At 60.6% G+C, this 57,671-nt stretch carries 56 protein-coding genes and 1 tRNA gene (1 of these 57 running past the window's edge); 6 read left to right on the forward strand and 51 right to left on the reverse strand.

Annotated elements, in window-relative coordinates; all coding sequences use genetic code 11:
• Positions 1–187 (forward strand): hypothetical protein (locus tag QQL64_RS12995; RefSeq protein ID WP_284400344.1); only part of this gene is annotated, 187 nt, incomplete at its 5' end.
• A gap of 394 nt (positions 188–581) precedes the next feature.
• Here QQL64_RS12995 and QQL64_RS13000 read toward each other — a convergent pair.
• The 4 genes from QQL64_RS13000 to tldD form a co-directional block, all read right to left on the reverse strand.
• Entirely contained in the window at positions 582–935 is a 354-nt protein-coding gene (locus QQL64_RS13000; protein WP_284400346.1) for a hypothetical protein, read from the reverse strand.
• 3 nt (positions 936–938) lie between these two features.
• Complete coding sequence (locus QQL64_RS13005) at positions 939–5,219, reverse strand: RHS repeat-associated core domain-containing protein (RefSeq protein ID WP_284402181.1); 4,281 nt, start codon at positions 5,217–5,219, stop codon at positions 939–941.
• Between the two features lie 672 nt (positions 5,220–5,891).
• Positions 5,892–6,224, reverse strand: coding sequence for a hypothetical protein (locus QQL64_RS13010; RefSeq protein ID WP_284400348.1), 333 nt, complete (start codon positions 6,222–6,224; stop codon positions 5,892–5,894).
• Positions 6,225–6,514: 290 nt separating this feature from the next.
• The gene (gene tldD, locus QQL64_RS13015) at positions 6,515–7,954 is read right to left on the reverse strand and encodes a metalloprotease TldD (protein WP_284400352.1); all 1,440 of its coding nucleotides are present in this window, start codon (positions 7,952–7,954) and stop codon (positions 6,515–6,517) included.
• Positions 7,955–8,099: 145 nt separating this feature from the next.
• Between tldD and QQL64_RS13020 the strand changes: the two genes are divergently transcribed.
• Complete coding sequence (locus QQL64_RS13020; RefSeq protein WP_284400353.1) at positions 8,100–9,305, forward strand: sterol desaturase family protein; 1,206 nt, start codon at positions 8,100–8,102, stop codon at positions 9,303–9,305.
• A gap of 6 nt (positions 9,306–9,311) precedes the next feature.
• Here the strand turns inward: QQL64_RS13020 and QQL64_RS13025 are convergent, their stop codons facing one another.
• Entirely contained in the window at positions 9,312–13,190 is a 3,879-nt protein-coding gene (locus QQL64_RS13025; RefSeq protein WP_284400355.1) for a YhdP family protein, read from the reverse strand.
• 12 nt (positions 13,191–13,202) lie between these two features.
• The gene (gene rng / locus QQL64_RS13030; protein ID WP_284400357.1) at positions 13,203–14,693 is read right to left on the reverse strand and encodes a ribonuclease G; all 1,491 of its coding nucleotides are present in this window, start codon (positions 14,691–14,693) and stop codon (positions 13,203–13,205) included.
• A gap of 125 nt (positions 14,694–14,818) precedes the next feature.
• Between rng and QQL64_RS13035 the strand changes: the two genes are divergently transcribed.
• From QQL64_RS13035 to QQL64_RS13045, 3 genes are all read left to right on the forward strand, one after another.
• Positions 14,819–15,355, forward strand: coding sequence for a mismatch-specific DNA-glycosylase (locus QQL64_RS13035; RefSeq protein WP_284400360.1), 537 nt, complete (start codon positions 14,819–14,821; stop codon positions 15,353–15,355).
• Positions 15,356–15,493: 138 nt separating this feature from the next.
• A complete protein-coding gene (locus QQL64_RS13040; RefSeq protein WP_284400363.1) occupies positions 15,494–18,679 on the forward strand; it encodes an efflux RND transporter permease subunit in 3,186 nt (1,061 codons plus the stop codon).
• Between the two features lie 10 nt (positions 18,680–18,689).
• Entirely contained in the window at positions 18,690–19,874 is a 1,185-nt protein-coding gene (locus QQL64_RS13045; protein ID WP_284400365.1) for an efflux RND transporter periplasmic adaptor subunit, read from the forward strand.
• A 3-nt stretch (positions 19,875–19,877) separates the two neighbouring features.
• On the opposite strand, the gene QQL64_RS13050 is transcribed toward QQL64_RS13045, so the two are convergent.
• Positions 19,878–21,170, reverse strand: a complete 1,293-nt coding sequence (locus QQL64_RS13050) for a c-type cytochrome (protein ID WP_284400367.1) — start codon at positions 21,168–21,170, stop codon at positions 19,878–19,880.
• Positions 21,167–21,865 carry a c-type cytochrome gene (locus QQL64_RS13055; RefSeq protein ID WP_284400368.1) on the reverse strand — a complete coding sequence of 233 codons (699 nt, stop codon included), beginning with the start codon at positions 21,863–21,865 and terminating at the stop codon, positions 21,167–21,169. Before QQL64_RS13055 ends, QQL64_RS13050 begins: the two co-directional genes overlap by 4 nt.
• Before the next feature lie 149 nt (positions 21,866–22,014).
• Between QQL64_RS13055 and QQL64_RS13060 the strand changes: the two genes are divergently transcribed.
• Positions 22,015–23,619, forward strand: coding sequence for an amidase (locus QQL64_RS13060; protein WP_284400369.1), 1,605 nt, complete (start codon positions 22,015–22,017; stop codon positions 23,617–23,619).
• A gap of 68 nt (positions 23,620–23,687) precedes the next feature.
• On the opposite strand, the gene QQL64_RS13065 is transcribed toward QQL64_RS13060, so the two are convergent.
• From QQL64_RS13065 to tuf (QQL64_RS13275), 43 genes are all read right to left on the reverse strand, one after another.
• Positions 23,688–25,055, reverse strand: a complete 1,368-nt coding sequence (locus QQL64_RS13065; protein WP_284400370.1) for a class II 3-deoxy-7-phosphoheptulonate synthase — start codon at positions 25,053–25,055, stop codon at positions 23,688–23,690.
• Positions 25,052–25,564, reverse strand: coding sequence for a disulfide bond formation protein B (locus QQL64_RS13070; RefSeq protein WP_284400374.1), 513 nt, complete (start codon positions 25,562–25,564; stop codon positions 25,052–25,054). The genes QQL64_RS13065 and QQL64_RS13070 overlap by 4 nt, the downstream gene beginning before the upstream one ends.
• 170 nt (positions 25,565–25,734) lie before the next feature.
• Positions 25,735–26,118, reverse strand: coding sequence for a 50S ribosomal protein L17 (rplQ, locus tag QQL64_RS13075; RefSeq protein ID WP_284400377.1), 384 nt, complete (start codon positions 26,116–26,118; stop codon positions 25,735–25,737).
• A gap of 346 nt (positions 26,119–26,464) precedes the next feature.
• A complete protein-coding gene (locus tag QQL64_RS13080; protein WP_188799877.1) occupies positions 26,465–27,463 on the reverse strand; it encodes a DNA-directed RNA polymerase subunit alpha in 999 nt (332 codons plus the stop codon).
• A gap of 16 nt (positions 27,464–27,479) precedes the next feature.
• Positions 27,480–28,106, reverse strand: coding sequence for a 30S ribosomal protein S4 (gene rpsD, locus QQL64_RS13085; protein ID WP_284400387.1), 627 nt, complete (start codon positions 28,104–28,106; stop codon positions 27,480–27,482).
• Positions 28,107–28,117: 11 nt separating this feature from the next.
• Positions 28,118–28,504 (reverse strand): 30S ribosomal protein S11, encoded by a 387-nt coding sequence (rpsK, locus tag QQL64_RS13090; RefSeq protein WP_007513384.1) that lies wholly within the window; start codon positions 28,502–28,504, stop codon positions 28,118–28,120.
• A gap of 12 nt (positions 28,505–28,516) precedes the next feature.
• Positions 28,517–28,873, reverse strand: a complete 357-nt coding sequence (gene rpsM, locus QQL64_RS13095) for a 30S ribosomal protein S13 (RefSeq protein ID WP_204632059.1) — start codon at positions 28,871–28,873, stop codon at positions 28,517–28,519.
• 121 nt (positions 28,874–28,994) lie between these two features.
• Entirely contained in the window at positions 28,995–30,317 is a 1,323-nt protein-coding gene (gene secY, locus QQL64_RS13100) for a preprotein translocase subunit SecY (protein ID WP_284400458.1), read from the reverse strand.
• A 6-nt stretch (positions 30,318–30,323) separates the two neighbouring features.
• Positions 30,324–30,755 carry a 50S ribosomal protein L15 gene (gene rplO / locus QQL64_RS13105; protein WP_284400460.1) on the reverse strand — a complete coding sequence of 144 codons (432 nt, stop codon included), beginning with the start codon at positions 30,753–30,755 and terminating at the stop codon, positions 30,324–30,326.
• A 5-nt stretch (positions 30,756–30,760) separates the two neighbouring features.
• On the reverse strand, positions 30,761–30,952 hold the full coding sequence (gene rpmD, locus QQL64_RS13110) for a 50S ribosomal protein L30 (protein ID WP_284400461.1): 192 nt from the start codon (positions 30,950–30,952) through the stop codon (positions 30,761–30,763).
• Positions 30,945–31,454, reverse strand: a complete 510-nt coding sequence (gene rpsE / locus QQL64_RS13115) for a 30S ribosomal protein S5 (protein ID WP_284400462.1) — start codon at positions 31,452–31,454, stop codon at positions 30,945–30,947. Before rpsE ends, rpmD begins: the two co-directional genes overlap by 8 nt.
• A gap of 75 nt (positions 31,455–31,529) precedes the next feature.
• A complete protein-coding gene (gene rplR, locus QQL64_RS13120) occupies positions 31,530–31,883 on the reverse strand; it encodes a 50S ribosomal protein L18 (protein WP_284400464.1) in 354 nt (117 codons plus the stop codon).
• A gap of 48 nt (positions 31,884–31,931) precedes the next feature.
• On the reverse strand, positions 31,932–32,459 hold the full coding sequence (gene rplF, locus QQL64_RS13125) for a 50S ribosomal protein L6 (RefSeq protein ID WP_284400466.1): 528 nt from the start codon (positions 32,457–32,459) through the stop codon (positions 31,932–31,934).
• Between the two features lie 11 nt (positions 32,460–32,470).
• A complete protein-coding gene (rpsH, locus tag QQL64_RS13130) occupies positions 32,471–32,866 on the reverse strand; it encodes a 30S ribosomal protein S8 (RefSeq protein WP_284400471.1) in 396 nt (131 codons plus the stop codon).
• A 224-nt stretch (positions 32,867–33,090) separates the two neighbouring features.
• Entirely contained in the window at positions 33,091–33,396 is a 306-nt protein-coding gene (gene rpsN, locus QQL64_RS13135) for a 30S ribosomal protein S14 (protein WP_284400473.1), read from the reverse strand.
• A 15-nt stretch (positions 33,397–33,411) separates the two neighbouring features.
• On the reverse strand, positions 33,412–33,951 hold the full coding sequence (gene rplE, locus QQL64_RS13140) for a 50S ribosomal protein L5 (protein ID WP_126673165.1): 540 nt from the start codon (positions 33,949–33,951) through the stop codon (positions 33,412–33,414).
• 12 nt (positions 33,952–33,963) lie between these two features.
• Positions 33,964–34,278 (reverse strand): 50S ribosomal protein L24, encoded by a 315-nt coding sequence (gene rplX, locus QQL64_RS13145; RefSeq protein ID WP_284319937.1) that lies wholly within the window; start codon positions 34,276–34,278, stop codon positions 33,964–33,966.
• A 14-nt stretch (positions 34,279–34,292) separates the two neighbouring features.
• Complete coding sequence (gene rplN / locus QQL64_RS13150; protein WP_115477106.1) at positions 34,293–34,661, reverse strand: 50S ribosomal protein L14; 369 nt, start codon at positions 34,659–34,661, stop codon at positions 34,293–34,295.
• 15 nt (positions 34,662–34,676) lie between these two features.
• Complete coding sequence (gene rpsQ, locus QQL64_RS13155) at positions 34,677–34,937, reverse strand: 30S ribosomal protein S17 (RefSeq protein WP_284400476.1); 261 nt, start codon at positions 34,935–34,937, stop codon at positions 34,677–34,679.
• Between the two features lie 12 nt (positions 34,938–34,949).
• Positions 34,950–35,135: a 50S ribosomal protein L29 gene (gene rpmC, locus QQL64_RS13160; RefSeq protein ID WP_126673169.1), complete on the reverse strand. Its 186-nt coding sequence runs from the start codon at positions 35,133–35,135 to the stop codon at positions 34,950–34,952.
• Positions 35,135–35,548 (reverse strand): 50S ribosomal protein L16, encoded by a 414-nt coding sequence (rplP, locus tag QQL64_RS13165; RefSeq protein WP_284400477.1) that lies wholly within the window; start codon positions 35,546–35,548, stop codon positions 35,135–35,137. The genes rpmC and rplP overlap by 1 nt, the downstream gene beginning before the upstream one ends.
• Positions 35,549–35,559: 11 nt before the next feature.
• On the reverse strand, positions 35,560–36,318 hold the full coding sequence (gene rpsC / locus QQL64_RS13170; protein ID WP_284400478.1) for a 30S ribosomal protein S3: 759 nt from the start codon (positions 36,316–36,318) through the stop codon (positions 35,560–35,562).
• A gap of 13 nt (positions 36,319–36,331) precedes the next feature.
• Positions 36,332–36,667 (reverse strand): 50S ribosomal protein L22, encoded by a 336-nt coding sequence (gene rplV, locus QQL64_RS13175; protein ID WP_284400479.1) that lies wholly within the window; start codon positions 36,665–36,667, stop codon positions 36,332–36,334.
• Entirely contained in the window at positions 36,667–36,939 is a 273-nt protein-coding gene (gene rpsS, locus QQL64_RS13180) for a 30S ribosomal protein S19 (RefSeq protein WP_115477112.1), read from the reverse strand. Before rpsS ends, rplV begins: the two co-directional genes overlap by 1 nt.
• A gap of 13 nt (positions 36,940–36,952) precedes the next feature.
• Positions 36,953–37,774, reverse strand: coding sequence for a 50S ribosomal protein L2 (rplB, locus tag QQL64_RS13185; RefSeq protein WP_284400481.1), 822 nt, complete (start codon positions 37,772–37,774; stop codon positions 36,953–36,955).
• Between the two features lie 17 nt (positions 37,775–37,791).
• Positions 37,792–38,085: a 50S ribosomal protein L23 gene (rplW, locus tag QQL64_RS13190; RefSeq protein WP_284400483.1), complete on the reverse strand. Its 294-nt coding sequence runs from the start codon at positions 38,083–38,085 to the stop codon at positions 37,792–37,794.
• The gene (rplD, locus tag QQL64_RS13195) at positions 38,082–38,684 is read right to left on the reverse strand and encodes a 50S ribosomal protein L4 (protein ID WP_284400484.1); all 603 of its coding nucleotides are present in this window, start codon (positions 38,682–38,684) and stop codon (positions 38,082–38,084) included. The genes rplW and rplD overlap by 4 nt, the downstream gene beginning before the upstream one ends.
• Positions 38,685–38,695: 11 nt before the next feature.
• Positions 38,696–39,337, reverse strand: coding sequence for a 50S ribosomal protein L3 (gene rplC / locus QQL64_RS13200; RefSeq protein WP_284400486.1), 642 nt, complete (start codon positions 39,335–39,337; stop codon positions 38,696–38,698).
• A 20-nt stretch (positions 39,338–39,357) separates the two neighbouring features.
• Complete coding sequence (gene rpsJ / locus QQL64_RS13205) at positions 39,358–39,669, reverse strand: 30S ribosomal protein S10 (RefSeq protein WP_014402136.1); 312 nt, start codon at positions 39,667–39,669, stop codon at positions 39,358–39,360.
• 396 nt (positions 39,670–40,065) lie between these two features.
• Positions 40,066–41,256: an elongation factor Tu gene (tuf, locus tag QQL64_RS13210; protein WP_284400489.1), complete on the reverse strand. Its 1,191-nt coding sequence runs from the start codon at positions 41,254–41,256 to the stop codon at positions 40,066–40,068.
• Between the two features lie 47 nt (positions 41,257–41,303).
• Complete coding sequence (gene fusA / locus QQL64_RS13215) at positions 41,304–43,430, reverse strand: elongation factor G (protein WP_284400492.1); 2,127 nt, start codon at positions 43,428–43,430, stop codon at positions 41,304–41,306.
• A gap of 30 nt (positions 43,431–43,460) precedes the next feature.
• On the reverse strand, positions 43,461–43,928 hold the full coding sequence (rpsG, locus tag QQL64_RS13220; RefSeq protein ID WP_115479996.1) for a 30S ribosomal protein S7: 468 nt from the start codon (positions 43,926–43,928) through the stop codon (positions 43,461–43,463).
• 18 nt (positions 43,929–43,946) lie between these two features.
• Entirely contained in the window at positions 43,947–44,321 is a 375-nt protein-coding gene (rpsL, locus tag QQL64_RS13225; protein WP_284400497.1) for a 30S ribosomal protein S12, read from the reverse strand.
• 176 nt (positions 44,322–44,497) lie between these two features.
• Positions 44,498–48,712, reverse strand: coding sequence for a DNA-directed RNA polymerase subunit beta' (gene rpoC, locus QQL64_RS13230; protein ID WP_284400499.1), 4,215 nt, complete (start codon positions 48,710–48,712; stop codon positions 44,498–44,500).
• A 25-nt stretch (positions 48,713–48,737) separates the two neighbouring features.
• Entirely contained in the window at positions 48,738–52,898 is a 4,161-nt protein-coding gene (rpoB, locus tag QQL64_RS13235) for a DNA-directed RNA polymerase subunit beta (RefSeq protein ID WP_284400501.1), read from the reverse strand.
• A gap of 369 nt (positions 52,899–53,267) precedes the next feature.
• Positions 53,268–53,639: a 50S ribosomal protein L7/L12 gene (gene rplL / locus QQL64_RS13240; protein WP_284400503.1), complete on the reverse strand. Its 372-nt coding sequence runs from the start codon at positions 53,637–53,639 to the stop codon at positions 53,268–53,270.
• Positions 53,640–53,685: 46 nt separating this feature from the next.
• Complete coding sequence (rplJ, locus tag QQL64_RS13245; protein ID WP_284400504.1) at positions 53,686–54,210, reverse strand: 50S ribosomal protein L10; 525 nt, start codon at positions 54,208–54,210, stop codon at positions 53,686–53,688.
• 340 nt (positions 54,211–54,550) lie between these two features.
• On the reverse strand, positions 54,551–55,261 hold the full coding sequence (gene rplA / locus QQL64_RS13250) for a 50S ribosomal protein L1 (protein WP_284400506.1): 711 nt from the start codon (positions 55,259–55,261) through the stop codon (positions 54,551–54,553).
• Positions 55,262–55,264: 3 nt separating this feature from the next.
• Positions 55,265–55,693, reverse strand: coding sequence for a 50S ribosomal protein L11 (rplK, locus tag QQL64_RS13255; protein WP_128899612.1), 429 nt, complete (start codon positions 55,691–55,693; stop codon positions 55,265–55,267).
• A 185-nt stretch (positions 55,694–55,878) separates the two neighbouring features.
• The gene (gene nusG / locus QQL64_RS13260; protein WP_284400509.1) at positions 55,879–56,439 is read right to left on the reverse strand and encodes a transcription termination/antitermination protein NusG; all 561 of its coding nucleotides are present in this window, start codon (positions 56,437–56,439) and stop codon (positions 55,879–55,881) included.
• A 10-nt stretch (positions 56,440–56,449) separates the two neighbouring features.
• Positions 56,450–56,842, reverse strand: a complete 393-nt coding sequence (gene secE / locus QQL64_RS13265; RefSeq protein WP_284402182.1) for a preprotein translocase subunit SecE — start codon at positions 56,840–56,842, stop codon at positions 56,450–56,452.
• Between the two features lie 76 nt (positions 56,843–56,918).
• Positions 56,919–56,994, reverse strand: a tRNA-Trp gene (locus tag QQL64_RS13270).
• 135 nt (positions 56,995–57,129) lie between these two features.
• Positions 57,130–57,671, reverse strand: part of the annotated coding region (gene tuf, locus QQL64_RS13275; protein WP_284400510.1) for an elongation factor Tu (this coding region is incomplete at its 5' end). Its footprint extends 613 nt past the window's final position; 542 of its 1,155 annotated nt are in view.

Raw genomic sequence — 57,671 nt, forward strand, 5'->3', positions numbered from 1 at the left:
CAACGATGCTCCATCGAAAGCAAAACTGCGTCGTGTAATTTATCGAATTCGCTCATATCTATTTGACGATAGGCAGGTGGGCTTCTGGCGATTCATTCGGCACCCGATTGCCATTGATATCGAGACGTTGATCGCTCGGATCATTGACATGCGCGTGAGGTGGCTCAGCGCCTGGGTGAGAAAGTAGAGGAAAAAAGGGGTCAGAGCCTTTTTCCGAAGATTCGACCGCATAGGTGACCTAGAAAGTGTTCTGACCCCTTTTCGCCTATAGCCCTGGGTACAACACCCGATGCCAGACAGGCTGTTTATAGAGATTTGTTCAAGCACGCCATTGGCGACGACATGCTTGATGAGATTCGCGCGCACGTGCAACAACAGCGCGCACTATGCTCTCATCGATTTCAGGCCGCTATCGAGACGGAACTCGGACGTGTCGCTCGGGTTCGTCCTCACGGCCGGCCGAAAAAGTAGTCTGACCCCTTTTTCTCCTCCTCACGGCCGGCCGAAAAAGTAGTCTGACCCCTTTTTCTCCTTTTTCTAGACCCCTTTTTTTTACTTTTTCATATACGGAATCCCGTTATTTATTCAACATTCTTGAACACCACCATGTCTACCAAAATCTTGGCCCCCAAGGTGTTCTTAATCGCAAGTAGGAGTGTTTCATATTTTTTTGCGTAGGCGTCAGAAGCAGCACCAAGCTTTGGCGTTGAATGCACACATATTTGATGAATATCTTCATACTCAACTGGGCCCGAGCCAAACCCGGGGTCCTTTAGTCCCTTATCGGTGATCCGATCGGTACTTGTGGGAACCCATTCCTGATATTCCGTCTGGTCGCCAACGTATTTAACCGATACCCATAAGGGTGGTCCCTCGCCAGATTGCTCAGCATTGCACATTGCTTCAATGAAGCTTTTGATCGCACTTTTAGACACGGATCATGTTCCTCTTTTGTAAGGAAAAATCATCTCTTTTCCTTGCGCATTGACCGAATGGAAATGTGGGCAATGGTGATGGCTTGGATAGTCATCACCTACCTGGTCCGGATGTCCATCAGGGTGATTCATTACTCGCGCAGGTGAGTTGGGACTTTCGTACCCGTAATTGTTGCCACCATTTTGCCTAACGTATGTGTAATTCGGTCCACCTCGACCACGATATTGACTCCACGGAATTGGATTTCCTTCATCACCGATGCCCATACCAGCCCAAGCGAGGGCTTTGAGATAGGCTTCAAACCGCGTGTCTGGACCGCAGCCACAGTCCCCATTTTGGTTCTCATCTCCCGTCAGTGCAGTAGCTGCTATTCCGATCGCAACGCCACCTACTGCTGCTGCGACCTTGGCCCCACCGGCACTTGCACCTTCTGCTCCCGCTCCTGTCCCTGCCGCCGCGCTTTCTGGAAGCATGCCTGCCGCGGCGCAAGTCGCAGCAGCGGCTGAGTTTAAGCAGGATTCTTGAAGACCAAGCGGATCGCTGTAGCTCAGAGGATTGCCACCGACGTAGTCATAGGTATTTGGTCCGCCACTTAGGCCAATTGGATCACTCTCAATATATCTGCCCGTGGTTGAATCAAAGTCTCGATTCACGTTGCTATTAAGCCCCGTCTCGGCATCTGCGTACTGCCCCGGAAACCGTAGGTTGTATGTATAGCCGCTTGAAGCTGGAGCTAATTCGCCCCACGGATTGCCCTGATAGGTAAGCTGCCACTCGGTGATACCGCTGCTGTTGGCGATAACTCTGGGCGTGCCGAGCTCATCGGCCGTCACATAAGCCAGTGTGCTGGTCGTGCCTGACGTATCCACATTGGCGACGGGGATGCCATCCATCCAAATGTAGTCGCGGTTGGTCGCGCCGTACTCACCTAGTATCTGGCTGGCTTCGTTGTAATCGTAGCGTTCCGCGTTGGAGCTAGTGATCTTCTGAATACGCTGGTCAAAAGCGTTGTACGTGTAGTTCGCAATAGTGTTGCCACCGAGCTGTGCCAGCGTCATTCGATTGCGGTTGCTGTACCCGAAACCGTACGTGCTACCTGTTTCGGTGATGGCGGTCGTGTTGCCATCCGCATCCACGCTGCGTACCGCGTTGCCCGTAGCATTGAGCTGATGCGTTCCTGTGTTGTAGGTGTATGTGCCCGTCGCGATGCCACTACCGGTTTTGCTAAGACGGTCACCCGTTGGGTTGTACGTGACGCTTTCGAGGATGCTACCGCCCGCCTCGGTCACGCTGAGCAACCGATACAGTGGATCGTACGCATAGGTCTCGGTGGCTGGATTCGCACCCGGCGCATTGCCGATGGCCGTGATGTCGCCCATCGCATCTCTGGCGACATGCAGATTGAACGCCGGACTGGTCAGATCGGTGAGCCGGTAGTTCGCATCGTAGATGCGCGTGACTTGCTGCCCATTACCCAGTGTGTAACCACTCACAGGTCCGAACGGCTGATAGGTGACACCGCTCACCGCCGTGCTGGCCGTGCCGTTAACTGGCGTGAGGCTGATGCTCTGGATGCGCCCGTCGCCATCACGCGTGTAGCTGACCAAGGTTCCGCTCGGATACACGATGCCGCTCAGTCGTCCCGCTTGAGTAATGGAGTAACCGGTGGTGTCGGTGTTTGTTGCCGTGATCTGCTGCTTCTGGATCACGTTGCCGCGTGCGTCATAGCAGTACACAGTGGTGACCGTGGCTTCGATGATGCGGGTCAGTCGTCCGACCGGATAGCTGGTGCTGCAGTTGGTGGTGCTGTTTTGATCGTCGTAGCTGTATGTGACGTTCTGCGTGCTATCCGGATAGCTGGTAGTGCTCAGCCGATCCAGCGCATCGTAGGTGTTGGTGGCGACGATGCCCTTGGCGTCGGTCTTGGTCAGCACGTTACCGGCCGCATCGAACGTGCGGTTCGTGGTGCCGGTGTCGGGGCTGACTTGGCCGGTCGCGTCGCTGAGGCCGTCGTAGCTATAGGTCGTGTTGAGGTTGCTGGGATCGGTGACCTGGGTCAGGCGGTCCAGGCTGTCGTAGCCGTATGCCGTGGTGGTGTTCTTGGTGTTGGGATCGGTGCCGTTGTAGTTGTCCAGGGTTTGCACCAGGCGGTTCAAGGCGTCGTAACCCAGCTGGCGCTGGATGCCTAAGGCATCGCTGCTTTGGATCAGGTTGCCGTTGGCGTCGTAGCTGCTGCTGGCGGTGGCGTTGAAGACGGTGTGGCTGAGGCCGTCGACCACGCTGGTGAGTTGGCCCAGGGGGTTGAAGGTGCGGGTGAGGCTTTTATGGACGGTGCCGCTGGCGTCATAGACCTGTTCGCCGGTTTTGTCGCCGGCGGCATCGAGGGTGTATTGCACGTAGTTGCCCAGCGCATCGGTGATCTTGGTGAGGCGATGGGCGGTGTCGTAGCCGTAGGTGGTGGTGACGCCGTCGGGATCGGTGACGGTTTGTACGGCGCCGTAGGGGGTGTAGGTGAAACGGGTGATCGCGCCGCCGACGGTGCGCGAGACGAGCCAGCCGCGCGGGGTGTAGGTCATGTCGGTGTTGATGCCGTTCGCGTCGGTGATACGCGTGATGCGGCCGTTGCCATCGTAGGAGGCGATGGTGGTGACGTGGCCTAAGGCATCGGTGACTTGATACAGATCGCCGGGCTGATAGCAGGCGGCGCCGGGGGTGCCGCAGTTCACGGCACTGCTACTGGTGTAGTAGGTGTAGGTGGTGGTTTGCGTCAGATCGGTGCGAGAGCCCGTCGCAGACAGCATCAAGCCAACCAGCGGGCAACCGGTGCCGACGGTGGTGCAATAGGTGTAGGTGTTGCGGCGGACGCCGGCGGGAACGGTGCCGGTGTTGCTGCATGCATAGCCTGATGCAGCACTGTTGGTCGGATCGATGTCGCAGCGAGCGAGCGTTTGTCCGGTGGTGCTGTAAACCCATTGTGTGTTGCTGACGACGGTACTGCTGGCGTTGCTGACGGTGCGTGTCAGCGGCACGCGTAATGTGGTGTTCCAAGTGAGCACTGTCGTGCGCTGATTGGACGTACCAGAAGCATCGATCTGCTGATCCAACAGGCCGTTCGCGTCGTACGTGGTGGCCGTAACGTTGCCGTTGAAGTCGGTGGTCGACGCGGGATAACCATTGGCATCATACGTACGCGTTTGCCAGTCCTGCCCACACTGGGTGCCGCACGGCTGGTTGACGCTGGCGATGGCGGACATGCCTGTCGTGTAACTGAATTGCAGGGTCACGCTGCTGCCTAGCGGGTACGCCACGGCGGCAGAGCCGTCGCTGTTATACGTCACGCTGGTGGTGCCGACGTTGCCCGCAAAGCCGCTGGACGTACTCTGTCCGCTGCTGTTGTAACTGGTGTTGGCGTAGCGAACGCCGGCTTCATCCACGATGCCCGTCATGCTATTGGGCAGACTTGTGTTTCCGGTGAGCGAGGGTTCGTTGTAGACATACTGGCGCGTCTTGCCATCCGGATACTGCACCGTGGAAAGATTGCCGCTGGTGTCGTAGGTATAGGTCAGCGTGCCACCATCCGGCAGGGTGATCTGGCTGACCTGGCTGCTGCTGTTGTAGGTGAATTGCAGCGCACGCCCCTGAGGATCGGTCGCGGTGAGCAGCAAACCGGCCGCAGGCGCGACGGTGGCGGGTGTCGAGGCCGTGCTGTAGGTGAATATCTCACTTTGACCGGCTTGGTTGGTGACCCCTTGCAGCACGCCATTCGCATCGTAGTTTTCGTAGTGGCGTGACGCGGCAACAAACAGCGTATAGCCCGTGGCTACGCCATTGCTGTTGTCGGTTTCCGTCAAGAGATCCGGAGAACCCAGCGTGGTCGACCACGTTCCGTTGCTTTTGGTGTACTTCACCTGCTTGCCATCCGGGCGAATGACATACACGGTAGGTGTGGGGTTGTTGGCGATCGCGATTTGTAAAAAGCGGTCAAAGCTGTGGCGCCACTGCAGCCCGATATGCGCGGGGTACGTCCCGCTGCTGTTGTAGAAGCGACGTAACGTCAACCAAGGCGAATCGGCATAATCCTCATCTTCGAGATATTTATTGCCGGTCGCGGCGTTAATGGGATCGCCTACGTTCGGGCTACCACCAGAGCTTCCCTGGCTACCAAGGCCAGCGTCATGGAGCGTGCCAGTGCCAGCATTGGCAGGCGCGTCATAGGAGCAGGTGTATTCGGCTAGGTTGAAATACGCGTACGAAGAGCCGTTAAAATAAAAATCCCGGATCATTACAGTCACTGGGGGACCCGACCAAGGAAGGGTGGTGCAATAGCTTGGACGACCGTAGTCATATGCCAGGCAGTCCGAATCGGGGTTGGTTAAATTCCATTGGATGGCGGCGCAGCCCGCCGCATTGGCGTGAACCAGCCCGGGAAAGGTCAAGACGCCCAGCAACATCATCACGCCGGAGTAGCGCTGCTTTCTGGAAAGCACAGAAGAGGATGGGGAGACGCGGCGAGGGCCACTGCGGGCAGATCGCGTCGACAGGCGATGCGACGTGAGCCATGCCCACACGTTCAGCGACATGACCCGCAAGCCCAAGACCCTATCTAACACGCGATGAGCGCGATCGGCGACATCCATTTATTTTCCCCCGTGACATACGACAAACCGGTGCAAGATGCGGACCGGTCGATGAGCGATCTGTGATGCCTGTTATAGCAAGCGGCGTCGCGCTTTTCTGTGCATTAATCTGTAAGGATTTTCCTACACGGTCGGCCGCGTGAACGATTCAGGGCCAGGGACAACCCACAGCGCGCTGCAACGAAACGCTTGAACACAAGCACTGCGCATCCGATTGTAAGTACTCAACCACGGCACGCAACGCCTTCTAGTCCCCAAGTGCGGCACAACCGTCCTCAGTGGGTGTGCCGCGATAGGGATCATACGAGTACGAACGCGCTACCCCGCCGGCTCTTGCCGAAGCGTATCGACGTATTGGCGAAGGAAGTGAATCGCGGCATGCAGGCCGTTGGTTTGCGAGGGGGTGAGTGGCCAATGGCCAGTCTCGATTCGCTTGCCGTTGGCTTTGGCACGGTGGAAGGCTTCGCTGTTGCTTAGCAGTTCGCGTATGACGTGGGCTGCTAACGCGGTGCCAGCGAGCTTCGTGATGTACGTTTGCCGTGACGCCTTCACCGGGTCCAGAGGAAAGAGTGGACCGTCGAAAGGTGAAGTGGATTTGCGATCGGTGGGAACCGATGGGCGTGCGTGTGCCGTATGATCTGGCTTAGCCATATCAACTGTCTCTCAGTTGGTTGTGGTTAGCAGGTCGTGGGAGTTGGCGCTCTCACGATCTGCGCTCTCACTGCATTGCTGCAATGGTCACCGACGTAGCCCTTTGCGAGATGGCGTCGGTGACGGACCGAACGTAGCAAATACGTTGGCGGTTGTACGTAGGTGTTTCACTAGTCGCTGCGTGCGATTGAGCTAGCGTTTTTCACGCACTTGCATCGCGCGAGGGTGGGTAACCCCTCCCCAACCCTCCCCTACTTCGCAGGGGAGGGGGCTGGTTCCGGCGAGCTTGATTAAGACGCGGTGCCGCCTACCGTCATGCTGTCTACGCGCAAGGTTGGCTGACCCACACCTACCGGCACGCTCTGACCTTCTTTGCCGCACACGCCGATGCCTTCATCGAGTGCGAGATCGTTGCCGATCATCGACACGCGCGTCAGCACGTCGGGACCGCTGCCGATCAATGTGGCGCCTTTCACCGGCGTGGTGACTTTGCCGTCTTCGATGAGGTAGGCCTCGCTGGCGGAGAACACGAACTTGCCGTTGGTGATATCGACCTGACCGCCAGCGAAGTTCACCGCGTACAAACCGCGCTTCACGGAGCGGATGATTTCCTGCGGATCGTGCTGACCGGCGAGCATGTAGGTGTTGGTCATGCGCGGCATCGGCAATTGCGCGAAGGATTCGCGGCGACCGTTGCCGGTGGGTGCCATGCCCATCAGGTGCGCGTTGAGTTTGTCTTGCATGTAGCCCTTGAGGATGCCGTCCTCGATGAGCGTGGTGCATTCGGTGAGCGTGCCTTCGTCGTCGACGCTGAGCGAACCGCGGCGACCGGGCAAGGTGCCGTCGTCCACGATGGTGACGCCCGGTGCAGCGACGCGCTGACCGATGCGGCCGGCGAATGCGGAGCTGCCTTTGCGATTGAAGTCACCTTCCAAACCGTGGCCGATGGCTTCGTGCAGCAGCACGCCCGGCCAGCCCGGACCGAGCACGACGGGCATGGTTCCCGCAGGCGCATCGATAGCGTCGAGGTTGACTAGCGCCTGGCGCACAGCTTCGCTAGCGAAGGCCATCGCGCGACCGTTTTCCAGCAGCTCGCGGTAACCGTAGCGACCGCCACCGCCCGCGTAGCCTTGCTCGCGGCGACCGTTCTGTTCGGCGATGACTTGTACGCTCAAGCGCACTAGCGGGCGCACATCGGCGGCGAGCGTGCCGTCCGAACCGGCAACGAGCACGGTGTCGAGTGTCGCGCTCAGGCTGACGATGACCTGCTTCACGCGCGGATCGCGGGAGCGTGCATACGCATCCACTTCGCGCAACACGGCGATCTTGTCGGGATTGGGCAAGCTGTCCACCGGATCGATGGCCGGATACAGTGCTTTCGCGCCATGCAGCGCCAGCGGTTTGCCCGCACCGTTGCCGCCTTGGGCAATCGCACGCGCTGCTTTGGATGCATCGAGCAGTTGCGGCAGTACGATCTCGTCGGAATAGGCGAAACCGGTTTTCTCTCCGCTGATCGCACGCACACCCACGCCTTGCTCGATGGAATGGCTGCCATCTTTAACGATGCCCTCTTCCAACACCCAGGACTCGCTGCGCGAATGCTGGAAGTAGAGATCGGCGGCGTCGATGGAGGGGCCCATCAGCTGGGTGAACACGCGGTCGAGGTCGCCGGTGGCCAGGCCGCCGGGGGTAAGCAGGCGACTCTCGGCCTGTGCGATCAAGGAATTCATGGAGGGTGGCCAGTCAGTGGGATCGTTAAAGGCAATTTGGGGTCGAATGGGACAGTTTAAAACCCGCTCGGGCAAGAGGTCGACGATACCGCTAGGATGGCTTGCCAACGGGTTTCCAGCCCGCCGAATCATGTGAAGGGGCACCATGAGTGACGCGCCAAAACCCGATTTGTTCGAAAAGATCATCGATCGCACGATTAAAAGCCCCGTCGAGGAAACCCGCGACCTTTTGCATCGCGACGGCGAACTGAAACCCGGGCAAGGCGCGGTCAGCAGCGTTATCTCGCTCGCACTGGGCTTTCTCTGCCTGCTCGCTGTGCTGGCCTTTCATTTTCCGCAATACCTCACCACGCCGGACCTGCGACACAAGTACTCGGTGGATGTATTGCGCCAGTTGCTGCTAGTCGGCCTGCTCGTCGCCGGCGGCATGTCTCTCGGCAATATCATTCTTGGACGCCGGCGCCAGATCAGCATTGTTGCGTTTGCGTTCGTCCTGCTCGCCACTGCGCTAGGCGGTTCGCGGGTACCGGTTGGCAACTTTCCCGATCACACCCCTTATATCGGGCTGGACTGGTTCATCCTGGATCTACTGAGTTCGACGTTGATCTTCGTGGTCATCGAGAAGCTGTTTCCGCTGTACCGGGGACAGGCCATTTTCCGTAAGGAATGGCAGACCGATCTCAAGCATTTTGCGGTCAATCATTTCATCGTCGGGCTGGCATTGCTGACGGTGAACTTTCTGCTGCATCACCTGTTCGGCCGGTTTCTCAGCAGTACGTTTCAACAGTACGTGCAGCACATACCTTTCCTGCTGCAGTTGCCGCTGTGCATTCTTGTCGCCGATCTCGCGCAATACTGGACGCACCGTGCCTATCACGAGGTGCCATTCCTGTGGCGATTCCACTCGGTCCATCACAGCGTGAAAACCATGGATTGGCTGGCCGGCTCACGCCAACACATGCTGGAGCTGATCGCCACGCGCGTCTGTGTGCTGGCACCACTCTACGTGCTTGGATTCAGCGAAGGGGTGATGAATGCGTACATCATCGTCGTGGGCTTCCAGGCGGTATTCAATCACGCCAACGTGCATCTGCCGTGGGGACCTCTGAAATACCTTGTGGTCACGCCGAACTTTCACCATTGGCATCACGCATCCGATGACGAGGCCATCGACCGCAATTACGCGGCGCACTACGCCTTCCTCGACTATCTGTTCGGCACGGCGGTGACGTCGAAGAACAAATTTCCCGAAAGGTACGGCGTGGTCGGTGACTACATGCCGGACGGATTTGTCCGGCAGCAGTTGTTTCCATTTCGTGGCGCTACCAAGCCCATACCGGCCGATGAATAGACGGCCCTAACGCTGCGTGCTTGACGCCGGGGCCGGCACAGAAGAAGCACCTGCCGGCTGCGCTGCGGACGAGGCGCCCGCAGGCAATGCCTGTGCCGGCGCAGTACCCGAGGCGATGACAGGCTTATCCCAGCTGCCGCCGATGTGATAACGCTGCACGGCCATGTGGCTGAGACCTTTGCCCAGCACGCCCTGCACCGCAAAGCCGGCTGCCGCACCGATCGGACCGCCGATCACCGCTCCGACCACCGGCAGGGTGCTGCCGACATGGGGAAGAATCACCACCTGTTGATCGTAGTCCCGGTCGCGCAGACCGGTACGGCCCTTGATGGTTATTTCCGCCGCGGGCCCGTGGATTTTCAAGTTGTCGGTGTACGCGTTGCCGTCCTTCAGCTGGAAATCGCCGGTGATCAAATCAAAGCCGAAACCCTTGCCGAACACGTCGGCAAAATCCAGCGACAAGCGGCGCGGAAGTTCGGCAATGGAAGCTAGTCCAAAGAACCGGGCGCCGAAGTTCGTGCTCGCTTTCGGCAAGAGACCATTGGTGACGTTCACTTTCAAACTGCCATCCATATTGCCGAGCTCGAATGCCCATGGTCCGCCCGGCCATGTCGCGTTGAGCTGGTCATGGGTTTTGCCGCCTTCGAAGATGCCCTCGTAACCGAATGCACTGAGCATGTCGCCCAGACTGCCGGCGTCGAAGTTCACGTTCAGATGCGTGCTGCTTTGAGTCCGCGTGCCGTTCCAATCGCCGTTGGCGTTGATCTGCACGCTCCTGGATTGCGCGGACAACTGATCGATGTGCATGCCATGGGTGATCGGCCACGTTTCCAGCCGTGCCTCGCCCAACTTTGCATCGCCGAGGCGCAGATCGTTTACCCAAATGTGCAAGGGCGGCACGGCGGAAGGATCCATGCCGGTATTGGCGGGATCGGTCACCGGCACGGGCGCCGCACCCGGTTTTTTGGCGGGTACGGTAGGTTCTTTGGGCAAATACATCCGCTGCAGGCGCGCGGTAATCCCGCGTTTGTCCAATGTTGTCGTCGGCACGCTGAAATGCCCCGCCGACGCCGCGCTGTCCACATCGAGCTCGAGCGTGTCGGTCTTCGGCGCTGCGGTGATATGCATCTGAGCGAAGTCGCGCCCGAACATCTGCGCATGCTCGGTAGTGACGTCGATGGTCTCCAGGCTTAGGCGATTGTCAGCGGTACTACCGCCGATCGACTGCTTTACCCATCCTGTGACATCGAGCTGCGGCGCGTCGCCGCGAATACGCAGGCCCTGGGCCGGAAGGCTGTCTGGCATTTCGTCGCCGAACGCAAACGTTCCGGCCAGCGGCGCCTGGTCGGTGGCCGGCATGCGTAGACGTCCGCGCATGACGGATCCGAGCGCTACCTGCAATTCATTGCCAGGCGTAGGCAGCCCCAATGTCACGTGCAGTGGCAAATCGCTGTCGGCGGCTTTGTTCAATGGCACGGGGAAATTGAGCGCCACGCCGGACATCGGCGAATCGATGCTGAGTGTTTGCACATCCGTTTTGCCATCGCTGGCATGCGCGATTTGATAGCCGATATCGAACACGCCGCGACCGACGGCGACATCGCCCAGCCATGTCAGCTGCGAATAACCTTTGATCAATTCGGGAATGGTGAAGTTGCCGCTCAACTTTGCGGACAGCACGGTATTCGGATCGCCCGTAGCACCTGCGATCGCCAGATCGACTTGGGAGGGTTCGCCGCGGAATCCACCGGTCAACGGGCCCGCATGGAAACCATGCCCGTCGAACGTGCCCGGGCCGTCAAGCTTGTCGATCTGCAGGTTCCATTGCGGTGCGCTGAGATCGACATCCTTCAACTGGGCGGTGCCGTCGAGCAGGAAGTCGTGCATGTCTTTCATCGGCAGCGACAAGTGAAAATCGAAACTGCCGGTGCCGCCAAGCTTGAGCTTGGAAAGCGCATCCGCCTGTTTTCTGGCGATGGGGCTAGTGCTGACGAAGTTCAACATATCGGAAGCGTTGCCGCTGCCGCTGACGTTGAGATCGAGCGTGGCATGCGCCAGCTCGGGGATCACCGCGATGGCCTTGTCCACCTTCACGCTCAGCGATTGCCCGCTTGCCTGCACCAGCAGGCCCGCATCGACGAAGCTGGCGACAGCCTGCACGTGGTCAGCCACTGGCCAATCCTTGCCATAGCTCAAGGTGAAATCGCTGAAGTCGGCATGGGCTTCGAAGCGGCCCTCGTTGTGGTGGAACGGCCAATCCGCGAGGTTTCCGCGCACCACCACCGATGCATCGTCCATCTTGCCGGAAACGAACGCCTGATCCAGCCACGACACGGCGGGCGGCGACAGCGAATCGATCGGCCAGAACAGCTTGGCCGCGGTGACATCACCGTGCGTCAGCGCAACGTACAGATCCAGGAAGGGACGGCCGCCAGCACTGGGCAACGCAATATCGCCCTGCGCATTGCCGCCATAACCTTGGCCTTCGAAATCGAGATTGGCGATGCCGATATGCGACGCATCGTCATCGTTCCAAAAAGCGATGTTGCCACCCAGCTGGCTCATTGCGAACGGGTTGCGAAAGGTATGCGGAAAACTTATCGAAGTCGCCTGCGCCGGAAGCTGCAGAGCAACCGCCTCTGCATCGCCACGCACTTCGCCTTGCAGGTGATCGACACCCGGCAGCTTGCCGACGGAGGTAATGCCTAGATTGTCGAACTGTCCATCCAGCGATTGCAGGCCCGCGGCGGCGCTCCAATGCACAACCGCATGTGACACCAGGCCATGCGGTTGGCCGGTGGCTAGCCATTGCGCAAGGCCCGGCGAAAGGCCCGGCTTGAGCCCTAGCCAAGGTAGCAACGGTGCAAGCTGCAGGTTGCTGGCCTTGGCATCGAGCGTCGCCTGAGGCGTACCAAACTGGTCCGCCTCCGCAATCAGTGCGCTGCCATCGTTGCCTGCCCAGCGAATGGCATAACCCTTGTCGTCGCGACGCAGCTCCGCGATACCGCTCCACGCCGGCACCGACACCTTGGTGCCGGCGGGATTGGTAACGGCCAGACTATGCAGATCGAACTGGAACAGATCGCGCACGATTTTGCCGTGACTCCAATCCATCCACGCGGCAAGGTTGCCGTTGCCGCTATCGACGACATAGCCCCCCAGGTCGATGCCGGCAAGCATGCCGTGCAAATCGGCACTTTGCGTGGCAAACCAGACCCGGCCACTGGTGCCGTCATCGCGGAACCGGCCTGCCGCCTGCAACTCGCCAGTGGCACCTAATCGATGCAAGCGCGCACCGATGCGAACGTGGTCGCTCTGATGCGTCACGCGCAATTGATCGGCGACCAGCGTGTAGTGCTGACCCTGAAGCACATCGTTGATGTCTACGCGCAAATCGTCCAGCCAAAGCTCGACGGAAAGACGGCCAAACGAAATGTTCTGCCGCTCCGCACCGCCAGCCAGACCGATACCGTTTATATGCCAGCCGCCATCCGCGTCGTGGCTCAGATCAAGCTCGAGACCGCGCGCCTGCATGTTCAGCAGATGCCGGGATGGGAATAGCCAACCACCGAAATCCAGCTTGAGATCCACCTCGGGTACATGCAGCGGATTGCCGCTTGCCCCCGGTCCGGGGACGGCACTCCAGTCGCGCATGATGAATCGCGGCCCCGAGGGTTCCCAGCGCCCCTCCAGCGACGAAAAACTGACTTGGGCTTGCAGCTGCTTACTGAGTTGCTGGGCCACCCATTGCGGATGCTTCGCGAGCAAAGGCAGCAGCACCTGCGCCAGCGCCGCGGTGATCGCGAGCGTAATGACCAGTACGCCCACGGCCCAACCGAGCACGCGTGCGATACGGTGCGCCCATCGTTGCCATAGCGCCTTCACCCGAGACCTGCGTTAAAGCAGTACAACATCGAACTGTTCCTGGGAGTAATGCTCTTCAGGCTGGAAGCGTATGCTTTTGGAGATGAACTCTTCCAATTCGGCCACTGCGGTCGATTCCTCTTCGAGGATGCGGCTGACCACTTTCGGACTGGCCATCACTAGCAGCTTTTGCGCGTTGAACTGGCGTACCGCACGGGTGATCTCGCGGAAAATCTCGTAAGTGACCGTCTCGGCGGTTTTAACCGTGCCGCGCCCCATGCAGGCCGGGCATGGTTCGCACAGCTGGCGCTCCAGGCTTTCGGTGGTGCGCTTGCGCGTCATCTCCACCAGGCCGAGCTGGGACATCGGGTACACCGTGGTCTTGGCGTGATCGCGCGTGAGACCTTTTTCGAGCATGCGGATGACCTGGCGCTTGTGCTCTTCATCGGTCATGTCGATGAAGTCGATGATGATGATGCCACCGAGGTTGCGCAGGCGCAGCTGGCGCGATGCCGCCTGTGCCGCCTCGAGATTGGTCCGGTAAACGGTTTCCTCGAGATTCCGTGTACCGAGATAGCCGCCGGTGTTGACGTCGATGGTGGTCATCGCCTCGGTCTGATCGACGATCAGGTAGCCACCGGACTTCAGCGGCACTTCCTTGCGCAATGCGCGCTGGATTTCGTCTTCTACGCCGTATAGGTCGAAGATCGGACGCTCGCCGGCGTAATGTTCGATGCGATCGTCCAGGCTCGGCATGAATTTGTGCACGAACTTGGCGACTTTCTCGAACGTCTCGCGCGAGTCGACGCGCACTTTTTCGATATCCTCGTTGAGCAGATCGCGCAAGGCACGTAGCGGCAGCGACAACTCTTCGTACACGCGCTCGCCGACCTTGGCCTTGGCGATGTTCTCCTGCACGACCCGCCACACCTTGCCCAGATAGGTGACGTCGAAAGCCAGCGATTCGGCGGACTGTCCTTCGGCATTGGTGCGAACGATGTAGCCGAGAGGGGTTTCGCCGATCAACGGCGTAAGCACGTCCTTCAGGCGCTGCCGCTCGGCTTCGTCCTCGATGCGCGTGGAGATGCCCAGCGTACGGGCATGCGGCAGCAGCACTAAGTAACGCGAAGGAATGGATAGATGACTGGAGAGCCGGGCGCCCTTGGTGCCGATCGGATCCTTCACCACCTGGACGACGATTTCCTGGCCCTCGTGCACCAGCTCGCTGATCGACGGTATATGGCCGTTGCCATTGCCGTTCCCGGCCGCAGGCACGTCGGCGCCTTCCGGCAGCGGTGGCCGGACGATATCGGAGGCGTGCAGAAAGGCGGCGCGTTCCAGGCCAATGTCCACGAACACGGCCTGCATGCCGGGCATCACCCGCTGCACACGCCCCTTGTACACGTTGCCCACGTATCCCCGTCGGGAAGTTCTTTCGACATGCAGCTCTTGCAGCATGCCGTTCTCCACCACGCCGACCCGGGTCTCGCGCGGGGTTACATTGATCAAGATTTCTTCGCTCACCGACATCCCCAAAGCTATGCAGCCTTTATAGCGGCTGCATGCGAGAGCTGTCGATGTACAACGCACAGCTCCAGCTGTACTCCAGCGTTCTGTAAAGTAAGCGCCCGCCTAAACAGGCTCTAAGCATGCCCGCTGCCCCCAAATCGCCCAACCAGCCGATCCTGCCTGACGTGCTGTACCCCGGCCTGAGGCTGGTGTTTTGCGGGACGGCCGCCGGCAAGCGCTCCGCCGCCGAGGGTGCCTATTACGCCCACCCGGGTAACCTGTTCTGGCGCGCCCTTTTCCAGTCGGGCCTTACACCACGGTTGCTGGCACCGCGGGAGTTCCACCGGCTGCCCGAGTTCGGCATCGGCCTCACCGACCTGGCCAAGCGCCATGTCGGCAACGACGACGAGTTGCCACGCGACGCCTTCGATGTGCCGGCGTTGCGGGCAAAGATAGAGAGCTATGCTCCGCGCATGCTCGCCTTTACGAGCAAGAATGCCGCACGCGCCGTACTCGGCCCTAATGTCGTTTACGGCATGCAGGAGCAAGCGCTCGGTTCTACTCGGTTATTCGTGTTGCCCTCGCCTTCGGGTCAGGCACGAGGGCATTGGGATCTGACGATCTGGCAAGCGTTGGCAATCTGCTTAGAACCTACGTCCCAACGTCAATCCTCGTAATTACGTGCGAAATAATGCGTTGCTTGCGGCATATGGTTGCCGTCACGAAAATTGTCTAGGCTGCTATCTTCCTTGCAACCCCATGTCAGATCCTGCCCGCGATATTTACCGTCGGCAGGCTGATGGAAATCATCGGTTATGTGGATCGTCAAAATCGCGCTCGAGCGGCCGCTCACGTTTATCGTTCTGGCGCTGCTGCTCATGATCCTCGGTCCGTTGGCAGTTCTTCGCACGCCGGTCGATATTTTTCCGAACATCGATATTCCGGTGGTCTCCGTCGTATGGCAGTACACGGGCCTGCCTGCCGAAGACATGAACAATCGCATCGTGACCGGCTTCGAACGCGCGCTCACGACGACGGTCAACGACGTCGAGCACACCGAAACGCAGTCGCTCAACGGCGTCGGTCTGGTGAAGGTGTATTTCCAGCCGAACGTGAAGATCGACATGGCGGTGGCGCAGGTCACGGCCATTTCGCAAACCGTGCTGCGCTCCATGCCGTCAGGTACGACGCCGCCGCTGATCATCGTCTACAACGCATCGAGCGTGCCGATTCTGCAGTTCGCCTTGTCGTCGAAGGAGTTGTCGGAAACAACCATCTTCGACGACGCCAATCAGATCGTGCGCACCTTTGTCACTGCGGTGCCCGGTGCAGCCACTCCCTACCCTTACGGCGGCAAGCAGCGCCAGATCCAGGTGGACCTCAATCCGCAGGCGCTGCTCGCGCATGGCTTATCGCCTAGCGATGTCGTGGCGGCGATCGGTGCGCAAAACCTGATCCTGCCTGCCGGCACGGAAAAGATCGGCGATATCGAATACAGCGTGAAGTTGAACGGCAGCCCACAGCAGATCGACGAGTTGAACAGCGCACCGATCCGCACCGTCAACGGCATCACCACTTATATTCGCGATGTAGCCCACGTGCACGACGGCTCGCCGCCGCAGACCAACGTGGTGCGTGTGAACGGCGAGCGTGCGGTGCTGATGTCGATCCTGAAGATCGGCAACGCGTCCACGCTGGATATCGTGGACAGTTTGCAGGGCATGTTGCCGCGCATTCGTGCAGCGGTTCCGCAGAACCTGCAAATCAACGCACTGTCGGATCAGTCGCTGTTCGTACGTGCCGCCATTTCCGGCGTCATTCGCGAGGGCGTGATCGCTGCCGCCCTGACCGGCTTGATGATTCTGCTGTTCCTCGGGTCGTGGCGTTCGACGCTGATCATCGCGATCTCGATCCCGCTTTCCATTCTGGCTTCGCTCATCGCTTTGTCGGCGCTGGGCGAGACGATCAACATCATGACGCTGGGCGGACTCGCCTTGGCGGTCGGTATTCTGGTCGACGATGCCACGGTCACGATCGAAAACATCAACTCGCATCTTGAAGAAGGCAAAGAGGTTTACGACGCGATCATGGAGGGCGCACACCAGATTGCCGTGCCGGCCTTCGTGTCGACCTTGTCGATCTGCATTGTGTTCGTGCCGATCTTTTTCCTTGGCGGTGTAGCGAAGTATCTGTTCGCGCCGCTGGCGGAAGCGGTGGTGTTCGCGATGCTGGCATCCTATGTGCTGTCTCGAACGCTGGTACCCACGCTGTCGTTGTACTGGCTGAAAAAGCATCAGCACGACGCACAGCCAACCGGGCCGCTCAGCCATTTTCAACATGGGTTCGAGCGAGGTTTCGAGCGTATCCGCGAAGGCTATCGCGGTGCACTGGAAACGACGGAGCGGCACCGCGGTCTGTTCGCCATCCTGTTCTTCGCCAGTTGCGCACTGTCGGTGGGTGCGCTGGTGCCGTGGCTGGGGCGCGATTTCTTCCCGTATGTCGACGGCGGCCAAATCAAATTGCATTTCCGCGCGCAGACCGGCTTGCGCATCGAGGAAACGGCGCGGCTTGCGGATGGTATCGAGGGCGTGATCCGGCAGACCATTCCCAAGCAGGAGCTGCTCAGCATTGTCGACGCGCTGGGCCTGCCGTACAGCGGCATCAATTTGTCGTATAGCAACACGGGCGTGGTCGGCACGTCCGACGGCGACGTTTTCGTCACTCTCAACGAGGATCATCATCCTACCGTCGACTATGTGCGCAGCTTGCGTCAGCAACTGGCGCAGAAGTACCCGGGCGTGGTGTTCTCGTTCCTGCCGGCGGATATGGTGGGTCAGATCCTCAACTTCGGCTCGCCGGCGCCGATCGATGTGCAGGTGTCGAGCCATGATGCCAATGCATCGGCCAAAGTCGCACAGGAACTCTACGGCGATTTGCTGCGCGTGCCCGGTCTGGTCGACTTGCGTTTGCAGCAAACGCAAAATCTGCCGCAGATCAATGTCAACATCGATCGCACTCGCGCCAGCCTAGTTGGGCTGACTACGCAGGACGTGGCCAGCAACCTGCTCACCGCGCTTGCCGGTTCGTCGCAGGTCAGCCCTACGTACTGGGTGGATCCGAAAACCGGCATCAGTTATTCCATTGCGACGCAGGCACCGCAATATCGCATCGACACGCTGCAGGATTTGAAGAACCTGCCGATCACCAGCACGGGCGCGGGCGCGTCGGCCACCAGCAGTTCCAGCGGCGGTAACGCCAGTCAGATTCTGGAAAACCTCGCCAGCTTCTCGCGCAGCGCCGGCCCGGCCATTGTCACCCACTACAGCACGCGTCCCACGATGGATTTGTATGCCTCGGTCGATCGCACCGACCTGGGTAGCGTGGCGCGCGACGTGCAACGCGTGGTGGATGCTCACTCCCAAAACCTGCCGCGCGACGTCAATATCGATGTGCGCGGACAGGTGCAGACGATGGCCGCGTCTTATAAAGGATTGCTCGGCGGACTCGCTTTCGCGATCGTGCTGGTGTATCTGCTTATTGTGGTGAATTTTCAGAGCTGGCTGGATCCGCTGATCATCATCGCGGCGTTACCTGCCGCGTTGGCGGGCCTAGTCTGGATGCTGTTCCTCACCGGCACACCGTTGTCGGTGCCGGCATTGATGGGCGCGATCATGTGCATGGGTGTCGCCACGGCCAATTCGATTCTGGTGATCAGTTTCGCGCGCGAGCGCCTGAGCCATCACGACGATCCCGTGCAGGCGGCGATCGAAGCGGGCTTTTCGCGCTTCCGTCCGGTGTTGATGACGGCCTTCGCCATGATCATCGGCATGGTGCCGATGGCGCTGGGCCTCGGCGAAGGCGGCGAGCAGAACGCACCGCTCGGCCGCGCGGTCATCGGTGGTCTGCTGCTGGCTACGGCGGCGACCTTGTTCTTCGTACCGACCTTCTTCAGTTTGCTGCACCGGCGCCGCAAGGCACGCCGCGATGCGGCTGCAGCGTGAGATCTTGAACATGTCCAGCGCAAACGCTCCGCGTCATTCTCCAAAGCCTTCGCATGGCGCGCGGCTTGTCCTTATCGGCCTTGGTGTCGTGCTGCTTGGCCTGGCGGCATTCGGCATCATCAGGCGCGTGCATGCGCGTCACGAACTGACGGACGCAACCGACCGCAACGCAGTGGCTACGGTGGTTACCCTAACGCCTAAAGCGGCGCCGATGGATCAGGCCTTGACCCTGCCCGGCACGGTCGCCTCGTGGCAGGACGCGCAGATCTATGCGCGCACTACCGGCTATGTAGCCAAGTGGTATGTCGATATCGGAGCGAAGGTGAAGAAAGGTCAGCGCCTCGCCGATCTCGACACACCCGATGTCGACAATCAGCTGCTGCAAGGCAAAGCGCAGATGCGCACTGACGAAGCGAACGAGAACTTCGCCAAAGTCACGGCCGATCGCTACGAAAAGCTGGTGACGCAAGGTCTGGTTGCCGCGCAGACCGGTGACCAATTCGTCGCGCAATACAGAGCTGACGTTGCTACGGTCGAGGCGGATCAAGCCAACGTTGCCCATCTGCAAAACCTGGAAGACTTCAAGTACATCAGCGCCCCGTTCGATGGCGTGATCACGCAGCGCAATCTTGACGTCGGCGCGTTGGTCGATGCGGGATCCACCGGCAGCAATCTGTTCGTCATCGCCGATACCAGCAAGCTGCGCGTGTACGTGGATGTGCCGGAAACCTATGCCAGTAGCGTGCACATCGGCATGCCGACGGAGGTGAGCCTGAACACATATGGCGCTCAGCCGGTGACGGGTACCGTGGCGCGTACGGCCGATGCGCTTGATCCGAATACGCGTACGCTGCGCACCGAAATCGATATCGACAATGCCAGTCAGTCACTGGTGCCCGGCGTGTATGCCAATGTCAAACTGGCGGTGTCTACCACCGGACGCACGTACATCGTGCCGGCCAACACGCTGTTGTTTCGCGGCGAAGGGTTACGCGTAGCGCTGGTTGACTCGCAGCAGCACATCCATCTGCAGCCCGTTACGCTCGGCCGCGATTTCGGCAATACGGTGGAAGTGGTCAGCGGTTTGGATGACCAAGCCCGCATCGTGCTCAATCCTCCCGACTCGTTGTATGAAGGTCAGCCGGTGAATCTCGCCAAGAACGACGCCGCGGCGCCACAAAGCGCTGCCAAGTGACGATCAATCGATCGGCGTGTGCCGGTATTTGATGACGTCACGTTCCTGCACGGCCCCAGCGTGATTTGACCATGCCTGCCGAATATAGGTGATCACGGCAGCCACTTCCGCATCGCTCAGTTGCTGTGCGAAGGGCGGCATGGAGTACGGGCGCAGGTTGCCTTGCGTAACCGCAGGAAATCCTCCCAGCAGCACTGCGCGCGTGGCGTTGATGCCGGATGGCTCCATCACTGAAGAATTACCATCCAGCGGCGGATACACGTCCGGCACGCCACGCCCGTCTTTGCCGTGGCAATTCGCACAGCGCTGTGCGTAGATCTCCTGACCGCTAGCAACCAGTGATGCGCTATTGAAGCCCGAGCTATCGGGCAGCGGCTTAGGTCGCGGCGGCAAGGACTGCAGATACTCGGCAATCGCTTGCAAGTCGTCGTCGTGCAAATATTGCGTGCTGCTCGCCACCACCTCGGCCATCGGCCCGAATGCGGAGCCTTTCGACGATTGGCCGTTCTTGAGCAGATCGACGATGTCCTGTTTGCTCCACCCTTGCAGTCCGCCGTTGGCTGCCGTGCTCAGGTCCGGCGCGTACCAGTCCAACGCAGGGATCTGACCACCGGAAAGTTGCGCCTTGCTATCCGTTCCGCCCCACGTGCCGCGTGTCGCATGACATTCGTTGCAATGTCCCAAGCCTTGCACCAGGTAAGCACCGCGATTCCACGATGCCGATTGCGCCGGATCGTGCGCGTAAACACCCGGTTTGAAGTACAGCGCTCGCCACGCGGTGAGTCCGGTGCGTACGTTGTAAGGGAAGCTCAAACCCAGCGGTTTGGAAGGCTGATGCACGGATGGCAAGGATTGCAGGTAGGCAAAGATCGCAAGCGCATCCTCACGCGTGACTTTAGTGAAAGCGGTGTACGAGAACGCCGGATAAAGCAGTTCGCCATGGCGACCGACACCGATGTGCAACGCACGCCAGAAATCCTCGAAGCTCCAATCGCCGAGACCGGTATCCGGATCCGGGGTGATGTTCGGTGCAGGGATATTGCCGAACGGCGTAGGAAGGATGCGACCGCCGGCATAGGGTTGGCCGCCTTGCACGGTATGGCAGGAGACACAGTCCCCGGCGGTGGCTAGGTAGTGGCCTTTGGCGATCTCAGCGGGATCTTTGAGTAACGCAGCAAGCGCCGGATCCTGTGTCGAAGCGGACGTTGTTCTCGTCTCGTGTGACAGCCACCACCAGAGGGCGAGTGCCATCACGATCAGCACCGCGGGAATCCATAGCACGCGAAAGTTTTTCATGCGCCATTGCCTCGACCATCAAGTACACCGCAACTCAGCGGCGGCGTGATGGAGCCTGCTGGCTGCGCATGCGTATTCGACGGCACGTCGTGACTGGCGAGCCAGGCCGACACAGCCGTGATGTCGGCAGGCGCAAGACGATTGGCGATCTCGGCCATGCAATCGGGCGCGGCCGACGCCCGCGTGCCGGTGCGCCACGACCCCAGCTGGGAACTGATGTAGTCATAAGGCAAGCCGACCAAACCCGGTACGACCGGCTCCGTGCCGGTCAGCGCTTTGCCGTGGCAGGCCTGGCAGGGAGGCACCTTGAGCGCGGGATCACCCGTTGTAACCAGTTGCTCGCCTCGTTGCAGTACCGATGGCGCCAGTTCGGGAACGGATGTGCGTTCGTAAGGCACCTGTTGGGCTGCGAAGTATTCAGCGATCTCGCGCATATAGGCGGGACTGAGCTGGCGCACGGTGTATTGCATCGGTGCGTATTTGCGCAGCCCGCGTTGAAAGTTCTGCAACTGCAGCGTGAGGTAGCCCGCCGGCTTACCTGCCAGGCGCGGAAAAAAGCCACTGCCCGGCGAACCTTCGCCGTGCAAGCCATGACAGGTCGTGCAAGCGGCGATGCGTTGCTGCAATGTATCCGGCACGGAGAGCTGATCGGCGTGGACCGCGCCGCTTGCGAAAAGCACGACGAGTGGCAGCATCCATGGAAGGACAAGGCGGAGTCGAACCAGGACGGCTGTCGTCTTCATAGGCGAAGTATAGGCGCGTGCCACCAGCGAACCGCGATGCATGAGGTTATGCTGCGGCATCGTGCCACATATTCAATTCCTGAGGCCCACCGGAGGTTGCCATGATTCGTCCGTCGCTGTTGTACGCCGCGCTTGCGGTTGCCGTTTCGCCCCTTGCTTCGCTCGCCGCACAAGACACAGGAACCGTAGCGTGGCAAACCGTTACCGAGCTTCAACAACGCATGGACGCCGGCAAGCTCAACAGCAAAACACTCGTGAAGGACGACATCGCACGGATTCGGCAAATCGACCAATCCGGCCCGACCTTGCGCTCGGTGCTGGAGCTCAATCCCGATGCATCAAAACTTGCCGCTGCGCTGGATGCAAAACGCGGCGCATCGCACGGCCCGCTCTACGGCATTCCCGTGTTGCTGAAAGACAATATCGAAACCGGCGACCACATGCTGACCACGGCCGGTTCGCTGGCCTTGATGGACGCGCCGGCTGCCAGTGACGCTGCACTCGTGACGCGTTTGCGCAACGCTGGCGCCGTGATTCTGGGCAAGGCCAATCTGAGCGAATGGGCAGATTTCCGCTCCAGCCATGCCAGCAGCGGCTGGACGGGGCGCGGCGGTCAAACGCTGAATCCGTATGCACTGGATCGCAATCCGTGCGGCTCCAGTTCCGGCTCAGCGGTCGCCGTTGCCGCGGGACTCGTACCGGTGGCGGTCGGTTCCGAAACCGATGGCTCGATCATCTGTCCTGCATCGATGAACGGTATTGTCGGCATCAAGCCCACGCTGGGCCTGGTCAGCCGCAGCGGCATTATTCCGATCAGCCACAACCAGGACACGGCGGGCCCGTTAGCGCGCAACGTGACCGATGCAGCCATCCTGTTGAGTGCGATCGCCGGCAGCGATCCGCACGATCCGGCCACTGCCGATGCCGATAAACATGCCACCGATTACACGCACTTCCTCGATCCCAATGGATTGCGCGGCAAGCGCATCGGCGTAGTGCGTCAGCTGGCAGGCAACGAGCCCAATGCCGATCGCGTGCTGGATGAGGCCATCGCGGAGATGAAGGCGCAGGGTGCGATCATTGTCGATCCGGTCACGCTGCCGCATTTGACCGAGCTCGGCGACCCTGAGATGACCGTGATGCTGTACGACTTCAAGCATGACCTCAACGCGTACCTGGCCGGCCGCACTGGACTCAAGGAAAAAACGCTTACGGATCTGATCGCATTCAACAAACGCGAGGCGACGCGAGAGATGGCGTGGTTCGGACAAGATTTGTTCGAGCAAGCCGAGGCCAAAGGACCGCTTACCGACAAGGCGTATCTGGATGCATTGACCAAGGCGAAGCAACTTTCGGGTCCGGAAGGGATCGATGCCGCGCTACAAGCCAACCATCTTGATGCGTTGTTGTCGCCATCGTGGGGGCCGGCGTACATGACCGATTTGGTGCTTGGCGATCACATCGTCAGCGGTAATCCCACCATCGGCGGAGCATCCCAACCTGCGGCGGTAGCGGGATATCCTTCGATGACCGTTCCGGCAGGATGGGCGCACGGCTTGCCGGTCGGCATCGTTTTCTTCGGAGCGAAATGGAGCGAGCCGACGCTGATTTCGATCGCCTACGGCTTCGAACAGCATACGCATGCGTGGCAGGCGCCGAAGCTCCTCGACACTGTCGAGGGTAAGCCGGTGGCCATGGGTAAGTAGAAAAATAAACCCGACACTGGAGTGAGAAACGAATGGTCGATGCACCTTCGTTTCTCACTCCTCCAAACTTATTTTTCGCCGCGCTGTGATTTGCGCACGATCAGCATCGCCAGCTCCAGCGACTGTTCGTAGTTCAAGCGTGGATCCACCATCGACTTGTATGCACGTTGCAGATCGGCTTCGCTCAGGTCGCGCGCGCCGCCCATGCATTCGGTGACATCTTCACCCGTCAGTTCCAGATGTACGCCACCCAGTTGCGTACCGGCGGCGGCGTGAATATCGAAAGCTTGGTCGAGTTCGCCACGGATGTTGTCGAAGCGTCGGGTCTTGTAGCCGATCGATGTGCTTTCAGTGTTGCCATGCATGGGATCGGCCACCCATAGCACGCGACGGCCCTCGCGTTTCACAGCTTCGAGTAGCGGCGGCAGCGCGGTAGCAACGTTTGCGTGACCCATGCGATGGATCAGCGTCAGGCGTCCTGGTTCGTCTTCGGGGTTCAGCGCATCGATTAAAGGCAGCAATTGCTCCGGCGTTACCGACGGGCCCACTTTCACCGCAATCGGATTGCGGATGCCGCGGAAATATTCCACATGCGCGCCGTCCAGTGCAGCGGTGCGCATGCCGATCCACGGAAAATGCGTGGAGAGGTTGAACCAACCGCGATGGCGCGGCACCTGTCGTGTCAATGCTTGTTCGTAATGGAGCAGCAAGGCTTCGTGCGAAGTGAAGAAATCGACTCGCGTAAAGCCCGCGATGGGACCCGCCAGCGTTTCCATAAAGCGCAGCGAATCGCCAATGCCTGCCACCATGCGCCGGTACTCGGCTGCCAGCGGCGAGTGCTCTACCCAAGCCAGGTCCCAGTATTCCGGGTGATGCAAGTCGGCGAATCCACCATCGATCAGGGCGCGGACGAAATTCATGGTCAGCGCGGAGTGCGCATGCGCGCGGATCAATCGTCGCGGATCGGCGCGTCGTGCTTCGGCGGTGAATTCCGGGCCGTTGATGACGTCGCCGCGAAAACTCGGCAGGGTTACACCGTCGCGCGTTTCGGTATCGGTCGAACGCGGTTTGGCGTACTGGCCCGCAAAACGCCCTACGCGCAGCACGGGCCGCTTGAGGCCATGCACCAGCACCAGGCTCATCTGCAGCAGAACTTTGAGACGGTTGGAGATGATCGGGCTGGTGCAGTCGGCGAAGCTTTCCGCGCAATCACCACCCTGCAGCAGGAAGCGTTTTCCCTCCTGCGCTTCGGCCAGCGTCTGCTTCAGTGCCAGCACTTCCCACGACGTGACCAACGGCGGCAAATGCGTGAGTTCAGTGATGGCGCCCGCAAGTTCGGCGGCGTCTTCGTATTGCGGCTGTTGCAAAGCAATGCGTTGCTGCCAGGACGTTGGGGTCCAGCTATGGTTCTGCCTGATATCTATCGCCTGATTCATAACCGTAGCCTTGGCGTGGCACGCTGCAGGGTCGCGCGGATCGCCCACACCGAAAGCAGGATGTACCACAACAGCGTCCAGAAGGGCATGGGGAGTCCCAGAATGGGCTGGATCTTGGCGCACTCGCCCGATCCGGTGAACACCATTTTCAACACCTTCGCGAACGGGAAGACATCCATCATGTAGCCCAAGTTAGGGCCACAGCTGGGTAGCTGGTCGGGTGGCAAGGACTGAATCCACAAATGCCGCCCGGCTACCGCCATGCCGAACACAGCTCCCACCAGCACCAAACCTGTGTAGAACCAGCGACCGCCCTTACGCGGTGAATGCAGCGCCCCCAGCAAAAAGAACGCCGCCATGAACAGGAAACCGATGCGCTGGAAGATGCACAGCGGGCACGGTTCCATACCCAGCACGTGTTCGGCGTATAGCGCAAAACCAAGCAGCGCTGCGCAAATCAAGAAGCCAACAAAGAAACTGGTGCGGTAGGACCAGCGAAAAGGGTTCATGATGGAACTTGCGGTGGGGGTGGGACGCTGACATTACCCGCTCCCCGCCATGCTGTCAGTAGGTCCAACGCCTATTGCCTTTTCGAGCTGGCGGCCAAAAAACACGAACCCCGGCCGGTTACCCAGCCAGGGTTGTGTATTTGGACGTCCAAACAGTCGTCTGGGCGAATTTATTCGGCGTCGACGGCCTCGGTCTGCGGGCGATCCACCAGCTCGACATACGCCATCGGCGCGTTGTCGCCGGGGCGGAAGCCGCACTTGAGGATGCGCAGGTAACCGCCGGGACGCTCGCGGTAGCGCGGCCCCAGCTCGACGAACAGCTTGCCCACGGCCTGCTTGTCGCGCAGACGCGCAAAAGCGAGGCGGCGGTTGGCGACACCGTCGGTTTTCGCGAGGGTGATCAACGGCTCGGCAACGCGACGCAGCTCCTTCGCCTTCGGCAACGTGGTGCGGATCAGCTCATGCTTGATCAGCGACGAAGCCATGTTCTTGAACATCGCTTCGCGATGGCTGCTGGTACGGTTGAGCTTACGCCCGGATTTCATGTGACGCATGATGAGACTCTCTTGTCTGTTGTTATGAAAAACCGGTCCGTATGGCCGGTTTCCCGCGGGTTACCCGCTATCGAAGCCCTTGATGGAACAGGCTCTTATTAAGAGTGCGGCCATGGATGGCCGCTTTTGGTACTAGGCCAGTGCAGTAATTACACACTTGCCGCTACCTACCTACTACGGCGATCAAGGATGATCGCAAATTTTAAGCGTGCGGCCGTGGATGGCCGCTTTTGGTGCTAGGCGAGTGCAGTGAATACGCACTTGCCGCTACCTACAACGGGCGATCAAATCTGATCGCACCAATTACGCCATCAGCCGCAGTCTCATCGACTGCGGCTGCGGTACATCAACCCAGCTGCATGCCGTGCGAGAGGCCCGGCGGCGGCCAGTTTTCAAGTTTCATGCCCAGTGCGAGACCACGCACGCCCAGGACATCCTTGATTTCGGTGAGCGACTTCTTGCCCAGGTTCGGCGTCTTCAACAGCTCCACCTCGGTCTTCTGCACCAGATCGCCGATGTAGTAGATGCTCTCGGCCTTCAGGCAGTTGGCCGAACGCACGGTGAGCTCCAGATCGTCGATCGGACGGAGCAGCAGCGGATCGAAACCGCCCTTCTCCGCCTTGTCCGTGGCGCTTTCGCGGCGCGAGAAGTCACCGAACACCGACAGCTGGTCGTTGAGGATTTCGGCGGCCTTGCGAACCGCGTCTTCCGCACCGATGGTGCCGTTGGTTTCGATGTCCAGCACCAGCTTATCGAGGTTGGTACGCTGCTCGACACGAGCCGCGTCCACTTCGTAAGCCACGCGCAGGACCGGCGCGAACGAGGCGTCGAGCTGCAGGCGACCGATCGGACGCGCTTCGTCGTCCGGATGCTGACGCGAGCTGGCCGGCTGATAGCCGACGCCACGACGCACCTTCAGGCGCATGTTCAGCGCGATGTCCTTGGTGAGGTGGCAGATCACGTGCTCGGGGTTGATGATTTCCACCGAGTGGTCAACGACGATGTCGCCGGCCGTGACCACGCCCTTGCCCTTCTTGGCCAAGGTCAGGGTGACTTCATCACCCGTGTGCTGACGAATCGCCACTTCCTTGAGGTTCAGCAGGACTTCGATCACGTCCTCCTGCAGGCCTTCCAGGGTGGTGTACTCGTGCAGCACGCCATCAATTTCAACCTCGACGATGGCGCTGCCAGGGATCGAGGAGAGCAGCACGCGACGCAACGCGTTACCGAGGGTGTGGCCGAAACCACGCTCGAGCGGCTCCACCACCACCTTGGCGCGATTCGGTCCGAGCTGTTCAACGCTGAGGCCGCGAGGCCGCAGCACGCTAGTTGACGAAACTGCCATGCAGTGCTCCGGTTGATTACTTCGAGTAAAGCTCGACGATCAGCGCTTCGTTGATGTCGGTCGGCAGGTCTGCGCGATCCGGCACCGACTTGAACGTGCCGGCGAACTTCTTGCTATCCACTTCGACCCACTGCGGGCGGAGGTCCATCGTGTCGAACACGGTGCCGGCTTCCTGCACGCGCAACTGAGTGCGAGCGCGCTCGGTCAAAGCGATTTCGTCACCCGGGCGAACCTGGTAGGACGGAATGTTGACCTTCTTGCCGTTGACCAGGATGGCCTTGTGCGAGACGAGCTGACGAGCCTGGGCGCGGGTAACCGCGAAACCCATGCGATAGACGACATTGTCCAGACGGCTCTCGAGCAGGCGCAGCAGGTTCTCGCCGGTGTTGCCCTTGAGGGTCGACGCCTTTGAGTAGTAGTTGCTGAACTGACGCTCGAGCACACCGTAGATGCGCTTGACCTTCTGCTTCTCGCGCAGCTGAACAGCGTAGTCCGACATGCGCATGCGCTTGTTGGCGCCGTGCTGACCGGGCTTGTTCTCCAGCTTGCACTTGGAATCGATAGCGCGCGCCGGGCTCTTCAGGCTCAGGTCCGAACCTTCACGACGCGCGAGTTTGCAGGTAGCTCCACGATAACGTGCCATGGGTATGCTCCTTAGACGCGACGTTTCTTGGGGGGACGGCAGCCGTTATGCGGAATCGGCGTGACATCAATAATGTTGAGCACTTTGTAGCCCAACGCGTTCAGCGAACGAACCGCCGATTCGCGACCCGGGCCAGGGCCCTTGATCCGAACTTCCACGGTCTTCACACCGTAGTCGCCTGCAGCGCGGCCGGCCTTTTCGGCAGCCACCTGCGCAGCGAACGGGGTCGACTTACGCGAACCGCGGAAACCCGCGCCGCCGGCAGTCGCCCACGACAGAGCATTGCCCTGACGATCGGTGATCGTGACGATGGTGTTGTTGAAAGATGCCTGCACGTGCGCCACCGCATCGGTGACAACGCGCTTGATCTTTTTCTTGGTCTTGACTGGCTTTGCCATGTTCGGAATCCGTTACTTCTTGATCGCGCGACGGGGACCCTTACGGGTACGTGCGTTGGTACGCGTGCGCTGGCCGCGCACCGGCAGGCCACGACGGTGGCGCAGACCGCGGTAGCAACCCAGGTCCATCAAACGCTTGATGGCCATGCCGACTTCGCGGCGCAGGTCGCCTTCCACGACGTATTTAGCGATTTCGTGGCGGATCTTCTCCACCTCGCCTTCGCTCAGCGATTTGATCGGCGTGGTAGGAACCACACCTGCGTCCGCACAGACCTTCTTGGCCCGGCTGCGGCCGATGCCATAGATGCTCTGCAGGCCAACCCAGACGTGTTTCTGGACCGGCAAATTGACACCCGCAATGCGCGCCATGATGTACTTTCTCCGATGCTTTCTTGCGCGGTAAACGCGCAATTCTAACCTGAATCAAACTGTCAGGAAAGCCCTGCGGCACCGCGTGCCGCCACCTTCCACCTGGAGCCACCCTGCCGCCTCAGCCGCGGCGCAGATTGGCCTTCTTAAGCAAACCTTCGTATTGGTGGCTGACCAGATGCGCCTGCACCTGAGCCGTAAAGTCCATCACTACCACCACCACGATCAGCAGCGACGTGCCGCCGAAATAGAACGGGACATGCCAGGCGTTCTGCATGAACGTTGGCACCAGACAGACCAGCACGAGGTAGAGGGCACCCACACCGGTCAGACGGCTCATCACGGAATCGATGTACTCAGCGGTCGAGCGACCCGGGCGGATACCCGGAATCAGCGCGCCAGACCGTTTGAGGTTGTCGGCCGTGTCCTGCGAGTTGAATACGATCGCCGTATAGAAGAAGGCGAACGTAATCACCAGCACTGCGTAAATAATGTCGTACAGCGGCTCACCCGGGGTCAGCGCTTGTACCACGTCCTGGAGCCAGCGCGCCTGGTGGCTCGCATTGCCCCAGGTCGCCGCCATCGCCGGGAACATCAGAATACTGTTCGCGAAGATGGGCGGAATCACACCCGACATGTTGATCTTGAGCGGCAGGTGCGAGGTTTGGTTCATGTACGAACGCTGGCCGCCGGAGCGCCTCGCGTAGTTCACGGTGATACGCCGTTGTGCACGCTCCATGAACACCACGAACGCCGTCACCGCCAGCACCAGCGCAACCACCATGACCAGCTTGATCGTGCTCAGCTCGCCATTGCTCGACATGGACAAGGTATGCGCCACGGCGGCCGGCAATCCAGCCACGATACCTGCGAAGATCAGCAGCGAAATACCGTTGCCGATACCGCGCTCGGTCATCTGCTCGCCCAGCCACATCAGGAACATGGAGCCGGCCGTCAAACCCACCACGGAGGACAGAATGAAGCCAAAGCCGGGCATGTAGACCACGGGCATGCCGCCGCTGGACTGCTTCATCAAGGCCATGGCGATACCGAACGCCTGGAAGGCCGAAAGGCCAACCGTGCCGATTCGCGTGTAGGTCGTCAGCTGTCGCTGACCGGCCTGCCCTTCCTTGCGTAGCGCCTGCAGGCTAGGCAGGACCGAACCCATCATCTGCACCACGATCGATGCGGAGATGTACGGCACCACGCCCAATGCAAACACCGAGAAACGTCCCAGCGATCCACCTGAGAACATGTTGAACATGTCCAACAGGCCGCCGCTCTGGCCAATCAGATTGGCCATCGCGTCCGGATTAACCCCCGGCACCGGGATGAACGAGCCGAGGCGGTACACGATCAGCGCACCGATCACGAAGAAGATGCGCTGACGCAGCTCGGTCAATTTACCGAGCGATCCGACCGATGTGCCCTTGGCTGCGGCCACGTGTGATTACTCCACGCTGCCGCCGGCTGCCTCAATGGCAGCCTTGGCGCCGGCCGTAGCCAGCAGGCCCGACAGCTTCACTGCGCGGCCGATCTCGCCCTTGGCGACGACCTTGACCTTCTTGGCGCGGCTGTCGATCAGGCCAGCCTGATGCAGCACGACCGCGTCGATCACGTCGGCCTTGAGAGAGGCCAGCTGATACAGGAACACTTCCTGGCTCTCAGCCTTCTTCAGCGAGCGGAAGCCGACCTTCGGCAGGCGGCGCTGCAGCGGCATCTGGCCGCCTTCGAAACCGTACTTGTGGGTACCGCCGGCGCGAGCATGCTGACCCTTGTGGCCGCGGCCAGCGGTCTTGCCCAGGCCCGAACCGATACCACGGCCAACGCGCAGGCGCGTCTTGCGCGAACCAGCAGCCGGCTTGATGTCATTCAGACGCATGATGCTTACTCCTCGACCTGAACCAGGTAGTAGACCGTGTTGATCAGGCCGCGCACTTGCGGGCTGTCTTTCAGTTCACGGACGTCGTTGGTCTTGTTCAGACCCAGGGCCTTCACGCTCAGGCGATGACGGGCCTGTACACCGCGCAAGCCCTTGACCAGGCGAACGCGGATGGTTTTGTTGGTGGTATTAGCCATTGCCCATCACCTCTTCCACGGTCTTGCCACGCTTGGCAGCGATCTGCTTCGGCGAGGCAACGGCTTGCAGGCCCTTGATGGTGGCGCGCACCAGATTGATCGGGTTGCGCGAACCGACGGCCTTGGCCAGCACGTTCTTCACACCGACCACTTCCAGTACGGCGCGCATGGCACCGCCGGCGATCACGCCGGTACCTTCGGAGGCCGGCTGCATGAACACGCGAGCCGCACCATGGTTGGCCTTGATGGCGTACCACAGCGTGCCGTTGTTCAGGTCGATGCTCACCATGTTGCGGCGGGCACGTTCCATCGCCTTGGAGATGGCCACCGGCACTTCACGCGCCTTGCCATAGCCGAAGCCGACCTTGCCCTCGCCGTCGCCGACCACGGTCAGCGCGGTAAAGCTCATCTGGCGGCCACCCTTGACGGTCTTGGCCACGCGGTTAACGGCAATCAGCTTCTCGAGCAGGCCGTCTGAATTTTCGCGATCAGTAGAAGACATATCTTTTCCGTATGCCCGGACCATCCGGGACTTTTACTTGCGGCTGAGCCGCTTGGAGTTGTTGTCGTGTACTGCTTAGAACTTGAGACCAGCTTCGCGGGCGGCATCGGCAAGTGCCTTGATGCGACCGTGATAGCGGAAACCGGAGCGGTCGAACGCGACAGCTTCGATACCGGCAGCTTTGGCGCGCTCGGCAATCGCCTTGCCCACTGCGGCTGCGGCAGTCAGGTTCTTGGTGCCCTTCAAACCTTCTGCGACCGACTTCTGCACGGTCGACGCGGCAGCCACGACCTTTTCACCCGAGGCATCGAACACCTGGGCGTAGAGATGCTGACCGGTGCGATGCACCGACAAGCGCGCCACGGCGAGCTTGCGGATGTGGGAGCGCGTGGACTTGGCGCGGCGCAGACGGGCTTCGTTCTTGTTCATATCTGTTCTCCAGAAAGCGGATCGGCTAGTTAGCGGGATGAGCCGCTATTACGCCTTCTTGGCTTCCTTCAGGGTGATCTTCTCGCCGGCATACCGCACGCCCTTGCCCTTGTAGGGTTCCGGCGGACGATAGCCACGAATCTTGGCGGCAACCTCGCCCACCAACTGCTTGTCCGAACCCTTGATCAGGATTTCGGTCTGCGTCGGGGTTTCAAGGCTGATGCCTTCCGGCGCATTGAAGACCACCGGATGGGAATAACCGAGGCTGAGGTTCAGCGCTTTGCCGGCCATCGATGCGCGGTAACCCACGCCGACGAGCTCCAGCTTGCGCTCATAACCCTCGGACACGCCCTTGATCATGTTTGCCAGCAGCGCACGCGCGGTGCCGCCAAACTTGTCATCGGCACCTTCGGCCATCTGGATATTGATCACGCCGTTCTCGTTGGTCACCGACACGCCCGGAAGCGCGTGGATGGACAGGGTGCCCTTCGGCCCCTTCACGGCGATATTGTCGTCTGCAATCTTGAGCTCAACGCCCTTCGGCAGCGAAATCGGTTTCTTGGCAACACGGGACATCGTCAGGCTCCTTATGCGACCAAGCCGATGACTTCGCCACCCACGCCTTGAGCGCGAGCCTGCTTGTCGGTCAACAGACCGGCGGAAGTCGAGATGATCGAAATACCCAGGCCGCCAAGCACCTTCGGAAGGTCACCCTTGCCGCGGTACACACGCAGGCCCGAACGGCTGACGCGCTCGATGCGCTCGATGGCCGGACGGCCTTCGAAATACTTGAGCTTGATCTCGAGCACCGGCTTGCCCTCCTGGCTGGAGGTCTTGGCGTCGAGGATGTAGCCCTCGTTCTTGAGAAGGTCGGCCAGGGCCACCTTCAGCTTGGACGACGGAATGCTTACAGCCTGCTTGCCCGTTGCTTGGGCGTTGCGGATGCGCGTAAACAGATCGGCGATGGGATCAGTCATGCTCATGAAAACTTCCTTCAGAGTGCACCGATATCCGATAAAACCGGAAATCAATATTTAAATTGTGAGCCGCCATCAAAGGCAGCCTGCGGAACGCAGACCGACAATCATAGCAGCCTTTTCAGGCTTTTGCGAATAGCGATGCTTCAGAGTCGCATCAACGACGACCTGTAACCAGGTCGCCGGGTCTGGCGCCTTACCCGGTGAGGGCAAGGCAGCCGTGGAACGAATTACCAGCTGGCCTTGCGCAGGCCGGGCACGTCACCACGCATGGTGGCTTCGCGCAGCTTGTTGCGGCCGAGGCCGAACTTGCGGTACACGCCGCGCGGACGGCCGGACAGTTCGCAACGGTTGCGCTGGCGGCTGGGGCTGGCGTCACGCGGCAGCTTCTGCAGCTTGGTCTGCGCTTCCATCTTGTCCTCGTAAGAGGACTTCGGATTCAGCACGATCGCTTTCAGTTCGGCGCGCTTGGCGGCGTACTTCTTGACGATTTTGGTCCGCTTGATATCGCGGTTAACCATTGAGGTCTTGGCCATGGATTCTCTCGCGTATCAGTTGCGGAACGGGAAGCTGAAAGCTTCCAGCAACGCCTTGGCTTCTTCGTCGGACTTGGCGGTGGTGGTGATGGAGATATCCATACCGCGCATCGCGTCGATCGCGTCGAAGTCGATTTCCGGGAAGATGATCTGTTCCTTGATGCCGAAGTTGTAGTTACCACGGCCATCGAAGGCGCGACCCGACACGCCGCGGAAGTCGCGGACGCGGGGCAGCGAGATGTTGATCAGGCGATCCAGGAATTCCCACATCTGGGCGCGGCGCAAGGTGACCTTGCAGCCGATCGGCCAGCCGTCGCGGATCTTGAACGAGGCCACGGACACGCGCGCCTTGGTCGTGATCGGCTTCTGACCAGCAATCTTGGTCATATCCGCCACGGCATTCTCGAGCACTTTCTTGTTGCCCGCGGCTTCGCCCACGCCCATGTTCAGCGTGATCTTGGTGATGCGGGGAACCTGCATCACGTTCTGGTAACCAAAACGCTCGGTGAGCTTCTGGATGACCTGTTCTTTATAAAAGTTTTCAAGGCGCGTCATGACTTGTGTTCCTTACGCGTCCACGACCTCGCCCGAAGAACGGTACACGCGGACTTTGCGCTCATCAGCGAGCACTTTAAAGCCAACGCGTTCACCCTTGTTCGTGGCGGGGTTGAACAGCTGCACATTAGAAATATGGATCGAAGCTTCACGCTCGACAATGCCGCCCGGCTGGTTGGCCTGCGGATTCGCCTTGGTGTGACGCTTGACCAGGTTGACGTTGGAGACGAACACGCGATCGCCCTCAACGCGCAGCACGTCGCCGCGCTGACCTTTGTTTTTGCCGGTGATCACGATGACCTGATCACCCTTGCGGATACGGTTCATGGGTCTATCTCCGCTCAGAGCACTTCGGGTGCAAGCGAGACGATCTTCATGAACTTCTCGCCGCGCAGCTCGCGAGTGACCGGCCCGAAGATACGGGTGCCGATCGGCTCGAGCTTGTTGTTGAGGAGAACAGCCGCGTTGCCGTCGAAACGGATCAGCGAGCCGTCGGCGCGGCGCACGCCCTTGGCGGTGCGAACCACCACAGCGTTGTAAACCTCGCCCTTCTTCACCTTACCGCGCGGAATGGCATCCTTCACGGTGACCTTGATCACGTCACCGATCGCGGCGTAACGGCGCTTGGAGCCGCCGAGCACCTTGATGCACATCAGTTCCTTTGCGCCACTGTTGTCGGCGGCGGAAAGCGTGCTTTGCATCTGGATCATGTCTGCACCCTCCCCTTACGCTTCGGCGCGCGTGACGATTTCGACCACGCGGTGATGTTTGGTTTTGGACAGCGGACGGCACTCCGCGATGCGGACCACGTCGCCCTCGTTCGCGCCGATGTCATCCTGCGCGTGGAGCTTGGTGGAACGGCGCACGATCTTGCCCAGCAGCGGATGCTGCACCTGGCGCTCGATCAGTACGGTGACCGTCTTTTCCATTTTGTTGCTGATGACGCGGCCCTCAAGGGTGCGCGCCTGCTTTTGGTTGTCGCTCATGTCGGCCGTCCCTTACTTCTTGCCGCCGAGCACGAACTTCGTGCGGGCGATATCGCGCCGAACACGGCGCAGCTGGTGCGGCTGGCTGAGCTGACCCGTGCCCTTCTGCATGCGCAGGTTGAACTGCTCCTTGCGAAGGTCCAGCAGGTGCTGCTTCAGCTCGTCGGCCGACTTGTTGTTGAGATCTTTGGTGGCCATCACATCACCGCCCTGGTCACAAACTGGGTCTGCACCGACAACTTGGCTGCGGCCAGGCGGAATGCCTCGCGCGCGGTTGCCTCGTCGACACCCTCGATTTCATAAAGCATGCGGCCTGGCTGGATCGGTGCGACCCAGAACTCCACGCCACCCTTACCGGCGCCCATTCGGACTTCGATCGGCTTCTTGGTGATCGGCTTGTCCGGGAACACGCGGATCCACAGCTTGCCGCCACGCTTCACAAAACGCGTGATGCAACGACGAGCCGCTTCGATCTGACGCGCGGTGAGAGCACCGTGCGTGGTGGCTTTCAGGCCATACTCGCCAAAGCTGACGAGGTTGGAGCTGAAGGCCAGGCCGTCATTGCGGCCTTTGAACTGCTTGCGGAATTTGGTTCGCTTGGGTTGCAACATGGCAACTCTCCTTACTTCGCCGTCCGCTCGCGGCGGCCTTCACCGCCCTCGCGACGCCCATCACGACGACCTTCGCCACCCTCGCGCTCACGACGCGGTTGCGAAGACTGCTCTTCTTTCGGCTCCTGGCCAACCTGGGACAGATCAAAGATCTCACCCTTGTAGACCCACACCTTGATGCCGATGATGCCGTACGTGGTCTTCGCTTCGGCGGTGCCGTAGTCGATGTCCGCACGCAGGGTATGCAGCGGCACGCGACCTTCGCGGCTCCATTCGGAACGAGCGATCTCGGCGCCGTTCAGACGGCCGGACACGTTGATCTTGATACCCAGCGCACCCAGGCGCATCGCATTGCCCACGGCGCGCTTCATGGCGCGACGGAACATGATGCGGCGCTCGAGCTGCTGCGCGATCGATTCGGCAACCAGCTGGGCATCGAGCTCAGGCTTGCGCACTTCGTTGACGTTGATGTGCGCCGGAACGCCCATCATGTCGCTGACTTCCTTGCGCAGCTTCTCGATATCCTCACCCTTCTTGCCGATCACCACGCCCGGACGGGCAGTGTGAATCGTCACGCGGGCGGTCTTGGCCGGACGCTCGATCAGGATCTTCGAGATACCGGCGGCAGCCAGCTTCTTGCGCAGCATCTCGCGGACCTTCAGGTCGGCAGCGAGGTACTGGGCAAATTCGCCCTTATTGGCGTACCACTTCGAGTTCCAGTCCTTGGCAATGCCGAGGCGGATACCGGTGGGATGAACTTTATGACCCATCGTCTACGTCCTCTCAGTTACCAACGACCACAGTGATGTGGCTGGTGCGCTTCAGGATGCGCGAACCGCGGCCTTTGGCGCGGGCGTGCATACGCTTCATTGCCGGACCTTCATCAACAAAGATCTTCGAGACCTTCAGCTCATCGACGTCCGCGCCGAGGTTGTTCTCGGCGTTGGCGACGGCCGACAGCAGCACTTTACGAACCATGTGCGCGGCCTTCTTGTTGGTGAACTGGAGCACGTCGCTGGCGCGGCCCACGGGGAGACCGCGGACCAGGTCAGCTACCAGGCGTGCCTTCTGCGCTGAGATGCGAGCGCTGCGCAGGATCGCTTTGGCTTCGGTGCTCATCACTTGCCCTTCTTATCGCCGCCATGGCCCTTGAAAGTACGGGTCACCGCGAACTCGCCGAGCTTGTGCCCGACCATGTTCTCGTTAACCAATACCGGCACGTGCTGGCGACCGTTATGGATGGCGATGGTCAATCCCACCATTTCCGGCAGGATCATGGAGCGACGCGACCAGGTTTTGATCGGACGCTTGGAGTTAGTGGAAACCGCAGCTTCCACCTTCTTCACGAGGTGAAGGTCGACGAACGGACCTTTCTTCAATGAACGCGGCATGACGGTTTCCTAATTACTTGCGACGACGCACGATGAACTGCTGCGTGCGCTTGTTGTTACGGGTCTTGTAGCCCTTGGTCGGCGTGCCCCATGGGCTAACCGGGTGACGGCCACCGGAAGTCTTGCCTTCACCACCACCGTGCGGGTGATCGACGGGGTTCATCACCACACCGCGAACGGTCGGGCGAATACCCTGCCAACGCTTGACACCGGCCTTGCCGAGCTTGCGCAAGCTGTGCTCGGAATTGCCGACTTCACCGATAGTGGCGCGGCAATCGACCGGAACGCGGCGCATTTCACCAGAGCGTAGACGCAGGGTGGCGTAACCGGATTCGCGAGCGATCAGCTGCACCGAGGCACCGGCCGAACGCGCAATCTGCGCACCCTTGCCAGGCTTCATTTCCACGCAATGCACCGTCGAACCAACCGGGATATTGCGCAGCGGCAAGCTGTTGCCAACTTTGATCGGAGCATCGTGACCCGCCACCACACGGTCGCCCACCGCCACGCCAGCCGGCGCGATGATGTAGCGGCGCTCGCCATCGGCGTAGCACAGCAGCGCGATGTGCGCGGTGCGGTTCGGATCGTATTCCAGGCGCTCAACCTTGGCAGCAATGCCTTCTTTGTCGCGCTTGAAATCGATGATGCGGTAAGCCTGCTTGTGACCGCCGCCGCGATGACGCGTGGTGATGCGACCGAAATGGTTGCGACCACCCGTCTTCGACTGGCTTTCGGTCAGCGGCGCGTACGGTGCGCCCTTGTGCAGCCCCTCGGTGCGGACGCTAACTGCGTCGCGGCGACCCGGCGAGGTTGGCTTGTGAGTAATTAGTGCCATCTGTCAAAACTCCTGGCTCAGGCCTTGGCCGACACGTCGATCGTCTGGCCTTCGGCGAGACGAACGTAGGCCTTGCGCTTGCCCTGGCGGTTGCCCGCACGGAAACGGAAGGACTTGACCTTGCCCTTGGCGTTGACGAGGTTCACCTGCTCGACCTTGACGTCGAACATCTGCTCCACCGCCGCGCGGACGTCGGCCTTGGTCGCCTCGGGGGCGACCACGAATACGTACTGGTTGCTCTCAGCCAGACGAGCAGCCTTTTCGGAGATGTGCGGCGCGCGCAGCGTATTCAGAATGCGTTCGTTGTTCATGCCAGCCACTCCTCGACCTTCTTGACCGCCTCGACGGTCATGATCACGTGGTCGGAACCGACCAGGCTGACCGGGTTCAGCGCGATCACGTCCACCACATGGAGGTACGGGATGTTGCGCGAAGCCAGGAACAGCGCCTCGTTGGCGTCTTCCGACACCAGCAACACGCGACCGGAAACCTGCAGCTCGGCCAACTTGGCCACCATCGACTTGGTCTTAGGGGTCTCGATGCCGAAGCCTTCGACGACCTTCAGACGACCTTGACGATTCAGCTCCGAAAGGATGGAGCGGATCGCCACGCGATAGGACTTGCGGTTGACCTTCTGCTCATAGCTGCGGGGCTTGGCTGCGAACGTCACACCACCGCCCACGAAGATCGGGGCACGGTAGTCACCGTGACGGGCGCCACCGCCCTTCTGCTTCTTGAACTTCTTGGTGGTACCGGACAGTTCGCCACGCGAGAGCTGCGCTTTGGTACCTGCGCGACCGCCGGCCTGATAGGCCACGACCACCTGGTGAACCAGAGCCTGCTTGAACTCGCCACCGAACACATCGTCCGACACGCTGAGCGGCTTGGCGCCAATTACATTGAGTTCCATGCCGTCTCTCCTCAACCCTTGGTGGTCGCGCGGATGACGACGTCGCCACCGGTTGCACCCGGTACCGCGCCCTTCACCGCGATCAGATGACGCTCGGCGTCGACCTTGACCACTTCCAGACCCTGCACGGTGCGGTTCACTGCACCCATGTGGCCCGACATCTTCTTGCCCGGGAACACGCGACCCGGGGTCTGACGCTGACCGATAGAACCCGGCGCACGATGCGACAGCGAGTTACCGTGGGTGGCGTCACCCATTTTGAAGTGGTGGCGCTTGATGGTGCCCTGGAAGCCCTTACCCTTGCTGACGCCAGCGACGTCGACAATCTGGCCCACCTGGAACAACTCATCAGCCTTGATCTCGGCGCCGACCGCGTACTTGCCCAGGTCGTCCGCCTTGACGCGGAACTCCCACAGACCACGACCCGGCTCGACTTTCGCCTTGGCGTAATGACCCTTGAGCGGCTGCGTCAGCAGGTTCGCGCGCTTATTGCCCGCGGCGACCTGTACTGCGCTATAGCCATCGTTTTCGTCCGTCTTCACCTGCGTTACGCGATTCGGCGTCGCTTCGATAAGCGTCACCGGAATCGAGCGGCCGTCTTCGGTGAAGAGTCGGCTCATGCCGCATTTGCGGCCAACCAGTCCGATACTCATGTTCGTATCCTGTCTATCGCTTAACCGAGCTTGATCTGAACATCTACGCCAGCGGCGAGATCAAGCTTCATAAGCGCGTCCACGGTCTTGTCGTTGGGATCGACGATGTCCAGCACGCGCTTGTGTGTGCGGGTCTCGTACTGATCGCGAGCGTCTTTGTCGACGTGCGGCGACACCAGAATGGTGTAGCGCTCGATCTTGGTCGGGAGCGGGATCGGGCCCAGCACCGTAGCGCCGGTGCGCTTGGCCGTCTCGACGATCTCGCTGGCCGAACGGTCGATCAGACGATGATCGAACGCCTTAAGCCGAATGCGAATCTTTTGGTTCGCCATAACCGTGTCCTGTTATCTAAAGAACAAAACTGTGAATCGAGGTGGCTTCTCACCGCCTCGCACAACCCAATGCACTGCAGGTGTTGCAACAAGTCCACCCAGGCAAATCACCACCGGGAAGACTCCAAAACGCCGGGCAGGCCGTCTTCCGGCCTGCCCAGACAGGTAACGTACGCGGAAACCCTTTATCAACAGAGACTTAGCTCTACGATCAGAGAATCCCCGCAACATCCTTGTTAGCGAATTCGAAGCGCTTCCTGCACCTCATTTCGCGGTAGGCCGATCGACACGAGGGTCAAACGGCGAGTCAACTCAGCGACTATAGCCTATTTACGGATATAGGACAAGCTTTTGGAAGAAACCGCCTGCGTTACAGGCGGTTCCCGGTACAGCTAATTACTTGACGATCTTGGCGACGACGCCGGCGCCGACGGTACGGCCACCTTCGCGGATCGCGAAACGCAGACCTTCGGTCATCGCGATCGGCGCGATCAGGCTCACCACCATCTTCACGTTGTCGCCCGGCATCACCATCTCCACACCGTCCGGCAACTGGCAAGCGCCCGTCACGTCGGTCGTGCGGAAGTAGAACTGCGGACGATAGCCCTTGAAGAACGGCGTGTGACGACCGCCCTCTTCCTTCGACAGCACGTACACTTCGGCTTCGAAGTCGGTGTGCGGCGTGATCGAACCGGGCTTGGCCAACACCTGGCCGCGCTCCACGTCTTCACGCTTGGTGCCGCGCAGCAGCAGACCCACGTTGTCGCCGGCCTGACCCTGATCGAGCAGCTTGCGGAACATTTCCACGCCGGTCACGGTGGTCTTCACGGTCGGGCGGATACCGACGATCTCGATTTCCTCGCCCACCTTGATCACGCCCGTTTCCACACGACCGGTCACCACGGTGCCGCGGCCGGAGATGGAGAACACGTCTTCCACCGGCATCAGGAACGGCTTGTCCAGCACGCGCACCGGCTCCGGGATGTAGCTGTCCAGCGCTTCGACCAGCTTGATGATGGCCGGCACGCCGATTTCGGACTGGTCGCCTTCCAGCGCCTTCAGGGCCGAACCCTTGATGATCGGGGTGTCGTCGCCGGGGAAGTCGTACTTGGTCAGCAGCTCGCGCACTTCCATTTCCACCAGCTCGAGCAGCTCGGCGTCGTCCACCATGTCGGCCTTGTTCAGGAACACGATGATGTACGGCACGCCCACCTGACGGCTGAGCAGGATGTGTTCGCGCGTCTGCGGCATCGGACCGTCCGCGGCCGAGCACACCAGGATCGCGCCGTCCATCTGCGCCGCACCCGTGATCATGTTCTTCACGTAGTCGGCGTGGCCCGGGCAGTCCACGTGCGCGTAGTGGCGGTTCGGCGATTCGTATTCCACGTGCGCCGTCGAGATCGTGATGCCGCGCGCCTTCTCTTCCGGCGCCGCGTCGATCTGGTCGTACGCCTTGAATTCGCCACCAAACCGCTCGGCGCCGATCTTCGTCAGCGCCGCCGTCAGCGTCGTCTTGCCGTGGTCCACGTGACCGATCGTGCCCACGTTCACGTGTGGCTTGGTGCGTTCGAATTTACCCTTTGCCATGACTCAAACCTCTGAAAGAACTGTGTTGTTTGGAGAAGAAAACCTTCTCAGGCCTTCTTCATGACCTGTTCGGCGATATTGTTCGGCGCCGGTTCGTAATGATCGAATTCCATCGTGAAGGTGGCGCGACCCTGCGTCTGCGAGCGAAGCGCCGTCGCATAGCCGAACATCTCACCCAGCGGAATCATCGCGTTGATGGTCTTGCCCGACGGCGTGTCATCAGAACCCTGAAGCACGCCACGACGACGGCTCACATCGCCCATGACGTCGCCGAGGTAATCCTCCGGCGTCACGATTTCGACCTTCATGATCGGTTCGAGCAGGATCGGCCGCGATTGCTTCGCGCCTTCCTTGAAGGTTTCGCGGAACGCGCCGTGGGCTGCGATCTTGAACGCCATTTCGGACGAGTCGACGTCGTGATAGGAGCCGAACACCAACTTGGCTTTCACACCAACGACCGGAAAGCCGGCGAGGTGACCACTAGTGATGGATTCGCGCAAACCCTTTTCGACCGACGGAATGTATTCCTTCGGAACCACGCCGCCGGTGATGTCGTTGACGAACAGGAAGTCGTTTTTGACATCCGGATTCTTACGCTCATCGTCGGTCATCGGGGAGAACTCGATCACTACGTGACCGTACTGCCCCTTACCGCCCGACTGCTTGGCGTGCTTGAAATCTGCTTTATAAGAACCTTGAATCGTCTCGCGGTAAGCCACCTGCGGCTTGCCGACGTTGGCCTCGACATTGAACTCGCGACGCATGCGGTCCACCAGGATGTCCAGGTGAAGCTCGCCCATGCCGGAGATAATCGTCTGGCCTGACTCTTCGTCGGTACGCACACGGAACGACGGATCTTCCGCGGCCAGACGGCCGAGAGCGATACCCATCTTTTCCTGGTCCGACTTGGTCTTCGGCTCGACTGCCATCGAGATCACCGGTTCCGGGAACGTCATGCGCTCCAGGGTGATTACGTGATCCTGTGCGCAGAGCGTGTCACCGGTGGTGACATCTTTCAGACCCACCGCCGCAGCGATATCGCCCGCGTGGACTTCCTTAATCTCTTGGCGCTCGTTCGCATGCATCTGCAAGATGCGGCCGATGCGCTCTTTCTTGGACTTTACCGGGTTGTACACGGCGTCGCCGGAATTCAGCGTGCCCGAGTAAACACGGAAGAACGTCAGCGAACCGACGAACGGGTCGGTCATGATCTTGAACGCGAGCGAGGCGAACGGCGCACTGTCGTCTGCGGTGCGGCTCGCTTCCTTCTCGTTCTCGTCGATGCCCTTGACCGGGGGACGATCGGCCGGCGACGGCAGCAACTGAATCACCGCGTCGAGCATGGCCTGCACGCCCTTGTTCTTGAACGCAGTACCGCAGAACACCGGAATCAGCGTGTTGGTCAGGGTACCTGCGCGAAGACCCGAAAGGACCTCTTCCTCGGAGAGGTCGCCCTCTTCCAAGTACTTGTTCATCAGCTCTTCGGACGTCTCGGCCGCCGACTCCACCATGAAGTTGCGCGCCTTATCGGCAGCGTCCTTCAAGTTGGCCGGAATGTCCTGGTATTCGAACTTCATACCCTGGGACTCCATGTCCCAGACAATCGCCTTCATCTTGATGAGGTCGACCACGCCTTCGAAGTTTTCTTCGGCACCGATCGGCACCTGCATCGGCACCGGATGGGCACCCAGGCGCGACTTCAGCTGTTCGACAACCTTGTCGAAGTTGGCGCCGGTGCGATCCATCTTGTTGACGAACGCAAGACGCGGCACGCCGTACTTGTTGGCCTGGCGCCACACCGTTTCGGACTGCGGCTGCACACCGCCGACGGCACAAAGCACAAACACCGCACCGTCGAGCACACGCAAAGAGCGTTCGACTTCGATGGTGAAGTCCACGTGCCCGGGGGTGTCGATGATGTTGAAGCGATGTTCGGGCAGAGAGCGATCCATGCCTTTCCAGAACGCCGTCGTTGCCGCCGACGTAATGGTGATGCCGCGCTCCTGCTCCTGCTCCATCCAGTCCATCGTCGCCGCACCGTCATGCACCTCGCCAATCTTGTGACTGACGCCGGTGTAGAACAGGATGCGCTCCGTGGTGGTGGTCTTTCCGGCATCGATGTGGGCCATGATGCCGAAATTACGGTAGCGCTCGATGGGAGTGGTGCGTGCCACGGTACTAACCTCGAATACGTACGGTACTGCTTACCAGCGATAGTGCGAGAACGCCTTGTTGGCTTCCGCCATACGATGCGTTTCTTCGCGCTTCTTGATGGCGCCGCCACGGTTTTCGGAAGCTTCAAGCAGCTCGGCAGCCAGCTTGCGCGGCATGGACGTCTCGCCGCGCTTGCGCGCTGCTTCGATCGCCCAGCGCATGGCCAACGCCATACGACGGCCCGGACGCACTTCGACCGGCACCTGATAGGTAGCACCACCGACGCGGCGAGACTTCACCTCGACGGCCGGAGCGATGTTGCCCAACGCCTTTTCGACCAGCTGCACCGGCTCGGCATGCTTCTCGCCAAGATGGGTCAGCGCGCCGTAGACGATGCTTTCGGCAACGGATTTCTTGCCGCTCTTCATCACCATGTTGATGAAACGGGCGATGAGCTGGCTGCCGTGCTTGGGATCGGGCAGAACCAGACGGGCGGGATGTGAACCTTTACGCGACATATTTCGTGTCCTTAGCTCTTATTTCTTCGGGCGCTTTGCGCCGTACTTCGAACGAGCCTGGCGGCGCTTGGTAACGCCAGCGCAGTCGAGGCTGCCGCGTACGGTGTGGTAACGCACACCCGGCAGATCCTTTACACGGCCACCGCGAATGAGCACGACCGAGTGCTCCTGCAGGTTGTGGCCTTCGCCACCGATATAGCTGATGACTTCGTAACCGTTGGTGAGGCGCACTTTGGCGACCTTACGCAGGGCCGAGTTCGGCTTTTTCGGGGTGGTGGTATACACGCGCGTGCAGACGCCGCGGCGTTGCGGGCTGCTTTGCAGGGCCGGAGAAGCGCTCTTGTAGCTCTTCGGGCTGCGGGATTTGCGCACCAGCTGATTGACTGTCGTCATGCGAAGCTATTCCTGGGAAACATAAAGGCAGACCGAATAAACCGGTCTGCCGAGAAGCGGGAATTTAACATGGGCGCCTTACCTCAGGCAAGACAACGCCCGCCATCCATGACCCGAACACGAGGCGCATTCCATGCGCCTCATTTCGTATGTCGGTGAGTAAAGCCGTTCGGGGCTTACTCGACACTTGCATCAGTGCCCACCGGTGCTTCCGCAAAAGAAGCCTGGGACGTGGAGCCGGAAAGGGTTTCCAGTTCCGAGGCGGTCAAACCGCCCTGGCGATGACGCTGCGCGTGATACGCCAGACCCGTACCAGCCGGAATCAGACGGCCGACAATAACATTTTCCTTCAGGCCACGCAAGGTATCGCGCGTGCCACGAACCGCCGCTTCGGTAAGAACGCGGGTGGTTTCCTGGAACGAAGCGGCCGAGATGAACGACTCGGTCGCCAACGAGGCCTTGGTGATACCCAGCAGCACGGACTGGTATTCCGCCCGACGCTCGTCGCGAGCTTCTGCACGATCGTTCTCGGCATTGATCCGCACGCGCTCCACCTGCTCACCGCGCAGGTAATGGCTTTCGCCCGGCTCGGTGATCTCCACTTTACGCAGCATCTGACGAATGATCGTTTCGATGTGCTTGTCGTTGATCTTCACGCCCTGCAGACGGTAGACGTCCTGGATTTCCTTGACCAAGTACGCCGCCAGCGGCTCGACACCCAACAGGCGCAGGATGTCGTGCGGATTGGGCTCGCCGTCCACGACGGTTTCACCCTTCTCCACGTGTTCACCTTCGAACACGATGACCTGACGCCACTTCGGAATCAGCTCTTCGTGCTCGTTGCCGTCCACGTCCTTGATGATCAGACGCTGCTTGCCCTTGGTGTCCTTGCCGAAGCTGATGATGCCTGAGCGCTCCGCGAGGATCGCCGGTTCCTTCGGCTTGCGGGCTTCGAACAAGTCGGCCACGCGCGGCAGACCGCCGGTGATGTCGCGGGTCTTCGACGTTTCCTGCGGGATACGGGCAACCACGTCACCCACGCCCACTTCGGCGCCGTTCTGAATCGACACGATCGCACCGGCCGGCAGGAAGTACTGCGCAGCGATGTCGGTGCCCGGCAGCTTGAGCTCGCGGCCCTTGCTGTCTTCCAGACGCACGATCGGACGCAGATCCTTGGCCGCGGTACCGCGACGCTTCGGATCGGTGACCACCGCCGATTCCAGACCGGTGAGTTCGTCGGTCTGGCTCTGCACGGTGACGCCATCGAGGAAGTCGATGAAGCGCACGGTACCGGCCACTTCCGACACGATCGGATGGGTATGTGGATCCCAGTTGGCGACCGTCTGGCCAGCCTTGACCGGTGCACCATCCTTGACGCTGATGGTGGCGCCGTAAGGCACCTTGTAGCGTTCGCGCTCGCGGCCGTTAGCGTCGATCACCGACACTTCGCCCGAACGCGACACTGCCACCAGATGACCTTGGCCGTGCTGCACGGTCTTCAAGTTGTTGAACTTCAGCGTACCGGTGGTCTTCACCGACACGTTGTCGACTGCAGCCGCACGCGACGCCGCACCACCGATGTGGAACGTACGCATGGTCAGCTGGGTACCCGGCTCACCGATCGACTGCGCAGCCACCACGCCCACGGCTTCACCCATGTTCACCAGGTGGCCACGGGCCAGATCGCGGCCGTAGCACAGCGCGCAAACGCCGTGGCTAGCCTGACAGGTGATGGACGAACGCACCGTAATCGACTGCACGCCAGCCTTGTCGAGCTTCTCGACCAGGGCTTCGTCCAGCAGCGTGTTGCGCGTGACGATCGGTTGATCGTCATCGCCCGGTGCGTAGACATCTTCGGCCACCACACGACCGAGCACGCGCTCGCGCAACGGCTCGACCACGTCACCGCCTTCGACGATGGGCTGCATGATCAGGCCTTCCTCGGTACCGCAATCGGTCGAGGTGATGACCACGTCCTGCGCCACGTCGACGAGACGACGCGTAAGGTAACCGGAGTTCGCGGTCTTCAACGCGGTATCCGCCAGGCCCTTACGAGCACCGTGCGTCGAGTTGAAGTACTGCAGCACGTTCAGGCCTTCGCGGAAGTTGGCCTTGATCGGGGTTTCGATAATCGAACCGTCCGGGCGAGCCATCAAACCGCGCATACCGGCCAGCTGACGAATCTGCGCCACCGAACCACGAGCGCCGGAGTCAGCCATGATGTACAGCGAGTTCATCGACTTCTGATTGACCGTCTTGCCCCCGGTATCGGTCACCTTCTCGGTACCGATACCGTCGATCATCGCCTTGGCGACGAGTTCGTTGGTGCGCGACCAGATGTCGACCACCTTGTTGTAGCGCTCGCCCGCGGTCACCAGACCCGACTGGTACTGCTCCTGGATCTCGACCACTTCCTTCTCGGCCTCTTCCAGGATCGGCTTCTTCTCGTTCGGGATGATCATGTCATCGATACCGATCGAGATACCAGCACGCGTGGCGAAGCGGAAGCCGGTGTACATCAGATGGTCAGCGAAGACCACGGTGTCCTTCAGGCCAAGACGACGGTAGCTCTGGTTGATCAGGCGCGAAATGGCCTTCTTCGACAACTCGGTGTTGGCGAGTTCGAAGGGCAGACCTTCCGGCATGATTTCGGCGAGCAGTGCGCGGCCCACGGTGGTATCGACCAGCGAAATGCTGCTGGTGCGCTCACCGCTGTCATGCACGTGCACCTGCTTCAGGCGCACCCTGATCTTGGCGTGCAGCTCGACGGCGCGGTTGTCGTACGCACGACGCACTTCACCGATGCTCGAGAACACCATGCCGGTGCCCTTCGCATTCACCAGCTCACGGGTCATGTAGTACAAGCCCAGCACCACGTCCTGCGTCGGCACGATGATCGGCTCGCCGTTGGCGGGCGACAGGATGTTGTTGGACGACATCATCAACGCGCGCGCTTCCAGCTGCGCTTCGATCGATAGCGGCACGTGCACGGCCATCTGGTCACCGTCGAAGTCGGCGTTGAAGGCCGTACAGACCAGCGGATGCAGCTGGATGGCCTTGCCTTCGATCAGCTTCGGCTCGAACGCCTGGATGCCGAGACGATGCAGCGTCGGTGCGCGATTGAGCAGCACAGGATGTTCGCGGATCACCTCTTCGAGGATGTCCCACACCTGGCCTTCTTCGCGCTCGACCAGCTTCTTGGCGGCCTTGATGGTGGTTGCTTCGCCGCGGGTCTGCAGCTTGGCGAAGATGAAGGGCTTGAACAGCTCCAGCGCCATCTTCTTGGGAAGACCGCACTGATGCAGGCGCAGCGTCGGGCCGACCACGATCACCGAACGACCGGAGTAGTCCACGCGCTTGCCGAGCAGGTTCTGACGGAAGCGACCTTGCTTGCCCTTGATCATGTCGGCGAGCGACTTCAGTGCGCGCTTGTTCGTGCCGGTGATGGCGCGACCGCGACGACCGTTGTCCATCAGCGCATCGACCGATTCCTGCAGCATGCGCTTCTCGTTACGCACGATGATGTCGGGCGCATTGAGTTCGAGCAGACGCTTCAGACGGTTGTTGCGGTTGATGACGCGGCGATACAGATCATTGAGATCGGACGTCGCAAAGCGGCCACCATCGAGCGGCACCAGCGGACGCAGGTCCGGCGGCAGCACGGGCAGCACGGTCATGACCATCCACTCCGGACGGTTGCCGGATTCAAGGAAGGCTTCGATCAGCTTGACGCGCTTGGTAAGGCGCTTGAGCTTGGTTTCGGAGTTGGTGGAAGCGATCTCTTCCTTGAGGCGAATCACTTCGCCCGGCAGGTCGAGCGACTTCAGCAACTCGAACACCGCTTCGGCACCCATGCGGGCGTCGAATTCGTCACCGTGTTCTTCCACGGCTTCCAGGTACTGGTCTTCGCTGAGCAGCTGACCGCGCTCGAGCGCCGTCAAACCTGGGTCGATCACCACGAAGGCTTCGAAGTACAGGATGCGCTCGATGTCGCGCAGCGTCATATCCAGCATCAAGCCGATGCGCGAAGGCAGCGACTTGAGGAACCAGATGTGCGCAACGGGGCTGGCCAGTTCGATGTGGCCCATGCGCTCGCGACGCACCTTGGCCAGCGTGACCTCGGTGCCGCACTTTTCGCAGACCACGCCGCGATGCTTCATGCGCTTGTACTTGCCGCACAGGCACTCGTAGTCCTTCACCGGTCCGAAGATGGCGGCGCAGAACAGGCCGTCACGCTCCGGCTTGAAGGTGCGGTAGTTGATCGTTTCCGGCTTTTTCACTTCGCCGTACGACCACGAACGGATCAGCTCCGGCGACGCCAGTGCGATCTTGATCGAGTCGAATTCCGGCGTGGTGCGCTGCTGATTGAATAGATTGAGCAAATCTTTCATTGCATAAGCTCCTGTAACCCGCGGGTTACTTGATCTCTTCCAGGTCGATGTCGATGCAGAGCGAACGGATTTCCTTCACCAATACGTTGAAGGATTCCGGCATGCCTGCCGCCATCTCGTGGTTGCCGTCGACGATGTTCTTGTACATCTGGTTGCGGCCCTGCACATCGTCGGATTTCACCGTCAACATTTCCTGCAGGGTGTACGCGGCGCCGTAGGCTTCCAGCGCCCAGACTTCCATTTCGCCGAAACGCTGGCCGCCGAACTGCGCCTTGCCGCCCAGCGGCTGCTGGGTAACAAGCGAGTACGGACCCGTCGAACGCGCGTGCATCTTGTCGTCGACCAAGTGGTTGAGTTTCAGGTAATGCATGTAGCCGACAGTGACCGGACGATCGAACGCTTCGCCGGTGCGGCCGTCGTACAGCGTGGTCTGACCCGACTCGGGCAGATCCGCCAGCTTCAGCATCGCCTTGATCTCTTGCTCCTCGGCACCGTCGAACACCGGTGTCGCCATCGGCACGCCTTCCTGGAGGTTGGTCGCCAAGGTGAGGATTTCCTCATCGGTGAGCGACTTCAGGTTGACGTGCTGCACGGCGCCGGCGACGTGGTGGTTGTAAATCTGGTCGAGGAACTCGCGGACCTGCGCCACCTTCGCCTGCGCTTCGAGCATCTTCTGGATCTTCTTGCCCAGGCCCTTGGCGGCCCAGCCCAGATGGACTTCCAGAATCTGGCCGATGTTCATACGCGAAGGCACGCCCAACGGGTTCAGCACGATGTCGATCGGCGTACCGTCGGCGGAGTACGGCATGTCTTCCACCGGTACCACGTTGGACACCACACCCTTGTTACCGTGGCGACCGGCCATCTTGTCGCCCGGCTGGATGCGGCGCTTAACGGCCAGGAACACCTTGACCATCTTGAGCACGCCCGGAGCGAGGTCGTCGCCCTGGGTGATCTTGCCCTGCTTTTCCTTGAAGCGCTTGTCGAACTCCTCACGATGACGCTTGACCTGGTCGGCCGCGCGCTCGAGGAACTCGGTGACTTCCTCATCCTTGACGTTGACCTTGAACCACTCGTCCTTCTTCAGGCCGTCGAGGTATTCGTTGGTGATTTCCGCACCGCGCTTGAGACCGGCCGGGCCGCTGTTGGCGACCTTGCCGAGCAACTGCACGCGCATACGGTTGTAGATCGCACCTTCCAGGATACGGAACTGGTCGTCGAAGTCCTTGCGGATTCGCTTGATTTCCATTTCCTCGATCTGGCGAGCACGCTTGTCCTTCTCGATGCCGTCGCGGGTGAAGACCTGCACGTCGATGACGGTGCCGTCCATGCCCGGCGGCACGCGCAGCGAGCTGTCCTTCACGTCGGACGCTTTCTCGCCGAAGATCGCGCGGAGCAGTTTCTCTTCCGGCGTCAGCTGGCTCTCTCCCTTCGGCGTGACCTTGCCGACCATGATGTCGCCGGCCTTCACTTCTGCGCCGATGTACACGATGCCGGATTCGTCCAGACGCGCCAGCGCCTGTTCGCCCACGTTCGGGATGTCGGCAGTGATTTCTTCCGCGCCCAACTTGGTGTCACGCGCAATGCACGACAGCTCCTCGATGTGAATCGAGGTGTAGCGGTCTTCCTGCACGACGCGCTCGGAGAGCAGGATCGAGTCTTCGAAGTTGTAGCCGTTCCACGGCATGAAGGCGATCAGCATGTTCTGGCCGAGCGCGAGCTCGCCCAAGTCGGTCGACGAACCGTCGGCCAGCGTATCGCCCTTCGCCACGATGTCACCGACGTTCACCAGCGGACGCTGGTTGAGGTTGGTGTTCTGGTTGGAACGGGTGTACTTGGTCAGCGTGTAGATATCGACGCCGGCATCGTTGTCGCCAACTTCTTCTTCGTTCACGCGCACCACGATACGGCCGGCATCGACCTGGTCGATCACACCGCCGCGCTTGGCGGTGGTGATGACGCCCGAGTCACGCGCCACGGCGCGCTCGATACCGGTACCGACCAGCGGGGTCTGGGAACGCAGCGTCGGCACGGCCTGGCGCTGCATGTTCGCGCCCATCAGTGCGCGGTTCGCGTCGTCGTGCTCAAGGAACGGAACCAGCGCCGCCGCGACCGACACCGTCTGCATGGGCGAGACGTCCATGTAGTTGATCTCGGACGACGGACGCAGTTCGGATTCACCGCGGAAACGGCAGGAGACGAAATCTTCGACGAAGCCGCCATCCTTGCTGAGCGGCGAGTTCGCCTGCGCGATCACGTGGTCACCCTCTTCGATCGCCGACAGGTAATCCACCTGGTTGGTGACCTTGCCGTTCACGACCTTGCGGTACGGCGTCTCAAGGAAGCCATACTGGTTGGTGCGCGCGTACACGGCGAGCGAGTTGATCAGGCCGATGTTCGGACCTTCCGGCGTTTCGATGGTGCAGACGCGGCCGTAATGAGTCGGATGCACGTCGCGCACTTCGAAGCCTGCACGCTCGCGCGTCAGGCCGCCTGGGCCCAGTGCCGAGACGCGGCGCTTGTGCGTCACTTCCGACAGCGGGTTGTTCTGGTCCATGAACTGCGAAAGCTGCGAGGAGCCAAAGAACTCCTTCACCGCCGCCGCTACCGGCTTGGCGTTGATCAGGTCTTGCGGCGTCAGGCCATCGGCCTCGGCGAGCGACAGGCGCTCGCGCACGGCGCGCTCCACGCGCACCAAACCGATGCGGAACGTGTTTTCCGCCATTTCACCGACCGAACGCACGCGACGGTTGCCGAGATGGTCGATGTCATCCACCGTGCCGTGACCGTTCTTGATGTCGATCAGCACTTTCAGCACATCGAGAATGTCGGAGGTCTGGCCCTGTGCAGCGACCAATGCCTGCGACTCTTCTTCCTTGCGCTCGCCGAAGTACTTGTAGTCGTACAACACGCCTGGGCCGAGGATTTCTTTGCGGCCAACGCGACGATTGAACTTCATGCGGCCTACGCCCGACAGGTCGTAGCGGTCGAAGGTGAAGAACAGATTGAAGAACAGATTCTGCGCGGCTTCCTTGGTCGGCGGCTCGCCCGGACGCATCATCCGGTAGATTTCCACCAGGGCTTCGAGCTGCGTCTTGGTGTTGTCGATGCGCAGCGTGTGCGAGATGTACGCGCCCCGATCGAGATCGTTGACGTACAGCGTCGGCAGCGTTTCGATGCCGGCCTTGCGGAAGTTTTCCAGCTGTTCGGCAGTGATTTCGTCATTCGCCGACGCCAGCAATTCGCCGGTCTTGCTGTCGACGACGTCGGTCGCCAGGATGCGGCCGACGGGATAGTCGTCCGGCACTTCCAGCGCAGTAATGTTCTCGGCCGCAAGCTGGCGCACGTGGCGCGCAGTAATACGCTTGCCGGCTTCCACCAGCACATTGCCGCCAACAGTCAGGTCGAACGTCAGCGTTTCACCGCGCAGGCGCTCGGCGACGAGTTCGAGCGTGGTGCCGCCCTTCTTGCCCAGGTGGAACACGTTGTGTTCGAAGAAAATCCCCAGGATTTCTTCGTTGCTGTAGCCAAGCGCGCGCAACAGCACCGTCACCGGCAGCTTGCGGCGACGGTCGATACGGGTGAATAACGCATCCTTCGGGTCGAACTCGAAGTCGAGCCACGAACCGCGATAAGGAATCACGCGCGCCGAGAACAGCAGCTTGCCCGAGCTGTGCGTCTTGCCGCGGTCGTGATCGAAGAACACGCCCGGCGAACGATGCAGCTGCGAGACGATTACGCGCTCGGTGCCGTTGATGATGAAGGTGCCGGTGTCGGTCATGAGCGGGATTTCGCCCATGTAGACTTCCTGCTCCTTGACGTACTTCACGGCCTTCTTCGAGGCCGGACTGTCCTTGTCATAGATGACCAGACGCACGGTCACGCGCAGCGGCGCACCGTAAGTCATGCCGCGATTGCGGCACTCGCGCTCGTCGAACGGCGGCTCGCCGAGGCGGTAGTCCACGTATTCAAGGGCAGCGTTGCCCGAGTAGCTCACAATCGGAAATACCGACTTGAGGGCCGCATGCAGGCCCTTTTCCTCGCGCTGTTTGGGGGCGACATACTCCTGGAGGAATTCACGGTAGGAGTCGGTCTGGATGGTCAGCAGGTTCGGCACGCCCAGTACGGGCGGACGCTTGCCGAAATCCTTGCGGATGCGCTTCTTCTCGGTAAACGAGTAGGTCATGGTCGGTGACGCCTCGGTTCGCAGTGGCGCCGGTGGTGCACACACCGGCTAAATGAAAAAAGCTTGGATTCAGAGAATCGAGAATAGACAGTCACTCTTAGGACTACCTATCCTCCATGCCCCGGATCCAGAGCTCCGCGCTGGATGTCTAAATAAAGGCTCCTGCCTTTTTTAGACTCGCCAAATCCAAGGACCTGGCTCCGATGAGCCAAGCACCAAAGGCGCTTGGTTCACAACGGGCCATCCATGGCCCGCAATACGCTTCGTAGCTACATGTCGTATGAAGCAGTGAAGCGGGCAAAGCCCGGGGACTTACGTCCCCAGGCTTGCTTGACGCTAGATCAAACTGAAGGCGCGCAAGAGCGCCAATTACTTCAGTTCGACCTTGGCGCCGGCAGCTTCGAGGTCCTTCTTGAACTTCTCGGCGTCTTCCTTCGAAGCCTGTTCCTTCACGACGCCACCGGCCTCGGTGAGGTCCTTGGCTTCCTTCAGGCCCAGGCCGGTGATCGCGCGGACAGCCTTGATCACGTCGACCTTCTTCTCGCCGGCGTTGATCAGGATGACGTCGAACTCGGTCTGCGCTTCAGCAACCGGGCCAGCAGCGGCCGGGCCAGCAGCCACGGTGACCGGGGCGGCGGCGGACACGCCAAACTTTTCTTCGATGGCCTTCACCAGGTCCATCACTTCCATGAGCGACTTCGCGGCAACGGCTTCAACGATCTGTTCGTTGGTAAGGGACATTTTGATTTACCTCTGGAAATGGATTCGATTTAGATAGAAGTCGAACTTAGGCTTCGGCCGGCGCTTCGGCGGCGACTTCGCCACCGCCCTGCTTGTCGGCCACGGCCTTGACGGCGCGCGCGAACATCGCAGCGGGTTCGGCCAGCACACGAGCCAGCATGGCGAGAGCCTGTTCGCGGGTCGGCAGCGAGGCCAGCACGTCGACGTGCGCGGCCGGGAACAGCTTGCCTTCCACCGAGACGACCTTCGCCTTCAGCTTGTCGTTGCCCTTGGCAAACTCCTTGATCAGACGACCGGCAGCGCCGGGCTCTTCTGTCGAGAATGCGTACAGCAGCGGACCGGTCAGGGCGTCTTTGACGACCTCGAACTCGGTACCGACCACGGCGCGCGAAGCGAGCGTGTTCTTGACAACTTTCAAGTACACGCCGGATTCGCGGGCTTTCTTGCGCATCGCGGTCATTTGTTCGACCGTGGTGCCCGCATACTCGGCAGCGACCAAGGAGTGAGCCTTCGAGGCAATTCCTGCCAGTTCGGCGACTACTTCTTGCTTCTGAGAGAGATTCAGAGCCATTTTTCACTCCTCTTATGAACTCCGCTTACGGCTCCTGCCGCTTGCGGTCCTGAGCGACGCCATCCGTGACGTCGGGGACGCGAAGATCCCGGGTGGTGGCCATTTCCAGAAAGAACGATTCCAGAAGGGGCAGCACCATCTGCGCAGGCCAGGTTCACGAGAAACCCGATTAAGCGATCTCGCTTGCAACGACGGCGGTTCCTTGCCACTACGAGCTCCCTGCTCGTCGTCGTTGCGCGCTGTTCGCGCCTGCGGTCTTTGACGGCGGCTCCGGCTTTTAACCGGGGCTACCCTCAAAAACTGCCTGCACGGGATTAACTCCGCGCAGGACTTGAACTTCTTACTTGGCCGAGGTCGCAGCCAGGGTCGAGGTATCGACCGGCACGCCCACGCCCATCGTGCTGGACAGCGCGACCTTCTGCAGGTACTGGCCCTTGGCCGTGGACGGCTTGGCGCGCAGCAGATCGGCGATCAGCGCGTTCAGGTTGTCCGCCAGCTGAGCCGCTTCGAAGTTGGCCTTGCCGATCGTGGCGTGCACGATGCCGGCCTTGTCGTTGCGGAACTTCACCTGGCCAGCCTTGGCATTCTTCACAGCCGTGGCGACGTCGGCGGTGACCGAGCCGTCCTTCGGGTTCGGCATCAGGCCGCGGGGACCCAGCAGCTGACCGAGTTTACCGACCACGCGCATGGCGTCCGGCGTAGCGATCACGCGACCGAAGTCGAGCTCGCCAGCCTGCATGCGCTCGGCCAGGTCGTCCATACCGACGGCGTCAGCACCGGCGGCCTTGGCGGCCTCGGCCTTCTCACCGGCCGGCACGAACACGGCGACCTTTACGGTCTTGCCGGTGCCGTGCGGCAGCAGCGAGGAGCCACGCACACCCTGATCGGATTTCTTCGCATCGATGCCCAGGCGCACCGCCACGTCCACCGACTCGGCGAACTTGGCCTTGGCGTTGTCCTTGACGATCTTGAGGGCTTCTTCCAGGCCGTAGATCTTGCCCGGCTGGACTGCGGCCTGAGCCGACTTCATACGCTTCGTGAGCTTTGCCATGTCTTAACCCTCCACCACCAAGCCCATGCTGCGCGCGCTACCGGCAATGGTGCGCACTGCAGCGTCCAGATCAGCCGCCGTGAGATCCGGCTCTTTCTGCTTCGCAACGTCTTCCAGCTGCTTGCGGGTGATCTTGCCGACCTTATCGGTGTTCGGCTTGGACGAGCCCTTGGCGACGCCGGTGACCTTCTTGATCAGCACGGTGGCGGGCGGGGTCTTGGTAATAAAGGTGAAGCTACGGTCCGAATAGGCGGTGATGATGACCGGGATAGGCATACCCGGCTCCATCTTCTGCGTGGCGGCATTGAACGCCTTGCAGAATTCCATGATATTCAGGCCACGCTGACCGAGGGCCGGGCCCACGGGCGGCGACGGGTTGGCCTGACCGGCCTTGACCTGCAGCTTGATGTAACCGACAACTTTCTTTGCCATTTGGAGTTTCCTCGCGAGTTCAAGCGCCTTGCGGCTCCTCGCTATGCACATTCCCTGGTGGGAGGGGACCCCGCGATCCTGCGGATTCCAGAAATACGGACACGCCGAGTCGAAAGACTCCGGCGTGAACCGCGTAGTTTAGAGATGAAAGGGGCTTTAAGCAAGCCCTGTGCCGAAGGGGCGATTTAGGCCTTTTCGACCTGACCGAACTCCAGCTCTACCGGGGTGGAGCGGCCGAAGATCAGCACCGCCACGCGCAGGCGGCTCTTCTCGTAATTGACTTCCTCGACCACGCCGTTGAAGTCGTTGAACGGACCATCGGTGACGCGGACCATCTCGCCCGGCTCGAACAGCACCTTGGGCTTGGGCTTTTCCACGCCCTCGCGGACGCGACTGAGGATGGTTTCGGCTTCGCTGTCGCGAATCGGCAGGGGCTTGTCGGCCGTGCCGCCGATGAAACCCATGACCTTCGGGGTTTCCTTGACCAGATGCCAGCATTCGTCATCGATACGGGGAGCCTTGCCCTCGGTATCGGTTTCGATCTGCACCAGGACGTAGCCGGGGAAAAACTTGCGCTCGCTGCGTCGCTTCTGGCCGCTGCGCATTTCGACCACTTCTTCGGTGGGCACCAGCACTTCACCGAACTTTTCTTCCATGCCGGCGCGAGCAATACGCTCCACCAGCGAACGCTTCACCTGATTCTCAAACCCGGAATAGGCATGTACGACGTACCAACGCTTGCTCATTGCGCGCTCCTCACGAACCTAGCTTGAGCAGCCAGTCAAGTACGACCGACTTCAGGATAAGGTCAATCAGACCCAACAGCAGGGAGAGCACGATGACCACGAGAATAATGATGCCCGTGGTCTTGATGGTCTCGTCCCGCGTAGGCCAGACGACCTTGCGCATTTCGAATTGCGATTCGGCGAGGAAATGGCGCGCGCGGCGACCCGGCGCCGTAAACGCGGCGATCGCCAATGCAACAATCACCGCTGCCAGGATGGTGATGAGGCGTATCGGTGATGCAGCGCCGATATTGCCGAGCCAGGTGTATCCGACGATGCCGGCCGCCAGCACCAACACGGCCAACACCAGCTTGCCGATATCGGCGCCGCTCGTGCCCTTGGACTGTTCAGCCTTGGTATTCATGCGCGTCATGCGGATGCTTCGGACGACCCGCCTTGCGGCCGATCACGACACACCCGCCATCATTTCCTCAAAAAGATGGCACGCCAGGAGGGACTCGAACCCCCAACCTGCGGTTTTGGAGACCGCTGCTCTGCCAATTGAGCTACTGGCGTACGTTCAATAACTAAAAAGTAGTGAAGCCGCTCGCTTTGCTTGCTGTAAAGCTGCCTTGGAGGCTGCAAGGGTAGAGCAATCGTCCACCCTTGCGCTTTACAGCCCGCACCGCGGGCGACTTCCTAGTTTACTGCTTACTTGACGATCTTGGCGACGACGCCGGCGCCGACCGTGCGGCCACCTTCGCGGATCGCGAAACGCAGACCTTCGGTCATCGCGATCGGCGCGATCAGGCTCACCACCATCTTCACGTTGTCGCCCGGCATCACCATCTCCACGCCGTCCGGCAACTGGCAAGCGCCCGTCACGTCGGTCGTGCGGAAGTAGAACTGCGGACGATAGCCCTTGAAGAACGGCGTGTGACGGCCACCCTCTTCCTTCGACAGCACGTACACTTCGGCTTCGAAGTCGGTGTGCGGCGTGATCGAACCGGGCTTGGCCAACACCTGGCCGCGCTCCACGTCTTCACGCTTGGTGCCGCGCAGCAGCAGACCCACGTTGTCGCCGGCCTGACCCTGATCGAGCAGCTTGCGGAACATTTCCACGCCGGTCACGGTGGTCTTCACGGTCGGGCGGATACCGACGATCTCGATTTCCTCGCCCACCTTGATCACGCCCGTTTCCACACGACCGGTCACCACGGTGCCGCGGCCGGAGATGGAGAACACGTCTTCCA

Source organism: Dyella lipolytica (genome assembly GCF_030160075.1).
Taxonomy (GTDB): Bacteria; Pseudomonadota; Gammaproteobacteria; order Xanthomonadales; family Rhodanobacteraceae; genus Dyella_B; species Dyella_B lipolytica.

Coding starts and splice junctions, on each gene's coding strand:
- QQL64_RS13005 (WP_284402181.1), bottom strand. CDS start 5,219: ATGATCCGGGATTTTTATTTTAACGGCTCTTCGTACGCGTATTTCAAC.
- QQL64_RS13010 (WP_284400348.1), bottom strand. CDS start 6,224: ATGGCTAAGCCAGATCATACGGCACACGCACGCCCATCGGTTCCCACC.
- tldD (WP_284400352.1), bottom strand. CDS start 7,954: ATGAATTCCTTGATCGCACAGGCCGAGAGTCGCCTGCTTACCCCCGGC.
- QQL64_RS13020 (WP_284400353.1), top strand. CDS start 8,100: ATGAGTGACGCGCCAAAACCCGATTTGTTCGAAAAGATCATCGATCGC.
- QQL64_RS13035 (WP_284400360.1), top strand. CDS start 14,819: ATGCCCGCTGCCCCCAAATCGCCCAACCAGCCGATCCTGCCTGACGTG.
- QQL64_RS13040 (WP_284400363.1), top strand. CDS start 15,494: ATGTGGATCGTCAAAATCGCGCTCGAGCGGCCGCTCACGTTTATCGTT.
- QQL64_RS13045 (WP_284400365.1), top strand. CDS start 18,690: ATGTCCAGCGCAAACGCTCCGCGTCATTCTCCAAAGCCTTCGCATGGC.
- QQL64_RS13050 (WP_284400367.1), bottom strand. CDS start 21,170: ATGAAAAACTTTCGCGTGCTATGGATTCCCGCGGTGCTGATCGTGATG.
- QQL64_RS13055 (WP_284400368.1), bottom strand. CDS start 21,865: ATGCTGCCACTCGTCGTGCTTTTCGCAAGCGGCGCGGTCCACGCCGAT.
- QQL64_RS13060 (WP_284400369.1), top strand. CDS start 22,015: ATGATTCGTCCGTCGCTGTTGTACGCCGCGCTTGCGGTTGCCGTTTCG.
- QQL64_RS13065 (WP_284400370.1), bottom strand. CDS start 25,055: ATGAATCAGGCGATAGATATCAGGCAGAACCATAGCTGGACCCCAACG.
- QQL64_RS13070 (WP_284400374.1), bottom strand. CDS start 25,564: ATGAACCCTTTTCGCTGGTCCTACCGCACCAGTTTCTTTGTTGGCTTC.
- rplQ (WP_284400377.1), bottom strand. CDS start 26,118: ATGCGTCACATGAAATCCGGGCGTAAGCTCAACCGTACCAGCAGCCAT.
- QQL64_RS13080 (WP_188799877.1), bottom strand. CDS start 27,463: ATGGCAGTTTCGTCAACTAGCGTGCTGCGGCCTCGCGGCCTCAGCGTT.
- rpsD (WP_284400387.1), bottom strand. CDS start 28,106: ATGGCACGTTATCGTGGAGCTACCTGCAAACTCGCGCGTCGTGAAGGT.
- rpsK (WP_007513384.1), bottom strand. CDS start 28,504: ATGGCAAAGCCAGTCAAGACCAAGAAAAAGATCAAGCGCGTTGTCACC.
- rpsM (WP_204632059.1), bottom strand. CDS start 28,873: ATGGCGCGCATTGCGGGTGTCAATTTGCCGGTCCAGAAACACGTCTGG.
- rplO (WP_284400460.1), bottom strand. CDS start 30,755: ATGCGTCTGAATGACATCAAGCCGGCTGCTGGTTCGCGCAAGACGCGC.
- rpmD (WP_284400461.1), bottom strand. CDS start 30,952: ATGGCTAATACCACCAACAAAACCATCCGCGTTCGCCTGGTCAAGGGC.
- rpsE (WP_284400462.1), bottom strand. CDS start 31,454: ATGTCTTCTACTGATCGCGAAAATTCAGACGGCCTGCTCGAGAAGCTG.
- rplR (WP_284400464.1), bottom strand. CDS start 31,883: ATGAACAAGAACGAAGCCCGTCTGCGCCGCGCCAAGTCCACGCGCTCC.
- rplF (WP_284400466.1), bottom strand. CDS start 32,459: ATGTCCCGTGTTGCCAAGAAACCGATTTCGCTGCCGAAGGGCGTTGAG.
- rpsH (WP_284400471.1), bottom strand. CDS start 32,866: ATGAGCATGACTGATCCCATCGCCGATCTGTTTACGCGCATCCGCAAC.
- rpsN (WP_284400473.1), bottom strand. CDS start 33,396: ATGGCCAAGACCTCAATGGTTAACCGCGATATCAAGCGGACCAAAATC.
- rplE (WP_126673165.1), bottom strand. CDS start 33,951: ATGACGCGCCTTGAAAACTTTTATAAAGAACAGGTCATCCAGAAGCTC.
- rplX (WP_284319937.1), bottom strand. CDS start 34,278: ATGAACCGTATCCGCAAGGGTGATCAGGTCATCGTGATCACCGGCAAA.
- rplN (WP_115477106.1), bottom strand. CDS start 34,661: ATGATCCAGATGCAAAGCACGCTTTCCGCCGCCGACAACAGTGGCGCA.
- rpsQ (WP_284400476.1), bottom strand. CDS start 34,937: ATGAGCGACAACCAAAAGCAGGCGCGCACCCTTGAGGGCCGCGTCATC.
- rpmC (WP_126673169.1), bottom strand. CDS start 35,135: ATGGCCACCAAAGATCTCAACAACAAGTCGGCCGACGAGCTGAAGCAG.
- rplP (WP_284400477.1), bottom strand. CDS start 35,548: ATGTTGCAACCCAAGCGAACCAAATTCCGCAAGCAGTTCAAAGGCCGC.
- rpsC (WP_284400478.1), bottom strand. CDS start 36,318: ATGGGTCATAAAGTTCATCCCACCGGTATCCGCCTCGGCATTGCCAAG.
- rplV (WP_284400479.1), bottom strand. CDS start 36,667: ATGAGCACCGAAGCCAAAGCGATCCTGCGCAGCGCTCGCATCTCAGCG.
- rpsS (WP_115477112.1), bottom strand. CDS start 36,939: ATGCCGCGTTCATTGAAGAAAGGTCCGTTCGTCGACCTTCACCTCGTG.
- rplB (WP_284400481.1), bottom strand. CDS start 37,774: ATGGCACTAATTACTCACAAGCCAACCTCGCCGGGTCGCCGCGACGCA.
- rplW (WP_284400483.1), bottom strand. CDS start 38,085: ATGAACAACGAACGCATTCTGAATACGCTGCGCGCGCCGCACATCTCC.
- rplD (WP_284400484.1), bottom strand. CDS start 38,684: ATGGAACTCAATGTAATTGGCGCCAAGCCGCTCAGCGTGTCGGACGAT.
- rplC (WP_284400486.1), bottom strand. CDS start 39,337: ATGAGTATCGGACTGGTTGGCCGCAAATGCGGCATGAGCCGACTCTTC.
- rpsJ (WP_014402136.1), bottom strand. CDS start 39,669: ATGGCGAACCAAAAGATTCGCATTCGGCTTAAGGCGTTCGATCATCGT.
- tuf (WP_284400489.1), bottom strand. CDS start 41,256: ATGGCAAAGGGTAAATTCGAACGCACCAAGCCACACGTGAACGTGGGC.
- rpsG (WP_115479996.1), bottom strand. CDS start 43,928: ATGTCGCGTAAAGGTTCACATCCCGCCCGTCTGGTTCTGCCCGATCCC.
- rpsL (WP_284400497.1), bottom strand. CDS start 44,321: ATGACGACAGTCAATCAGCTGGTGCGCAAATCCCGCAGCCCGAAGAGC.
- rpoC (WP_284400499.1), bottom strand. CDS start 48,712: ATGAAAGATTTGCTCAATCTATTCAATCAGCAGCGCACCACGCCGGAA.
- rpoB (WP_284400501.1), bottom strand. CDS start 52,898: ATGACCTACTCGTTTACCGAGAAGAAGCGCATCCGCAAGGATTTCGGC.
- rplL (WP_284400503.1), bottom strand. CDS start 53,639: ATGTCCCTTACCAACGAACAGATCGTTGAAGCCGTTGCCGCGAAGTCG.
- rplJ (WP_284400504.1), bottom strand. CDS start 54,210: ATGGCTCTGAATCTCTCTCAGAAGCAAGAAGTAGTCGCCGAACTGGCA.
- rplA (WP_284400506.1), bottom strand. CDS start 55,261: ATGGCAAAGCTCACGAAGCGTATGAAGTCGGCTCAGGCCGCAGTCCAG.
- rplK (WP_128899612.1), bottom strand. CDS start 55,693: ATGGCAAAGAAAGTTGTCGGTTACATCAAGCTGCAGGTCAAGGCCGGT.
- nusG (WP_284400509.1), bottom strand. CDS start 56,439: ATGAGCAAGCGTTGGTACGTCGTACATGCCTATTCCGGGTTTGAGAAT.
- secE (WP_284402182.1), bottom strand. CDS start 56,842: ATGAATACCAAGGCTGAACAGTCCAAGGGCACGAGCGGCGCCGATATC.